The sequence below is a fragment of the Streptomyces sp. NPDC049954 genome, assembly GCF_040656295.1.
Lineage (GTDB): Bacteria > Actinomycetota > Actinomycetes > Streptomycetales > Streptomycetaceae > Streptomyces.
Window position 1 is genome coordinate 595486 of the sequence record NZ_JBFALS010000001.1, and the last position, 57671, is coordinate 653156.

The following is a 57671-nucleotide window of genomic DNA, read 5'->3' on the forward strand; positions in this document are numbered from 1 at the left end:
CGCGATGGGCACCAACGTGGACTGCTACCAGCGGGCCGAGGGACGGTACGCGCTCATGCCCGGGATCATCGAGGCGCTGAGCGAGCGTGCGAACCCCTTCAGCATCCTGACCAAGGGCACGCTGGTCCTGCGCGATCTCGACCTGCTGGAGCGGGCGGCGCGGGTGACCGAGGTAGGGGTCTCGGTATCGGTCGGCTTCGTCGACGAGGACCTGTGGCGCACCGTCGAGCCGGGCACGCCCGCGCCCCGGCGGCGGCTCGACGTCGTCAAGGCCCTGAGCGGGCGCGGCATCGGCTGCGGCGTGCTGATGGCGCCGGTGATCCCCTTTCTCGGCGACCGCCCCGAGCAGCTGCGGGCGACCGTCCGGGCCATCGCCGAGGCGGGCGCGACCTCGGTCACCCCGCTCGTCCTGCATCTGCGCCCGGGCGCCCGGGAGTGGTTCACGGCCTGGCTGGAGCGCGAACACCCCGCCCTCGTGCCGCGCTACGCCCGGATGTACGCGGACGGGGCCTACGCCCCGACCTGGTACCAGCGCCGGATCACCCGTCAGGTGCACGAGTTCGCGCGGGAGTACGGCATCGGCCCGGACCGCCCCGGAGCGGCGCGCAGGATCACCCCACGCGCCCCCGCGCACGCACCCGGGGGCGATCCGGCGGAGCCGACACAACTGACGCTCCTGTGAGCCGGGCGCGCGGGGCGCGCACCGCTCAGGTCTGCGGCTCCGTGCGCCGCTGTGCGGAGGCCCTGCGCCGGGGCTCCGGGATACGGGCCAGGGCCGCGGCGGCGGCCGCGCCCAGCCCCGGATGGCGCTGCGCGGACTGGAGCACCCGGCGGGCCCGCCGGTCGCCGAGGACCCCGAGCCCGGCGACGCAGGCGAGCGCGACGGTGCGATAGGGGTCGTTGCGGCCGAGGCGTCGTTCGAGCGTCGCGACGAGCGCGGGCACGGACTCCGGGGCGCGCAGGCTGGTCAGCAGTTTCACGGCGTGCAGGGCATAGGCGACGCGCAGTTCGTTGGTCACGAGCGAGGCGGCGGCGCGGGCCGTGCGGGGGTCCCCGAGCGCGGCGAGGGCGCGGGCGGCGGCCTCGCACCGCTGCGGGTCGCGGTGGTTGAGGAAGAGCACGAGGGTCTCGAAGGCCCTCGGGTCCTTCGCCGTTCCCAGCCGGTAGGCGGCCAGTTCGCGGGCCCAGAGCGGACGGCCGGGCGCGGTGAGGAGTTCGACCAGCTCCTCGTGGCCGGCTTTCCGGGCGAGCCGTTCGCACTCCTCGGCCGCCTGCTCCCCGTCGATGACGGCCTCACGCCGTAAGCGGTCGGTGAGCGAGCGCAACTCTTTGTTCATGGGAGCCGAGGGTAGTACCTGCCGAGCGGCGGGTCAGCGGGCCGGAGCGCCCGAACGGGAGCCGCGCGGGGCGAGGTTCGGCGAACACGGGGGCTGGCGCGCTCATTACTTGCGAGTTAAGCTCAGACGAGCGGGTATCCCCCGCGTTTCTCTCCCGCACGGCCTGGTGACGCAGCCGTACCGGGAGGGGTTGCCGCCCCAGGCCGGTCCGCGGACCGCGCCGCGGGCACATCGGTTCGGCGTGCGGTTCTCGTGCCGCGCGCGGCAGTGCGTGGTGCTCCGTACTCAGTACGGCCGGGCTCCGGGACAGGGCCTGGCCGGATTCTCTCCTCGTTCCCCTTCCCGGGTGCGCTCTTCGGGGCGGCGCCCGCCCCGGTGCGCGTGCCGCTCGGCCGGCGAACGCCGGTGCGGCCCTGTAGGCCTACGGCGCTCTTGTGGGGCCCGTGCGCGACGCATGCCCCCTCGCCCCGCGCTCTGTCCCCGTTCCAGTCGTCACCTCTCTTCTCCTGGAGTCCGCGATGGACCGTCCTTCGCCCCTGTCCCCCTCCTCCCGCGTGTCCGCGATCGGCACGGTGGCCGTCGTCGGGCTCGGCACCATGGGCACCGGAATCGCCGAACTGCTCGTGTGCGCCGGTCACGAGGTCATCGGCATCGACATCGACCCGGCCGCCGTCGGCCGCGCCCGCACGGCCGTCGAGGCGGCGACCGCCCGGTCCGTGCGGCGCGGCCGGACGAGCGAGCGGGAACGGGGCGCGGCCCTGTCCCGGCTGCGCACCTCCACGGAGATCGGCGCGGCGGCCGACGCCGGTCTCGTCATCGAGGTGGCGCCCGAGTCGTACGCGGTCAAGCGGGAGGTCTTCCGTCAGCTGGACGCCGTGGTGCGGCCGGACACGATCCTCGCGACGGGCACCAACGCGCTGTCGGTGACCCGGCTGGCGAGCGAGTCGGCGCACCCGGAGCGCGTCCTCGGTCTGCACTTCTTCCATCCGGCGCCCGCGATGAAGCTCGTGGAGGTCGTCTCGTCGGTACTGACCTCGCCCGCGGCGGTCGGCGCGGCCACGGACCTGGCGATCGGTCTCGGCAAGGAGCCGGTGGCGGTCGGCGACCGGCCCGGGTTCGTCGCGGACGGGCTGCTGTTCGGCTATCTGAACCAGGCCGCGGCGATGTACGAGTCCCGGTACGCCTCGCGCGAGGACATCGACGCGGCGATGCGGCTGGGCTGCGGTCTGCCGATGGGCCCGCTCGCCCTGCTGGACCTGATCGGCGTGGACACCGCGCACACCGTGCTGGAGGCGATGTACGCCTCTTCCCAGGACCGCCTGCACGCTCCGGCGCCCGTCCTCGGCCAGCTCACTCAGGCGGGCCTGACGGGGCGCAAGGCGGGGCGCGGCTTCTACAGCTACGCGGCGCCCGGCTCCGGGGAGACGGTGCCCGACGCGCTGACGCCGCCGCCCGGCCCGGAGCCCGGGGACGGGCCGCCGGTGCGTGCGGTGGGGGTGGCCGGCTCGGGCACGATGGCCTCGGGGATCGCGGAGGTGTTCGCGAGGTCGGGTTTCGAGGTGGTGCTCGCGGCCAGGAGCACCGGGAAGGCCGAGGCCGCCGTGGAGCGGATCGCCGCCTCGCTGGAGCGCGCGGTGCGGCGCGGCCGGATGACGGCCGAGGAGCGGGAGAGCACGCTCGCGCGCCTGAGCCCGGCCGGCTCCTACGAGCGCTTCGCCGAGGTCGATCTGGCCGTCGAGGCGGTGGCCGAGGACCTGGAGGTCAAGCGTGAGCTGTTCGCGGTCCTGGACGAGGTGTGCCGGCCGGGGGTGGTGCTCGCCACGACGACCTCCTCGCTGCCGGTGATCGCGCTGGCCCGGGCCACGCGACGGCCGGAGGCGGTCGTGGGGATGCACTTCTTCAACCCCGCGCCCGCGATGAGGCTCGTGGAGGTGGTGCGCACGGTGCTCACCGGGGACGAGGCGCACGCCACGGTCCGCTCGGTGTGCGGGGCGATCCGCAAGCACCCGGTGGACTGCGGCGACCGGGCCGGGTTCATCGTGAACGCGCTGCTCTTCCCGTACCTGAACAACGCGGTCAAGATGGTGCAGGAGCACTACGCCTCACCGGACGAGATCGATCTGGCGATGCGGCTGGGCGGCGGCTATCCGATGGGGCCCTTCGAACTCCTCGACGTCGTGGGCCTGGACGTCTCCCTGGCGATCGAGCGGGTCCTGCACCGGGCCTTCCGGGACCCGGGGCTCGCGCCCGCCCCGCTGCTGGAACACCTGGTCGCGGCGGGCTGCCTGGGCCGCAAGAGCGGACGGGGCTTCCGTGAGCACGCGCGGCGCTGAGACGGCCGGGACACGCGGGGCCGGGTCCATGCAGTACGTTCGGGGCATGCCCGAGCCCGCCACGCCCCCGCGCACCCCGTCCTCCCGCTCCCGGTCGTCGAGCAGCCAGGCGGCGAGTGCCCCGGAAAGCACGGCGGGCAGCCGTGCGGCGGCGCAGCGGCTCAAGATCCGCAGGGAGCTGGCGGCCGCGGCGATGGAGCTGTTCGCCACCAAGGGGTACGAGGCGACGACGGTCGACGAGATCGCCGCGACGGCCGGGGTGGCGCGGCGGACCTTCTTCCGGCACTTCCGCTCCAAGGAAGAGGCGATCTTCCCCGATCACGACGACACCCTGGTGCGGGCCGAGGCGGTGCTGAACGCGGCCCCGCCGCACGAGCACCCGCTCGACACGGTGTGCCGGGGCATCAAAGAGGTCATGAAGATGTACGCGGCCTCGCCCGCGGTCTCGGTGGAGAGATACCGCCTCACCCGCGAGGTACCGACCCTGCGGGAGCGGGAGATCGCCTCGGTGGCCCGGTACGAGCGGCTGTTCACGCGGTATCTGCTGGGGCATTTCGACGAGCACGACCAGAGCGGGAACGATGATCCGCTGCTCGCCGAGGTCGCCGCCTCGGCGGTGGTCACGGCCCACAACCACGTGTTGCGGCGCTGGCTGCGGGCGGGTGGCGAGGGTGACGTGATGGCGCAGCTCGACCGGGCCTTCGCGATCGTGCGCGCGACCTTCGGGGCGGGTTTCGGGGTCGGCACGGGCGAGCCGGCCGGCGGGCCCGTCAGGACCTCGGCCGAGACGCGGGGCGAGGTGCTGGTGACGGTGGCGCGCACGGACGCGCCGCTGGACGAGGTCATGCGGACCATCCAGCAGGCGTTGGACGCGCGCCGCTGACGTCCGCGCACCCGCCCCGGCACGTCATTAGGGGATGATCTCAGGGTTTTCCCTGATGCACGGAGAGTGACCGACCCGCCACGATGGGGTCAGCCACTCTCCGTTGTCATTTCCGGCCCGGGAGGCATCCATGAGCACACCATTCCCCTACATCAGGCTCGGCGGCGCACTACACGTCGCCGCCGACCGCGAACGATCGATCATCGCTCATCTGAGCAGGTTCTTTGCCCAACTGAGACCTGTGTTTGGCACCCGGTGTCTTGCCGCTTGGCACGCAGTGCCATACGTTGAAGTGGTCCGGGTGGCCGGTCGGGGGAACACCTCCCCACCGCCGGCTGTCCCCGCGAGGCCCGTCCCCGCGCGCCCGGACGCCTGCGTCACAGGCACTTCTTCGCGCATACCCGCGCTCCCGTGCACCCGCACCACGCACCAGCACCGCCGAACCGACGGCACACCTCCACCGCAGTACCGCAGCCTTCCTCCCGCGAGAGCCGGTCCGGCTCCCGCGGGCAGGAGACCCACCCGCCGGAGGCACCACCGTGAAGGACATCCTGGACGCGATCCAGTCGCCGGAGGCCACAGCCGACGACTTCGCCGCTCTGCCGCTGCCCGAGGCGTACCGCGCCGTGACCGTCCACAAGGACGAGACCGAGATGTTCGCGGGCCTCGACACCCCTGACAAGGACCCGCGCGACTCCCTGCACCTCGACGAGGTGCCCGTCCCCGAACTGGGCCCCGGGGAAGCCCTGGTGGCCGTCATGGCCTCCTCGGTCAACTACAACTCCGTGTGGACCTCGATCTTCGAGCCGCTGTCCACCTTCGGCTTCCTGGAGCGGTACGGCAGGGTCAGCGAGCTGACCAGGCGCCACGACCTGCCCTACCACGTGATCGGCTCCGACCTCGCGGGCGTCGTCCTGCGCACCGGCCCCGGGGTCAACGCCTGGCGGCCGGGCGACGAGGTGGTCGCCCACTGCCTCTCCGTCGAACTGGAGTCCGCGGACGGCCACAACGACACCATGCTCGACCCCGAGCAGCGCATCTGGGGCTTCGAGACCAACTTCGGCGGCCTCGCCGAGATCGCGCTCGTGAAGTCGAACCAGCTCATGCCCAAGCCCCAGCACCTGACCTGGGAGGAGGCCGCCTCGCCCGGGCTGGTCAACTCCACCGCCTACCGCCAGCTCGTCTCGCGCAACGGGGCCGGCATGAAGCAGGGCGACAACGTCCTGATCTGGGGCGCGAGCGGCGGACTCGGCTCCTACGCCACCCAGTTCGCGCTCGCCGGGGGCGCCACCCCCATCTGTGTCGTCTCCAGCCCGCAGAAGGCCGAGATCTGCCGCCGCATGGGCGCCGAGGCGGTCATCGACCGCACCGCCGAGGGCTACCGCTTCTGGAAAGACGAGCGCACCCAGGACCCCCGGGAGTGGAAGCGCTTCGGCAAGCGCATCCGGGAGCTGACCGGCGGCGAGGACGTCGACATCGTCTTCGAACATCCCGGGCGCGAGACCTTCGGCGCGAGCGTCTACGTCACCCGCAAGGGCGGCACCATCGTCACCTGCGCCTCCACCTCGGGCTTCACCCACGAGTACGACAACCGCTACCTGTGGATGTCGCTCAAGAAGATCGTCGGCTCGCACTTCGCCAACTACCGCGAGGCGTGGGAGGCCAACCGCCTCGTCGCCAAGGGCCGGATTCATCCCACCCTCTCGAAGGTCTACCCGCTGGCGGAGACCGGGCAGGCGGCGCACGACGTGCACCGCAACCGGCACCAGGGGAAGGTCGGGGTCCTCGCGCTGGCCCCGCAGGAGGGGCTCGGTGTCCGCGACCACGAACTGCGCTCCCGCCACCTCGACTCCATCAACCTCTTCCGGAACGTCTGAGGTGCCCGATGAGTGAACGCGCGAAGGACCGCCCGTGGCTCATGCGCACCTACGCGGGCCATTCGACGGCGCAGGCGTCCAACGAGCTGTACCGCCGCAACCTCGCCAAGGGCCAGACGGGGCTCTCGGTCGCCTTCGACCTGCCGACCCAGACCGGGTACGACCCCGATCACGTCCTGGCACGCGGCGAGGTCGGCCGGGTCGGGGTGCCGGTGTCCCATCTCGGGGACATGCGCCGTCTGTTCGAGGGCATCCCGCTGGAACGGATGAACACCTCGATGACCATCAACGCGACCGCGATGTGGCTGCTGGCGCTCTACCAGGTGGTGGCCGAGGAGCAGGGCGCCGACCTCGCGGCCCTGACCGGCACCACGCAGAACGACATCGTGAAGGAGTACCTCTCGCGCGGGACGCACGTGTTCCCGCCGGGCCCCTCGATGCGGCTGACCACCGACATGATCGCCTACACGGTCGCGCACCTGCCGAAGTGGAACCCGATCAACATCTGCAGCTACCACCTCCAGGAGGCCGGGGCCACACCGGTCCAGGAGATCGCCTACGCGATGAGCACGGCCCTCGCCGTCCTCGACGCGGTGCGTGACGCGGGACAGGTGCCGCCCGAGCGGTTCGGGGCGGTCGTGGGCCGGATCTCGTTCTTCGTGAACGCCGGGGTCCGGTTCGTCGAGGAGATGTGTAAAATGCGCGCCTTCACCCGCATCTGGGACCGCGTCACCCGGGAGCGGTACGGCATCACCGAGGAGCGGCAGCGCCGGTTCCGCTACGGGGTCCAGGTCAACTCGCTGGGCCTGACCGAGGCACAGCCCGAGAACAACGTCCAGCGGATCGTGCTGGAGATGCTCGCCGTGACACTCTCCAGGGACGCCCGGGCCCGTGCGGTGCAGCTCCCCGCGTGGAACGAGGCGCTGGGGCTGCCCAGGCCCTGGGACCAGCAGTGGTCGCTGCGCATCCAGCAGGTCCTGGCCCACGAGTCGGACCTGCTGGAGTACGGGGACCTGTTCGCCGGCTCGCACGTCGTGGAGGCCGAGACGGCGAAGCTCGCCGACGCCGCGGAGGCCGAGATGGCCCGGATCGAGGACATGGGCGGTCTGCTCGCCGCCGTGGAGTCCGGCTACCTCAAGGCGCAGCTGGTGGCCTCGCACGCCGAGCGGCGGTCCAGGATCGAGTCCGGCGAGGACAAGGTGGTCGGCGTCAACTGCCACACCGAGGCGGAGCCGAGCCCGCTCACCGCCGACCTGGACACGGCCGTGTTCAGCGTGGACCCCGGCATCGAGGACGACGCGGTGCGGGCCCTGGGGAGCTGGCGCTCCTCGCGCGAGGAGTCCACCGACCGGCAGGGCCTGGCCGACCCCTACCTGTATCCGGGCGTGCGCCAGGTGCTGGACGAGCTGAAGGAGGCGGCCCGCACGGACGCGAACCTGATGCCGGCCACCCTGGAGTGCGTACGCGCCGGGGTGACCACCGGCGAGTGGGCCGACGCCCTGCGCGAGGTCTTCGGCGAGTACCGCGCCCCCACCGGGGTCGGCGGCGCGCCCGTGGCGGTGAGCGTCGAGGAGGGCTCGGGCCTGGCCGAGGTGCGCCGCAGGGTCGCCGTCACCGCCGGGGAGCTCGGCCGGGGCCGGCTGAGGCTGCTGGTGGGTAAACCGGGGCTCGACGGCCACTCCAACGGCGCGGAGCAGATCGCGGTCCGCGCCAGGGACGCCGGCTTCGAAGTCGTCTACCAGGGCATCCGGCTGACTCCCGAGCAGATCGTCGACGCGGCCCTGGCCGAGGACGTGGACTGCGTCGGGCTGTCGATCCTGTCCGGCTCGCACGCCCAGCTCGTGCCCGACGTGCTGGAGCGGCTGCGCCGGGCCGGCGCCGCCGAGCTGCCCGTCATCGTCGGCGGCATCATCCCGGGCAAGGACGCCGCGCTGCTGCGGCGGGCCGGGGTGGCCGCCGTCTTCACCCCGAAGGACTTCGGAATCACGGAGATCATCGGCCGTATCGTCGACGAGATCCGCTCCGCGCACACGCTCGACCCCCTGGAGGTTCCCGCATGACCGACACCACCGCCGTGAGCGGCGCCACCCCGGGCGCCACGTCCCCCGTGAACCGGCTGCGCCCGCGCCGTTCCTGTCTCGCCGTACCCGGCAGCAACCCGCGGTTCCTGGAGAAGGCCCAGGGCCTCCCGGCCGACCAGGTCTTCCTGGACCTGGAGGACGCGTGCGCCCCGCTCGCGAAGCCCGAGGCCAGGCACACCATCGTGAAGTTCCTCAACGAGGGCGACTGGAGCGGCAAGACCCGGGTGGTACGGGTCAACGACTGGACGACCGAGTGGACCTACCGCGACGTCGTGACCGTCGTCGAGGGCGCGGGCCACAACCTGGACTGCCTGATGCTGCCCAAGGTGCAGGACGCCCAGCAGATCGTGGCCCTGGACCTGCTCCTGACGCAGATCGAGAAGACGATGGGCCTGGAGGTCGGCCGCATCGGCATCGAGGCGCAGATCGAGAACGCCAGGGGCCTGGTCAACGTCGAGGAGATCGCGGCCGCCTCGCCCCGTACCGAGACCATCGTCTTCGGGCCCGCCGACTTCATGGCCTCGATCAGCATGCGCACCCTCGTGGTCGGGGAGCAGCCGCCCGGTTACGGGGCGGACGCCTACCACTACATCCTCATGAAGATCCTGATGGCGGCGCGCACGTACGATCTGCAGGCGATCGACGGCCCCTACCTCCAGATCCGGGACGTGGACGCGTTCCGCGAGGTCGCCGGGCGTTCCGCGGCGCTGGGCTTCGACGGCAAGTGGGTGCTGCACCCGGGCCAGGTCGAGGCGGCCAACGAGGTGTACTCCCCCTCGCAGGAGGACTACGACCACGCGGAGATGATCCTCGACGCCTACGCGTACTGCACCTCGGAGGCCGGCGGGAAGAAGGGCTCGGCGATGCTGGGCGACGAGATGATCGACGAGGCGAGCCGCAAGATGGCCCTGGTCGTGGCGGGCAAGGGGCGGGCGGCCGGTCTGCGGCGTACGACCTCCTTCGAGATCCCGGAGGGCTGAGCGATGCAGTTCGGCCGCACGTTCGAGGAGTTCGAGGTGGGCGCGGTCTACCGGCACTGGCCGGGCAAGACCGTCACGGAGTACGACGACCACCTGTTCTGCCTGCTGACGATGAACCACCACCCGCTGCACATGGACAGCAACTACGCGCAGGCGACGACCGACTTCGGCAGGAACGTCGTGGTGGGCAACTACGTGTACTCCCTGCTGCTGGGCATGTCGGTGCCGGACGTCTCGGGCAAGGCGATCGCCAACCTGGAGGTCGAGTCGCTGCGGCACGTGGCGCCCACCTTCCACGGCGACACGCTGTACGGCCAGACGGAGGTACTCGGCAAACGGCCCTCGCGGTCCAAGAGCGACCGGGGGGTCGTGCACGTCGAGACCAGGGGCCACAACCAGGACGGCACGCTGGTGTGCGTCTTCCGCCGCAAGGTCATGGTGCCGACCGCCGAGTACGTCGAGCGGCGCGGCGGGGAACAGCCCGGCCGCCCGAGCCCCAGGGAGGACCAGTCATGAGCCGGCTCGCGCTGACGCACGGCCTGACGGAGGTGCAGGAGGAGATCCTGTCGACGGTGCGGGACTTCGTCGACAAGGAGATCCTGCCGGTCGCCACCGAGCTGGAGCACCGGGACGAGTACCCGCAGGCCATCGTCGACGGGCTGCGGGAACTGGGCCTGTTCGGGCTGACGATCCCCGAGGAGTACGGCGGGCTCGGGGAGTCGCTGCTCACCTACGCGCTGTGCGTGGAGGAGATCGCCCGGGGCTGGATGTCGGTGTCCGGCATCGTGAACACGCACTTCATCGTGGCGTACCTGCTCCAGCAGCACGGCACCCCGGAGCAGAAGGAGCGCTTTCTGCCCCGGATGGCGCTGGGCGAGGTGCGCGGCGCCTTCTCCATGTCCGAGCCGGGGCTGGGTTCGGACGTGTCGGCCATCACGTCGAAGGGCGTGCGGGACGGCGAGGAGTACGTGCTGGGCGGCCGCAAGATGTGGCTGACCAACGGGGGGACCTCCTCGCTCGTGGCGGTGCTGTGCCGCACCGACGAGGGGCTGCCGGAGGGTACTGCGCCGCACCGCTCGATGACGACCTTCCTGGTGGAGAAGGAGCCCGGGTTCGGCGAGGTCCGGCCCGGTCTGACCATCCCCGGGAAGATCGAGAAGATGGGCTACAAGGGCGTCGACACGACCGAGCTGCTCATGGACGACCTACGCATTCCGGCCAATTGTGTGCTCGGCGGCAGCAGCGGCCGAGGGTTTTACCAAATGATGGACGGCGTGGAGGTGGGGCGGGTGAACGTGGCCGCCCGGGGCTGCGGAGTGGCCCGACGCGCCTTTGAGCTGGGAATCGGCTACGCGCAGCAGCGGCACACCTTCGGCCGGCCGATCGCGCAGCACCAGGCGGTGCAGTTCAAGTTGGCCGAGATGGCGACCAAGGTGGAGGCCGCCCATGCCATGATGGTAAACGCAGCACGCAAAAAGGACTCCGGGGAGCGAAACGACCTGGAGGCGGGGATGGCCAAGTACCTCGCGTCCGAGTACTGCAAGGAAGTCGTCGAGGATGCGTTCCGTATCCATGGGGGGTACGGGTTCTCGAAGGAGTACGAGATCGAGCGTCTGTACCGCGAGGCGCCGATGCTGCTGATCGGTGAAGGTACGGCCGAGATCCAGAAAATGATCATCGGCCGGAGGTTGTTGGAGGAGTACCGGGTCCAGGGTTGACATATCGCGTATGGGGCGTTTTCTCCGAGAAGAAGATCACACTCCGTAGGTGTTGTTCGGCCTCCGACTCGCTTCCTGGCTTGCTCAGTTGCGGGCCGCAACCGATACCATCCCCGGAAAGCCGCCGTCCCCCGTTACCCGCGCGGCATTCATCCGCTACGAAGGTCATCCATGCCCGACAGCCAAAACTCCGCGCCTCGCGGCCGGGTCCGCCTGGCGCGCGGAGCATCGCCGTGGCTCCTGCCGACCGTCGCCACCGCAGCCGTCAGCCTCGTCCGCGCCCGCCGCTCCGGGCGCGCAGCGGCGCTGGCCGTGCCCACCACCGCTCTCGCGGCGGGCATGCTGTGGTTCTTCCGCGATCCCGAGCGTGAGATCACTCAGGGCCGGGTCATCTCCCCGGCCGACGGTGTGGTCCAGAGCATCATGCCGTGGAAGGACGGACGTACCCGCGTCGCGATCTTCATGAGCCCGCTCAACGTCCACGTGAACCGCGCTCCGCTGGCGGGGACGGTGACGTCGGTGGAGCACATCCCCGGCGGATACGTCCCGGCGTTCAACAAGGAGAGCGAGAACAACGAGCGGGTCGTGTGGCACTTCGACACCGAACTCGGCGACATCGAGATGATCCAGATCGCCGGGGCCGTCGCGCGTCGCATCGTGCCCTACGTCCCGAGCGGTACCAAGGTGGAGCAGGGCGAGCGCATCGGCCTGATCCGCTTCGGCTCGCGTGTCGACCTCTATCTCCCCGAAGGCGTGGAGGTCGACGTCGAGGTCGGTCAGCCGACCGTCGCGGGGGTGACTCGCATTGACCGTGATTGATCCCGAGACACAGGCCGGCTGGGTGCCGGAGGCCGAGCCGCTGGCAGCCGAGGACGACGAGGCGGCGGAGCTGCCGCTCTCGATGCGGCTGTCGATAGCGGACACCCTCACGCTCGGTAACGCCACGTGCGGGTTCATGGCGGTGTACTTCACCACCACCGGCATCCTGATCCCGCATCTCACCGGCAGCGACGAGTCGGGCATGGCCCGTCACTCGGCGGCCACCGCCGTGATCCTCATGCTGTGCGCGGCGGTCTTCGACCTGTTCGACGGTCTGGTCGCGCGCAAGCTGCGCAGCTCCCCGATGGGGGCCGAGCTGGACAACCTCTCGGACCTCATCAGCTTCGGCCTGGCGCCCGCCTACTTCGTGCTCGTCTACGGTCTGGTGGCCGACGACGCGCATCAGCGGGTCGCCGCGGTGGGGGCGATCGTGGTGCTGCTCGCGGTCGTGCTGCGGCTGGCCAGATTCTCCTGTGTGACGCTGCGCGACGGCGTGTTCCAGGGGATGCCGAGCCCGTTCGGGGCGCTGACGGTCGTCTCGGTCGTACTGCTGGAGCTGCCGTTCGTGGCGACGGTGCTGGCCATCATCGGCACCGCCTGGCTGATGGTGAGCCGGGTCGAGTACCCGAAGCCGCGTGGTCCGCTGGCGGTCGCGATGCTGAGCTGGATCGTCGCCGCGATGGGCCTGCTGGCCGCGTGGGCCTTCGACGCCCCCGGTGGTCAGCTGCTGCTCCAGACCGGTTGCGCGCTGCAGCTCGTGCTGGCCGCCGTGATCCCGCTGTTCGCGACGTTCCGCCGGGTGAACACCTTCCGGGGCAACCGCCGGGAGGCGCGCGCCGCGCAGCTGCCGTAGCGCCCGCCGGGCAGACACACGGGTGAGGCCCCCGACCGCGACAGCGGTCGGGGGCCTCACCCGTTACGGGGCGGTGAAGCGGCTCACAGGTCCTGGGCGAGGCGGGCGGCCAGTCGTTCCAGGAGCGGCCCCGCCTCGGCGATGCAGCGCTCCACATCGGGTTCCAGGTCGGTGAGGGCGTAGGCGCGGCGGATGCCCGCCTCCTGCAGGGCCTCGGTGGTCAGCGCGAGCCGGCCGCACACGGCGAGCACCTCGATGCCCCGGGCGCGGGCCGCGGCCGCGACTCCGGCGGGCGCCTTCCCGTGCAGGGTCTGGGCGTCGAGCGAGCCCTCTCCGGTGATGACGAGGTCGGCGCGGTCCAGGGCCGGGGCGAAGCCGAGGACGTCGATCATGACCTCGATCCCGGGCCGGAAGCGGGCGCCGAGACCGACGAGGGCTCCGTAGCCGAGTCCGCCCGCGGCGCCCGCGCCGGGGGCTTCGGCGAGGGCGGCGGCGCCGGGCGCGCCCGCCTGGTCCAGGACGGTGACGTAGTGGCGCAGGGCGGCGTCCAGGGCGGCGACGTCCTCGGGGCCCGCGCCCTTCTGCGGCCCGTAGACGGCGGCGGCCCCGGTGGGCCCGGTGAGCGGGTTGTCGACGTCGCTCGCGAGGATCACCTCGGTGGTGGCGAGCCGGGGATCGAGTCCGGAGAGGTCGGCGCTCGCGAGGGCGGCCAGTCCCCCGCCGCCCGGCTCCACGGGCTCGCCTTCGGCGGTGAGCAGGCGGGCGCCGAGCGCGGTGAGCAGACCGGCCCCGCCGTCCGTGGTGGCGCTGCCGCCGACGCCGAGGACGACGGTGCGGGCTCCGGCGTCCAGGGCGGCGCCGAGCAGTTCGCCGCAGCCCCGGGTGGTGGCGGTGAGCGGGGCGAACCGTCCGGGCGGCAGGTGCTGGAGGCCGGAGGTCTCGGCCATCTCGACGACGGCGGTGTCCCCGCGCAGCGCGTAGGCGGCGGTGACGGGGGTGCCGAGCGGTCCGCTCACCACGCTCTCCCGGCGTTCGAAACCGGCGGCGAGGGCGGCGGCGACGGTGCCGTCGCCGCCGTCCGCGACCGGGAGGGCCTCGACGTCGAGTGCGGGGTGCACGGAGCGCAGTCCCGCCATGAGGCGCCGGCCGACCTCGACGGCGGTGAGCGAGCCCTTGAACTTGTCGGCGGCGATCAGTACGCGGGCGGGCGGTTTGCGGCCAGCCGAGGGCACCGCTCCTGCCCCGCTCCCCGTCTCCTCGGTCGTTCCCGCTCCGGTCGGCGTGCGGTGCACAGCGTCAGCCACCTGGTCTTCCCCTTGCTGGTCGGGCCTCGCGCGCGGGCCGGGCCCGTCGCGCCGCTGCGACCCTAGCCGGTGGGCCGCCCCGCAGGTCGGCCGGGGAAGCACGGACGGAAACGCACCCGGGCGCGGGCGGGTGTCGTCTAGGGTCGGGATCTGTGACCACTGACTACGCCACGTACATCGCCGGTCTGCCCCGGGTGCTCGCGGGGGCCGCGCTGATCCTGCGGGACGCCGAGGGCCGGGTGCTGCTCGTCGAGCCGAACTACCGGGAGGGCTGGGGTCTGCCCGGCGGCACCGTCGAGTCCGAGCGCGGGGAGAGCCCCAGGGAGGGGGCGCACCGCGAGGCCCTGGAGGAGATCGGGCTGGATCTCCCGGTGGGACGGCTGCTCGCCGTGGACTGGGCGCGGGGCCCGGGGCGGCCGCCGATCGTCGCCTACCTCTACGACGGGGGCGTGCTGAGCACGGCGCAGCTCGGCCGTGTCCGGCTCCAGGAGGAGGAGCTGCTGTCCTGGCGCATGGTCCCGGTCCGCGAGCTGCCCGAACTGCTGCCCGGCCCGACAGCCGCGCGGGTGCTGGCCGCGCTGGACGTCCTGTCGCGAGGCGGCGGGACGGTCGAGCTGGAGGACGGCCGGCTGCCGGCGGTCACGGACGGCGACCTGCCCGGGGGCACCGGTTCGTAGCCGGTGGAAGCGACGCCCGGACATCCGTTGACCATCCGCGTCCGTCTCGGCCCGCGCGTCGCCCGAGCGCCGCGCCGTAGCGCCGGGCGGGACGGCTGACGGCTGGCGGGGCCGGTCCGCCAACGGGCGTCCCGGCGTGCCCCGCGCTGCCGGGGCCGCTCAGCCGAGGGCGTCGAGGTCCGGGGCGTAGTGCGTGATCGCCTTCCGGTACTCCTGTACACGCGGGTCCTCGCTGGTGTCGGCGAGGAGGGTCAGGAGCAGGCGCATCGCCTCCTGGTGCCCGCCGGTGTGGTACAGGGCCATGGCGAGGAAGGTGCGCAGAGCGCCGTCTGCGGGGAACTCCGCGAGGCCCTGGCGCAGGACGCGGACCGCGTCCTCGAAGCGGCCCAGGACGCGGTAGGTGCTGCCGAGGCCCAGCAGGGCCCCGGCCCGGTCCTCGCCGGGGAGGGCGTCCGGGTCGGCGAGGGCACGCTCGTAGAAGGGGACGGCTTCGGCCTCCAGGCCCAGGACGTCGTGGGTCCAGGCCGTCTGGTAGGCGATCCCGGCGTCCCGGGGGTGCGCCGCGCCGAGGCCGAGCAGGAGGGTTCTGGCCTGCTCGGCCTGTCCGGCGTTGCGCAGGCGCACGGCCCGGGCGAGCGTGTCGGCGCGGGACGGAGCGGGAGGCGCGGGTTGCGGGGAGGTCATGCGGTCATGGTGCCGGACCGGGGGTCGACGGCGAACAGGGCGTCGCCGTCGCCGCGTTCGAAATCGAGCAGGGCGCGTTTGCGGGCCAGCCCTCCCCCGTAGCCGACGAGGCTGCCGCTCGCGCCGACCACGCGGTGGCACGGCACGATGATGCCGATCGGGTTCCTGCCGTTGGCGAGGCCCACGGCGCGGGAGGCGGCGGGGTTGCCCAGCTCCGCGGCCAGCTCTCCGTAGCCGCGGGTCTGCCCGTACGGGATGCGGGTGAGGGCCTCCCAGACGGTGCGCTGGAAGGCGGTGCCCGCGGCGAGGGACAGCGGCAGGTCGAAGGTGGTGAGCCGGCCCGCGAAGTAGGCGCCGAGCTGCTCGCGGACCGCGGCGAACGGGCTTCGCCCGGCGCTGACGCGGTCACCGAAGGTCTCCTCGGCGGGGCGGTGGCGCTGGCCGGTCATGTGGAGCCCGCTGAGGACCCCGTCGGTGGCGACGAGGGTCAGGGGATCGTAGGGGCTGTCGATGACGGTGTGTTCTCGGCGCACGGTGCGGGGCTCCTGTTCGGTCGGCGGGCGGGGACGCGGCGGGCGCTCAGTCGGCGGACGCGCCGTCCGGGGTGTCCTCGCGCGGCATGAGGTTGATGGGATGGTCGTCGGTGGCCCACAGGTACTGGACCGCGTAGGCGCGCCAGGGGCGCCAGGCCGCCGCCCTGCGGGTGAGGGCGGCGGGGGTCACGGGCAGTCCGAGGGCGCTCGCGGCGCGCCGTACGCCGAGGTCCGAGGCGAGGAAGGCGTCGGGGTCGCCGAGGGCGCGCATCGCGATGATCTCGATGGTCCAGGGGCCGAAGCCGGGCAGTTCGCCGAGCCGGGCGCGGGCGCTTACCCAGTCGCTGTCGAGCCCCAGGGGGAGGCTGCCGTCGGCGAGGGCGCCGACGAGGCCGAGCAGGGTCGCGCGGCGGCTGCGCGGCATGGCGAGGGTCTCCGGGTCGATTCCGGTGAGCGCCTCGGGGCTCGGGAAGACGTGGGTGAGTCCGCCCTCGGGGTCCTCGACGGGCTCGCCGTACGCCCCGGCCAGGCGCGCGGCGTGGGTGCGGGCGGCGGCCGTGGAGACCTGCTGTCCGAGGACGGCGCGCACGGCGAACTCGGCCTCGTCGGCGGTGCGCGGGACGCGGCGCCCCGGTGCCTTGCGCACGAGCGGGGCGAGCAGCGGGTCGGCGCTCAGCGCGGCGTCCACGGCCTCCGGGTCGGCGTCGAGGTCGAGAGCACGGCGGCAGCGGTTGATCGCGGTCGGCAGGTCGCGCAGGTCGCGCAGGGTCAGCCGGCAGTCGACGCGGTCGGGGCGCGGCGTGAGCGCGGCGATGCCGGGGCCGTGCGGGAGGCGCAGGGTCCTGCGGTAGGCGCCGCCGCGCCATTCCTCGACTCCGGGTACGGCCGTCGCGACGAGGTGGCCGAAGAGGTTGTCGGGGGTGAACGGCGTGCGCAGCGGAAGGCGCAGCGCGACCGTGCCGGCCCCTGCGGTGGGCGGTCCCGAGCGGGCGGCCCGGTCGCGCAGTGCGGTCGGGGTCAGCGCGAAGACCTCCCGCACGGTGTCGTTGAAGCTGCGGACCGAGGAGAAACCGGCCGCGAAGGCGATGTCGGCCATCGGCAGGGCGGTCGTCTCGACGAGGAGGCGAGCGGTCTGGGCGCGCTGGGCGCGGGCCAGGGCGAGGGGGCCCGCGCCGAGTTCGGCGCGCAGCTGGCGTTCGATCTGCCGGTCGCTGTAGCCCAGCCGCCGGGCGAGGCCCGGTACGCCCTCGCGGTCGACGACGCCGTCCGCGACCAGGCGCATGGCGCGGGCGACGAGGTCGGCGCGGTGGTTCCACTCCGGGGAGCCGGGGCTGGTGTCGGGGCGGCAGCGTTTGCAGGCGCGGAAGCCGGCCTGCTGGCAGGCGGCCGCGCTCGGCAGGAAGCGCATGTGCTCCGGCCGGGGCGGGACCGCGGGGCAGCTGGGCCGGCAGTAGATCCCGGTGGTGGTGACAGCGGTGAAGAACCAGCCGTCGAACCGCGCGTCCTTGGACTGGACGGCCCGGACGCAGCGCTCGCGGTCGGTGTGCAGGGGCGGGTCGCCCATGACCGTGCGCGAGGGGGCGGACGGGGCCCGTTCGGGGGCCCGTGAGGTGGCTGGCATGCCTCCAGCATCGGTCATCGGCACGGCTGGCGCTGGCAGGTTTCCGACATGGCCGTCGACGCGACACCGCCGGTGGGGCCCGTTCCCCGCGTGCACCGGCGGTGTCCTTCCCGTACGTGCCGCCGCACGGGAAGGACACCGGGTGACCCGCGGGTCGAGTGGGCTGGGCTCACTCCCCCGCGGGCGTCGGGAGCGGGGTGCCCGGCGCGGCCGGGGTCCCGAAGTCGGGCGTTCCGTCGGCGCGCCAGTCGACCTTCTGCACCCGCAGGGAGCGGTCGCCGCCGCAGCTTCCGGCCGGGTCGGCGGTCGCGTGGTAGGCGTTGTAGGTCTCGGTGCCGTCGGGCGAGGTGAAGAAGCTGTTGTGGCCCGGGCCGAACACTCCGGCGGCGTCGTTGCGGGTGAACACGGGCTGCTCCGACTTGGACCAGGCGGCCGGGTCCAGGGGGTCGGCGCCGACGAGGGTGAGCAGGCCCAGCTTGTAGTCGGGCGTGTGGCACTGGCTGGCGGAGAAGGCGATGAAGGTGCGTCCGTCGTGCTGGAGCACGGCGGGGCCCTCGTTGACGGCGCCTCCGGTGAGTTCCCAGTCGTGGGTGGGTACGGAGATCTTGCTGCGTGGTCCGGTGAGTTCCCAGGGGCTCGCCATCTTCGCGAGGAACAGGTCCTGACCGTCCGGGTCCCAGCCCGACCACATGAGGTAGGCGGCGCCGTTCACTTCCAGGACGGTGGAGTCGATGCCGGGGTTGTAGTCCCCGGGGTTCAGCTCGCCCTTGTAGGTGTACGGGTCGAGCGGGTCGGCTCCCCCTTCGAGGACGTGGATGCGGTGCTGTCCGATGTCCCCGTTGTCGGCCCCGTAGTACAGGTACCAGCGGTCGCCGAACTTGTGGAGTTCGGGCGCCCAGAAGTTGCAGCAGCGGTCCGGGGTGGCGTCCCGGAACACCTCGTGCTCGGGGGCCTCGTGGAGTCCGGCGAGGGTGGGCGAGGAGACGATGCCGACGTGGTCGCCCTGCGTGTACGTCAGGTAGTACTGGCCGTCCGTCCAGGTCAGGTAGGGGTCGGCGGCGCCTTCGCGGACGGGGTTGGTGAAGGTGCCCGCCGCGGCGGCGGGTGCGGCGGCGGCCGCCCCGCCCGGGACGCACAGCGCGGCGGCCAGCAGGGCGAGGACGGCGAGGACGGCCCTGACCGGCAGGCGCGGAGCGGGCCGGCGCCGGAGCGTGCGGGCGCCCGGCGGGCGGTGGGGGGCGGCGGTCAGGGGCGGTGGCTGCGGGTGCATGACGCGGCTTCCTGTGGGGGGAGCTTACGGCTTCCAGGGAGGTTGCGGCTCACTGCGGGGGCTCTGTGCGGGCGGGTGCCGGACGGTCAGATCCAGGGTCCGGCGGTGAGCGCCCCGTACCAGCGGTCGGCCATCTCGGAGTAGCCCGTCGCGTTGGGGTGGATGCCGTCGGCGAGGTCGTCGGTGCCGAGCGCGTCGTGCATCGGGACGAAGTGGACGTGGCGTCCCTGGTCGGCCCACTGCTGTACGACCCCGGGGACCGCCGCGTTGTACGCCTGGGCGCGCTCCTCCAGGACGGGGTCGCCGAGCGGGATGATGTCGCTCACGAACACGTCCGCGTCGGGGGCGGCCGTCGTGAGGTGGTCGATGAGCGCGGAGAGCCGGTCGGGGGCCGCTCCCATGTCGTGGTCCTGGACGACGTCGTTGGTGCCGATGTGCAGCAGTACGGTGCGCGGCGCGGTCGACTGGACCCAGCCGGTGACCTGGGCGTCGATCTCGTCGATCCGCCAGCCGGAGTGGCCTTCGTGGTCGTGGTCGCCCAGGTCGGCGGGGCCGTTGAACTGCGAGCCCACGAAGTCGTCCACGCGGCCGTCGGCCTCCGCGCGGTGCCACAGCGGGGTGCGGTAGCCGCCGGGCACGGTGAACCCGTCGGTGATGGAGTCGCCGAGCGGCATGATCCGCAGCCCGCCGTTGGACTCGGCGCTCGCCACTCCGGGCACGGAGAGCAGGAGTCCGAGGGCGGCGGCGGCCGAGGCGCACAGCAGGCCCAGACGCCGTCCGCGTGCGGGGCGGGAGCGGGCCGTCTCCCGGGAACGGACGGACGGGGCGGTGGGGTTGGAGCGCACGATGTTCCTCCTGGAGGAGTGGGGGGGGAGGGGGAGGTGGTGCGGGGAGGTGGTGCGGTGCGGAGGGAAGTGTGGTGCCGGGTGCGTGGGGCGAGCCCGGCCACAGGAACCGTTCAGCCGTGGTGCTTGAAGTCGCCGAGCCTGTCGAGGGTGATGACGTGCGGGTCCTCGTACACCGTGCGCAGGAGGGCGACCGGGTTGGTCTTCCCGTCGGTCAGGAAGTCTCCGCCCCAGGTCAGGAACCAGCTCCAGTCCGCGCGGTAGGCGCGCATGAGGGCGGGGTCGGGGACCGGGCCGACCTCGCTGAGCGCGGCGGGCTTGGTGTCGGCGGTGAGCGTCGCGGCGAGCGGTGCGGGGGCCGCGGGCGCGGGGCCGCCAGCGGCAGTACGGCCGTCGCGGCCAGCGGCCCGGCCGAGGTTCCGGTGGCGATCAGTCGTCCCGTTCGGCGTGGGGGTCGCACGGGAACTCCCTTCTGGGGCACGGCTCGTGAGGGGGATCGCGCCGGGGCACACGACGCTTGAATGGATTCATTTACATCGATGTAGTCGAGCTTTCTACGCGCCTGTCGCGTCCGCGTCAATACTCGGCGCAGGGCCGATCCGGACAGCCGGGAGCGAACTGCGGAATTCAGCCGCACCTCGGGAACCGGGCACTCCCGGCACATTACCGTCACCCTCCGTGCGCGCGTCGGCCGCGTGGAGTGAGCGTAAACATTTCCCTGTTCCCCGGGTCTTTACATCGATGTAATCCAGTGCTGACATGTGGTCTCGCCGAGAACATTCGCTGGAGGTCGCATGTCCGTCAACGTCGACGATCACCCCGCTCCGCTGTCCGCGGGCCCCACCGTCCCGCGCCCCGAGTACCCGCGGCCCGGCTTCGCCCGGACCGACTGGCTGAATCTGAACGGGACATGGGAGTTCGCGAAGGACCCGGGTGACAGCGGGTTCGAGCGCGGACTGCACCAGCAGGCGCTGCCCGGCAGCATCACCGTGCCCTTCTGCCCCGAGTCGGAGCTGTCCGGTATCGGGGACACCGACTTCCTGCACGCCGTCTGGTACCGCCGTACCGTCACCGTCCCCGCCGAGTGGGCCGGGCGGCGGCCGGTGCTGCACTTCGGGGCGGTCGACCACGATGCGACGGTGTGGGTCAACGGCACCGAAGTGGTCCGGCACAGCGGCGGGTTCACCCCGTTCAGCGTGGATCTCGGCGCGGTCGTCGGCGCCGGTGAGGACGCGGTGATCGTGGTCCGGGCCCGGGACACCGCCCGCGGGCCGCAGGCGCGCGGCAAGCAGGCCACCGAGTACGCCAACAGCGCGTGCAACTACACGCGGACCACGGGGATCTGGCAGACGGTGTGGATGGAGCCGGTGGGCGCGGTGCACCTGCGCCGGCCCCGGATCACCCCGGACCTCGCGGGCAGCACCTTCCACCTGGAGCTGCCGCTGTCGGCCAACCGCCCCGGTCACCGGGTCCGGGCCCGGCTGAGCGACGCCCAGGGCACGGTCACGCAGGCGACGGTCCGCGCCGACCTGGACCTCGCGCCGCGACTCGTCCTGCCGGTGCCCGCCGACCGCAGCCGCCCGTGGTCGCCCGAGGACCCGCACCTGTACCGGGTGCTGCTGGAGATCGTGGACGCCGACGGTGAGGTCGTGGACCGCGCGGTGTGCACGGCCGGGCTGCGTTCGGTCTCCATCGACGGCAAGCGGCTGCTACTCAACGGCCGTCCGGTCTTCCAGCGGCTCGTGCTCGACCAGGGCTGGTACCCGGACGGGCTGATGACCGCGCCCGACGACGCGGCGCTGGTGCGGGACATCGAACTGTCCATGGCGGCGGGCTTCAACGGGGCCCGGCTGCACCAGAAGGTCTTCGAGGAGCGCTTCCTGCACCACGCGGACCGCCTCGGCTACCTGGTGTGGGGTGAGTTCGGCGACTGGGGCTGCCACACCGGCGGCGGCACCTCCTGGGACAACCAGCAGCCCACCGCCGGGTACGTGGCGCAGTGGCTGGAGGCGCTGGAGCGGGACCACTCGCACCCCTCGATCGTCGGCTGGTGCCCGCTCAACGAGACGCACCAGCTCCTGCACGACCGGCACACGGTGCTGGACGACGTGACCCGCGCGATGTTCCTGGCCACGAAGGCCGCCGACACCTCGCGTCCGGTGGTCGACGCCTCAGGGTACGCGCACCGGGTCGCGGAGACCGACGTGTACGACGCGCACTCGTACGAGCAGGACCCGGCCGCCTTCCGCGCCCAGGTCGCGGGCCTGGACAAGGACGACCCGTACGTCAACCCGGAGCGGGACGCGGACCCGCAGTGGTCGCTGCCGTACCGCGGACAGCCCTATTTCGTCAGCGAGTTCGGCGGCATCTGGTGGAACCCGGAGGAGGCGGCCGCCGCCGGTGAGGACCGGGACGTGTCCTGGGGCTACGGGCAGCGCCCGCGCGACGAGGAGGACTTCCAGGAGCGCTTCGCGGGGCTGACCGGGGTGCTGCTGGACGACCCGGACATGTTCGGCTACTGCTACACGCAGCTCACCGACGTCTTCCAGGAGCAGAACGGCATCTACCACTTCGACCGCTCCGAGAAGCTGGACGTGGCCCGGGTGCGCGCGGCCCAGGTGCGGCCCGCGGCGTTCGAGGTGGCGGCGGACGGCGCCGAGGCGAAGGGCGGGCAGTGATGGCCGGTCACTTCTCCCCCAGCCGTCGCACCCTGCTGCGCGGCGCGCTGTTCGGGGCCTCCGCCGCCGCGCTGGCCCCCGCGCTGAGCGCGTGCGGTTCGGTCGCGGGCGCCGTCTCCTCCGAGGGGGACGTCCAGTTCTGGCACCTGTTCTCCGGCGGCGACGGCACGCTGATGCAGGACATGCTCGCGAAGGTGCGCAGGCAGGTGCCCGGGCTGCATCCCGAGGACACCGTGCTGGAGTGGGGCTCCGCCTACTACACGAAGCTCGCGATGGCCTCCACGGGCGGGCGCGCGCCCGATGTGGCGATCATGCACATGTCCCGGCTGGCCGGGTACGCGCCCGGTGGTCTCCTCGACCCCTGGGACCTGGACCTGCTCGCCGAGTTCGGCGTCCCCAAGGAGTCCATCAACCCGAAGGTCCTGGAACTGGGCCGCTACGAGGGCGGGCAGTACGCACTGCCGCTGGACACCCACCCGTTCGTGACCTTCTACGACCGCGACGTGATGGACAAGGCGCGGCTGCTGGACAGCGACGGTCAACTGCTGCCGATGGACTCGCCGGAGGCCTTCCTGGAGGCCTCGGACAAGCTCCGCAAGGACACCGGGAAGCTCGGCCCCGTCATCGGGCTCTTCGCCGACACGGCGCAGGCCTGGCGGATGTTCTGGGGGCTGTACAGCCAGACGGGCGGCGAGTTCGACCTCTCCGGTTCCAAGCCGCAGGTGGACCACGACAAGATGGTGCGGGTCGTCGACTTCATCAAGAAGCTGACCCACCCGGACTGCCGCACGATGGACTATCCGGCGGCGATCGCCGCGTTCACCACCAAGCGCTCGCCGTTCATCTTCTCCGGGGAGTGGGAGTCGCCCACCTTCCGCAGCGCCGGATTCGACCTGGGTGCCGCGCCGATGCCGACCCTCTTCGGCAAGCCCGCCACCCAGGCCGACAGCCACTCCTTCGTCCTCCCGCACCAGGACAACGTCGATACGGCGCGCAGGCGTTCGGTCCACCAGATGGTCGCGGAGGTCCTGAAGGACAGCCTGACCTGGGCCGAGGCGGGTCACATCCCGGCGTACCTGCCGGTGGTGGAGTCGAAGGCCTACGGGAAGCTGCAACCGCAGTCCTCGTACGCCCCGGCCGCCGACCATCCGGCGCTGGAGCCGCCCGCGTGGTTCACCGGGGCCGGGTCCGACTTCCAGGCCCGCATGTGCGGCGCGCTCACCTCAGGGGTGAGCGGCGCCTCGGCGGAGAGCACGGTCAAGAAGATGCTCTCCGAGATCGACTTCTTCCTGTCCAAGCCCAATCCGGCCTGACCGGGACATGAAAGGCGCTCTGTCATGAGTTCAGTCCCCTCCGCCCTCCGGACGGCCAGGAGCCGTTCGGTCAAGGGCCGTTCCGGTCTCCTCTTCGTCGTCCCCTTCCTCGTCTTCTTCGTCCTGTTCCTCGTCGTGCCGCTGCTGTACGGCGTGTGGATGAGCTTCACCGACGCGAGCCTGACCGGCAAGGGCGGCTCGACCTTCGCCGGCCTCGACAACTACAGCGAGGCGCTGACCGACCCCCAGATGTGGTCGAGTCTGGGCCACACCGCGGTCTTCACCGTCCTGTCCTCCGTGCCGCTGGTGCTCTTCGCCCTGCTCATGGCGCTGCTCGTGCACACGGGTCTGCCGGGCCAGTGGCTGTGGCGGCTCGCGTTCTTCGCGCCCTACCTGCTGCCGGTCGCGGTGGTCTGGCAGGTGTGGCTCATGCTGTTCCAGCCCGACCTCGGTCTGCTCAACACGATGCTCGACGCCGTGGGACTGGACGGCATCGGCTGGCTGATCGACGAGAAGTGGGCGATGTGGGCGGTCGTCCTGGTCACCGTGTGGTGGACGGTCGGCTTCAACTTCCTGCTGTACCTCGCCGCGCTCCAGGCCGTGCCCGACCACCTCTACGAGGCCGCCGCGATCGACGGGGCCGGTTCCTGGCGCCGGCTGTGGTCGATCACGCTGCCCCAACTGCGGCGCACCACGGGCCTGATCGCGGTCCTGCAGGTCCTCGCCTCGCTCAAGGTGTTCGACCAGATCTACCTGCTCACCCGGGGCGGTCCGAACAACTCGACGCGGCCGGTCCTGGAGTACATCTACGACACGGGGTTCACCGGCTACCGGCTGGGCTACGCCTCCGCGATCTCGTACGTGTTCTTCGCGATCCTGATCATCCTGTCGATCGCCCAGCTCAAGCTGTTCTCGCGCAGGGAGGCCTGACCATGACGAGTGACACCCTCATCCCGCCCCGCGCCACGCGGGCACCGGCCCGCAAGGCCGGCCGGGCGCCCTCGGGGCTCAGGTACCGCTCCCCCAAGCCGCAACCGGTGCTGGGCACGGGACCACTGCCCAAGATCGTCGCCGTCCTCGCGCTGCTGGTCATGACGGTGCTGTGGCTGCTGCCGCTGGCCTGGGCCCTGGTCACCTCGTTCAAGACGGAGACCGACGCGGCCACCTCGGGGGACGGCTGGATACCGAAGCACGGCTTCACCCTGGACGCGTACCAGAAGATCCTGGACCAGGGGAACCTGCCGCTGTGGGCGCTCAACAGCCTCATCGTGACGGTGTGCGTGACCGCCATCACCGTGGTGATCTCGGCGATGGCCGCCTACGGCTTCTCCCGGACGGTCTTCCGGGGCCGCAAGGTGCTGCTCGCGGTGGTCCTCGCCTCGATCATGGTGCCGCCGCAGATCCTCATCGTGCCGCTGTTCCGACAGATGGTGATCGCGCACCTGACCGACACCTACGCGGCGGTGATCCTCCCGCAGGTCGTCGCCCCGGCCATGGTGTACATCCTGAAGAAGTTCTTCGACGGCATCCCGAAGGAGCTGGAGGAGGCCGCGCGCATCGACGGGGCGGGCAGCTTCCGGGTGTTCTGGAGCATCATCCTGCCGCTGTCGCGGCCGATCCTCGCCGCCGTCGCGATCTTCGTGTTCATCACGACCTGGAACAACTTCCTGTGGCCGTTCATCAGCACGAGCGACCCGAACCTGATGACGCTGCCGATCGGCCTGTCCACGGTCAAGGACTCCTACGGGCTCCAGTACGCCCAGTCGGCCGCCGCGGCGCTGCTCGCGGCCGTCCCGCTGATCGTGGTCTTCATGGTCTTCCAGCGCCAGATCGTGAAGTCGGTGGCCACGACCGGGCTCGGCGGCCAGTAGCCGTCCCTCGTCCGTCCGGCCGCCCGCCGGAGGCCCGGCGCCCGCACCGTCCCCGGGACGGTGGGGCACCGGGCCTCCGATGTCGGTGGTGCCGGTGCGCTCAGGCGGCCGTGCCCGTGTCGTAGGCGAGGCGCAGCAGGTTCCAGGAGCGGGGGGCGAGTTCCGCGCTCAGGACACCGTCGGCGAGCCGCGCGCCCCGGGCGGCGCGGGGGCGCACCCGCTCGGGCTCGGCCGCGGTGTTGACGGCGGACGGGTCGGCGTCGGCCAGCTCCAGGTGCTCGACGAGCCGGGCACCGGGGAAGGCCCGCAGCGCCGTCTCCAGCAGCATCGGCTCGTCGCGGTCACGGTTGACGGCGAACAGGCTGACCTCCCCGCGCTCGGCGTCGTGGGTCGCGGTGGTCCACAGCAGCGGGACCTCGCCGTACCGCTCGGTCTCGGTGCGCGGCCCGCTCGGTTCGGTGCGCAGGACCTCCCCGCGCGCGTGGCGGGCGGTCAGCGCGAAGGGGTGGAAGATCGTCTGGCGCCAGGCGGGGCCGCCCGGCTCGGTCATGATCGGCGCGATGACGTTGGCGAGCTGCGCCTGACAGGCCACCGAGACGCGGTCGGCGTTGCGCAGCAGGGTCATCAGCAGGCTGCCGACGACGACCGCGTCCGTCACGTCGTAGACGTCCTCGATCAGCCGGGGGCGCTCCTGCCAGTCCAGGCTGTCCTCACCGCCGAAGCGGCTCTGGTACCAGACGTTCCACTCGTCGAAGGACACGTTGATCCGGCGCTTGTCGCGCAGCTTGCTGCCGACGTGGTCGGCCGCCGCGACCACCGAGCGGATCATCGTCTCCATGCCGCTGCCGCTGGCGAGGAAGGAGTCGACGTCCCCGTTCAGCGGCTCGTAGTAGGCGTGCGCGGAGATGAGGTCCACGTGCTCGTAGGTGTGCTCCAGGACGGTGGCCTCCCAGGCGCCGAAGGTCGGCATCCCGTCACTGGAACTGCCGCAGGCCACGAGTGAGAGCCGGGGGTCGAGCCGCTTCATGGCGCGGGCCGTCTCGGCGGCCACCCGGCCGTACTCCTCGGCCGTCTTGTGGCCCATCTGCCACGGCCCGTCCATCTCGTTGCCCAGGCACCACAGCAGGATGTCGTGCGGATCGGCGGCGCCGTGCGCGCGGCGCAGCTCCGACAGGCGGGTGCCGGAGGGGTGGTTGGCGTACTCCAGGAGGTCCAGCGCCTCGGCCGTGCCCCGGGTGCCGAGGTTGACCGCCATCATCGGTTCGACGCCGGCCTTGCGGGCCCAGGCCATGAACTCGTTCAGGCCGAAGCGGTTGGGCTCCAGGCTGCGCCAGGCCAGGTCCAGGGTGGCGGGCCGCTGTTCGCGCGGGCCCACCCCGTCCTCCCAGCGGTAGTTGGAGACGAAGTTGCCGCCCGGGTAGCGGACGGTGGTGACGCCCAGCTCCCTGGTCAGCTCCAGGACGTCGGTGCGGAACCCGTCCTCGTCGGCCGCCGGGTGCCCTTCCTCGAAGACACCGGTGTAGACCGAGCGGCCCATGTGCTCCACGAAGGAGCCGAACAGCCTGCGGTCGACGGCGCCGACCCGGAAGTCCGGGTCGAGGGTGAGACGGGACCTGTGCATACATGGCTCCTTGGAATTCGGCGGGTGCGCATCGGGCGTCAGAGGTGCGGACCGGATGCCCGAGCGTGCGGAAGCGGGCGCGGCGGGGCACCGCGAAAGCGTTGCCCCGCTCCCGGCAAGATCCAGCGTGCCAGGAAATTACAACGTGGTAAATCCTGTGGGCGAGGTCTTTCGTGTGACGGGGACGCGGGGCGGGGCGGCGCCGTCCGCGCGGGACTCCGGGAGATCGCACCCGGTGAGCGCCGGGCGGCGGCCCGTGGTTCGCGCCGGCCCGGGGCTTTACTTGACCGCACGGAACTGATGCCATGGGGACCGGCCGAATGAATCGATTCAGTACGCTCGGTCCGTACGCACCACCCGCACCGCACGCCGGAGGACGACCAGCCCCATGCACGAGCCATCCACCCATTCCGGAAGTCCTGCCCCGGTCGCGCTCAGGGCCCAGGACCAGTCCCCGCCGAGCGGTGAGCCGGGGCGTTCGCGGCCGGTCCTCGACTCGGCCACTCCGGCGCTGAGCTGGGTCGTCCCGCTCGTCCGGGGCGGACAGGCCCAGCGCGCCCACCAGGTCCGGGTGTGGCGGGCCCCGGCCGCCGAGGGCGCCGAACTCTCCCGCCCCGAGGACCTCGCACCCGGCGCCCTGCTGTGGGACTCCGGCGAGGTCGAGGGCGGGCGATGCGTCTACGTCCCGTGGGCGGGCCCCGCGCTGGCGCCGCTCGACCGCGTCCTGTGGGCGGTCCGGGTGCGCGACGAGCGGGGTGAGCTGTCCGGCTGGTCCCGGCCCGCCGTCCTGGAGACCGGTCCGCTCGCCCCCGCCGACTGGAGCGCGCACTGGATCGAGGTGCCCGCGCGCTCCGCCGCCCGGCACTCCTTCCCGCTGTCCGGCGACGTGGCGCGCGCCCGCCTGTACCTGACGGCGCAGGGCCTCGTACGCGCACACGTCAACGGGGTTCCGGTCAACCCGGACTCCTGCGACCCCTCCCGCACCGAGCGGACGACGGCGCTCTACCGCGCGTACGACGTGACGGACCTGCTGCGCGCGGGCGAGAACGTCCTGACCCTGGTGGCCGGGACGGGCCGCCGCATGGATCAGGAGGCCCCGCCCAGGCTGCTGGCCGAACTGGTGGTGACCGGCGCCGACGGCGCCACGCACCGCGTGGGCACCGGTGCGGGGTGGACGCTCGGGCCGAGCCCGGTGGTGGCCGAGGAGAACTTCTACCTGGAGCACCACGACGGGGCCTTCCCCGGAGGCTGGGACACCGCACCGGGCGGCGAGGCGGCGCAGGTCCTCGGCACGCCGGGTGCGCCGGACGAGGCCGAGGGCGTGCCGCAGCTGCCGCGCGTCCTGCCCGACCCGGGCCCCGCGCTGCGCGTCGTACGCGAACGGGAAGCCGTCGAACTGAGCCGTCCCGCCCCGGGGGTGCGGGTCTACGACGTGGGCGAGAACCTCGCGGGGCGCAGTGTGCTGACCCTGCGCGGGGTGCCGGCGGGCACCGTGATCGAAGCGGTGCACGGCGAACTGCTGGAGGCGGACGGCACCGTCTGCACGACCAACATCCGGCTGCCCTTCGACACCGAGCGCGAACGCCAGGTGTTCCGGTACACGGCGAACGGCACCGACGGGGAGCGCGGCGGCGTGTGGTTCGCCTTCCACGGCTTCCGCTACGTCGAGGTGCGCGGACTGCCGCAGACCGCCGAGGTCACCGTCACGGGGCGGGCGCTGCACACCGACGCCCCGCGCACCGGCGCGGTCAGCTCCGACGAACCGCTGGTCGAGCGGCTCGTGGACGCGGCCGTGCGCACCCAGTGGAACAACCTGCACGCGCTGCCCGAGGACTGCCCCACCCGGGAGCAGCAGGGCTGGACCGGTGACGCCTCCGTGTCGGCGGCGGCGGCCGTCGCCCACCTCGACATGGCGGGCGCCTATCGCAAGTGGCTGCGCGACCTCGCCGAGGGGCGCCGCCCGGACGGGGCGGTGCCGGGCATCGTGCCGCAGCTGGAGGAGAGCCCGCAGCCCTGCGACCCGGTGTGGGGCTCGGCGTACAACGTGATCGTGCGCGAGCACTACCTGCGGTACGGCGATCCGGAAGTGGTGCGCGAGCACCTGGTGCCGCTGCGCGAGTGGGCCGATCACCAGCTGGGTCTGGTGGGCGCGGACGGTCTCGTGACGGAGGCGGAGCTGTCGTACGGCTTCGACTGGCTGGCGCTGCGGCAGACGCCCCCGGTGCTGCTCCAGACCGCCGCCGTGATCGGCTCGCTGCGCGACCTCGCCGATCTGGAACGGGCGGTGGGCGAGGACGCCCTGGCCGCGCTGCGCACGGAGCAGGCCGACGCCCTGGTGGCCGCGGCGCGGCGTTTCCTGCGCGATCCGGGCACGGGCCGCTGGGCCGGGGGCACGCAGGCGTCCGCCGCGACCGCCCTGATGGCGGGCCTGGCCGCGGACGCCGAGGAGGAGGCGGCGCTCCTCGGTGAACTGGCCACCGCGGTACGGGCCGAGGGCCACCGGGTCACCTCGGGCTTCTCCGCCACCCAGTCGGTGGTGCGGGCGCTGGCGGGCGGGCCCGCCCGTCCCGGGGCCGCCGTGGACCGCTGGCGGGCGGGCGACGGGGCCGCGCTCCTCGGGGCGCTGCGCCAGCCGGAACAGCCCGGGATCGGCGCGATGTTCACGCAGGGGCCGGGCACGCTGTGGGAGTGCTGGTGGATCGACGCCGAGAACACCGGCACCGGTTCGCTCGACCACATCGGGATGGGCGCGCCGTTCGCCGAGTGGGTGTGGCGCAGGCTCGTCGGCATCGAACCGGATCTCGCGGGCCCGGGCTTCGCGCGGTTCACCGTGGCGCCCCGGCCGGTGGCCGGCCTCGGACGGGTACGCGGAGAGGTGGAGACGGTGCGCGGCACCGTCGTCAGCGGCTGGCGCCGGGTCGGCGCGGGCGTCGAACTGTCCGTCACCGTGCCGGTCGGTGCGCAGGCCCTGATCCGGGTCCCGGGCGGGGCGCACGGACCGGTCCGGGTGGACGGCGCGGTCCTTGAGGGCTCCGCGCATCCCCTGCTCACGGTGGTCGGCACGGAGGGGGACGATCTCCTGGTCCGGGCGTCGAGCGGGGAGCACGTCCTCGTGTCCGAGGCGCCCTGCGAGGAACGTCCCGGTCCGCTGCTCGGGGCGGCCCCCGGGGTGCCCGCGGACGGCTCGGTGGAGGTCCCGGTCCTCGCCGGTGACGGGGTGAGGCTCACGGTGGACGAGGGCTGGAGCGCCGAGGTGGCCGGAGCGGGCCGGATCACGGTGCGGCCCCCCGCCGGAGCCGCACCCGGGGCGGTCGCCCGGCTCACGGCCACCGAGGAAGGCCGCAGCAACAGCCGCGCCCTGCGCGTCGAGAGCGGCGCGGGGTTCCTGTCCGACGGGGTGGGCGCCAAGGGCTGGACGCCCGCCTCGCCGGGCACCACGCTCACGGTGCGCCGGTCGCCGGTGTGCGGGCCCGTGTACCACGAGCCGATCCCCGGTGAGGTGCTGCTGGTCGGCGGCGAACCGATGGACCCGCGCGAGCCGCGCACCGCGCGCCTTGAGCTGCCGGCCCCGCTCGGTCTTCCGGCCGGCGGCTTCGTGTACGCCCATGTCGACCAGTGCGTGGAGGCTCCGGAGGGGGCCTGGATGGGGGACGTGGTCCTGCGGGTCCTCGCGGCTGACGGCAGTACGCGTGAGGCGCGGCTGACCCGGCCGCGTCCGGCCGGCTGGAACCGGGTCGCCGTGGACGTCCCCGAGGACTGGGCGGGACGGCACGCGGTGGTGGCCCTGGAGGTGGAGGTGGTGCGCCCCGCCTCGGACGGGACGCTCTTCCCGGTCTCCTTCCAGCTCGCCCGGGCCGGATGGACCTCGGCGCCGCGCACCTACTGACCCACGCCCGAAGGCCGGTGCCCCCGTCGCTGGGAACAGCGACGGGGGCACCGGCCTTTCACTCACGGACCGACTCACGGACCGCACTCCGCCACAGCGGATCACGGAAGAACGAGCGGGCCGGCCCATCACGACCGGCCCACCCGTCGATGACCGTCCGGCGCCGGGCGCGGGCGGGGTAAGGACCGCCCGGGCCCGGGTCGTGACGGACGCTCTCCCGTCACTCCAGTCCGGAGCCGACCACACCGTTGACGAACCACTTCTGCGCCACGATGAAGATGAGCAGGACCGGCAGCACGCTGATCAGCGAGGCGGCCATGTTGACGTTCGGGGTGATGTTGGTGACGAAGCCCTGGGCGAGGGGCGCCAGCGCGACCGGTCCGACCCGCAGGTCGGAGCTGGGGGCGACGATCAGCGGCCAGATGTACTGGTTCCACGCGGTCAGGAAGGTCACCGAGGAGAAGGCGGCGATGGGCGGCCCGGCGGTGGGGGTGATGATCTGCAACAGGATGCGCCACCAGCCGGCCCCGTCGAGCTTCGCCGCGTCGAGGAGGCCGTCCGGCAGCGTGGAGAAGAACTGCCGGAACAGCAGGGTCGCGAAGGCCGTGGAGCCCGCGATCGGGATGATCAGGCCCAGGTAGCTGTTGACGATGCCGAGTGAGCGGGTCACGACGAACATCGGGATGATCGAGATGTTGTTCGGCAGGAACATCGGCACCACGAACAGGCCGGTGATGATCGCGGCGCCCTTGAAGGGGATCTTGGCGAGCGCGAATCCGGCGGGCAGGCCGATGACCAGCTGGAGGAGGACCACACCGAAGGCGAAGATGAAGGAGTTGGCCACGGTCCGGCCGCCGAGGTAGTGCCAGGCCTCGGAGAAGTTGCCGAAGTGCACCGAGGGCGGGACCAGGTGCGGCGGGTAGGCCACCACGTCCGCCGAGGACATGAGGGAGCTGGAGAGGAGGTAGAGCAGCGGGAAGGCGAGGATCAGCCCGCACACGAGGATCGCCAGCCAGTGCACGACCTTCCCCGCGGTGCGCGGCGTCATGGTGCGCCAGGAACCGCGCGCGGCCCGCGGCCTCTTCAGGTCGGGCGCCGGTGCGCCACCGGGGCGGGTTTCGGTCAGGGTACTCACGGGTGCCTCCCCGGTGGACTGGATGCGCTGTGCGTCGATCGGCGGGATACCGGTGGCCATGTCAGCCCCGCCGGCTTCGCTGGATCAGGCGCATGCCGCCGCCGACGACCAGGATCATCACGAACTGCAGCATGGAGAGCGCCGACGCGTAGCCGAAGTCGGACTGCTCGAAGGCGACCTTGTAGATGTAGAGCGACAGCGCCTGGGTGCTCTCCAGCGGGCCGCCGTTGGTCATCATCAGGGAGACCTCGAAGGGGGCGCCCATGAAGTTGACGACCTGGAGCGCGAAGATCAGCGCGGTGATGCCCGAGACGTTGGGCCAGGTGATCTTCCACAGCCGCGTCCAGGGACCGGCGCCGTCGAGCCGGGCGGCCTCGTAGATGTTCTCGGGGATGCGCTGCAACGCGGCAAGGTACAGCATGATCACCAGCGGCAGGGCCATCCAGATCAGCATGATCGTGATGGCGGGCAGCGCCCAGGTGGTGTCCACGAGCCAGGCCGGGCCGTCGATGCCGAACCAGCCGAGGATGGTGTTGATGATCCCGCTGCTGGGCTGGTAGAGCCAGGCCCACAGCACCGAGCAGACGGCGCTGGAGACGATCATCGGGACGAAGAACAGGGTCCGCACCACCGCGACGCCGCGCATCTTTGAGCTGACCAGCACCGCCAGCATGAACCCGAGGAGCACCGTGGGGACGACCCCGAAGAGCAGGTAGAGCGCGGTGCGGCCCAGCGAGTGCCACATCACCGAGTCCGAGAACAGCCGGCGGTAGTTCTCCAGCCCGGCCCACTGGGGGGAGCCGAAGAGGTCCCAGTGGAAGAAGCCGAGGACGACCCCGACCACGGTCGGGATGAGGACGAAGAGCGTGTACAGCACCAGGTTCGGCGCGAGGAACGCCGCGGCGGCCGCCTTGTCCCGGGTCTCGGTGCGCCGGTGCCAGGGCACGGCGCCGGCGGGCCCGGCCGGCCGACTGGAGATTGCCATGTTCGTGTTTCCCTCGGATCGCTGGTCCACCGTGCCGCGCGGCTGACGCCCGGCCTGCCGGCGGGGTGGGTCTTCAGTCCTGCTTCTGGTCATCGCTCCCGCTCTCGTCGAGCGTCTTCTGGACGGCGTCCGCGGCCGCGCCGAACGCCTTCTCGACGGAGACGTGCTGGAGCAGGACCTTCTGGAGGGCCGCCTGGAGCTGGTTCTCCAGGACGCTCTGCGCCCGCTGCGGCACCACGGGGGCCATGACGGCCTTCTGCGCGGCGTCCGCGAAGACGTCGGCGCTGCCCTTGGGGGCGGCCTGGTCGCGCCAGGTGCCGTGGGCGAGCGCGTCCTCGGTGGGAGGCACGATCGCGCCGGTCCGCGACATGGCCTCCATCCCTCCGTCGGTCTTGTAGAACCACTTCAGGAAGGACCAGGCACCGTCGGGGTTCTCGGCCCCCGTGGTGATCGACAGTCCGTAGCTGCCGCCGCCGATCGAGGTCTTCCCCTTGTCCTCGGGCATGGGGACCACGTGCCAGCCCTTGTTGCCGAAGGCCGCCTGCGTGTTGGGCATCGCCACCCGGGCCCCCGGGTACATGGCCAGCCGGTTCTGCTCGAACCGCAGCTGCCCGGCGCCGATCGTGTCCGAGTAGGGGGCCGCGTACTTGTTCAGCTGCGGCTCCAGCAGCTTCTTCCACACCTTGATCGCGGCGGGGCTGCCGATGCCGGTGGTGTTGGTCTTCTCGTCGTAGACGTAGGTGCCGGCCGCCTTGAGCATCGGGTTGTAGATCGCCGGGTTGGGCAGACCACCGCTGTTGGCGAGCAGCCCGTAGTAGGAGCCCTTGCCCGCCTCGCTGATCTTCCTGGCCGCCTCGTACATGTCCTCGGTGCTCCAGCCCGGCTTCGGCAGCGGCACCCCGGCCTTCTTGAACAGCTTGTCGTTGACGAACATGACCATGGCGTCGTCGCTGACCGGCATGCCGAGCACCTTCTGCGGCTCACCGGTGGGCCGGTAGGCGTCGAGGAAGTCACCGGCGAAGGACTTCTCGTCGAGCCCCTCGTCCTTCGCGAAGTACGGCGTCAGGTCGCGGACGATGTTGTTGTCGTTGACCTGGTTGATGTAGGTGTCGAAGCTCTCGACGACGTCCGGGAGGTTGTTGCCCAGGCGGCCCACGACCAGTCGCTGGAGGTAGGCGGCACCGTCGTCGGGCAGGCTCTCGATCTGGATCGTGGTGTCCGGGTCGACCTTGCGGTACGCCTTCGCCACCTGCTGCATCTGCGTCACGAAGTGGGACCGCACCCCGATGACCACCGTGTGCGGGCCGCCGTGCGAGCCGTAGAGCACTCCGCAGCCGGTACTGCTCAGGGCGAGGGCCAGGGCGGCCGCCGTCGGGGCAAGCACCCGGCGCCGCAGCCGGGAGACGAGTTGACGGGACACGGACACTCCTTCGGCTCTTGACCAAGACGCGGAAGGGACTCAGCCAGGATGAAACGATTCACACATCATCATCGGCAAAGCGGGCTTGGTCAATAGCCTCCCGGTAACTCCTCCGCAACATGCATGACATCGCTCTTTCTGGGGATGCGCCCCGGTACGCGAGAGCGCCGCACGCCGAGAGAACGGGATGAGTTCTCTCGGCGTGCGGCGCTCGATGAATCGTTATACGCAGCTCACCCGGGTGAACTCCACCGTCCTGGGAGCGGTGTCCGGTCGCGGGCCGGCCTGGGAGTCAGCGTGCACGATGTCACCTGCGAAAAGGGCAAAACGTGATCCGGTGAACATCCCGGCGATCTCGGCGGACAGCAGCCTCGACAGACCGGAGCCCGCGTACACCGGTTCGCCGCCCTCCTGCTGGACACGGAAGCGGTAGTGGGTGCCGTCCGCCTCGACGCTCAGGCGCAGCGGTCCGGTGCCCGGGATCGGGGTCTCCTCGGCCGTGGCGAGGTCGTCCACGACGCGGTGCAGCACCGCCCGGCGCCCGGGGCCCTCGCCCCGGACGGCGAGCCGGTAGTGGTGCGCGGCGTCGGACTGGACGGCGATCCCGCCCTCGGTCCCCTCGGGCAGCGGGGCCAGCGTCGCCGTGAGACACCCGCGGTACTCCTGCTGCCGGAGCAGGACGGCCGAGTCGGGCCAGCCCGTGCGCGCGTCCGCCGACCGGGCGGGCAGAGCGACCCGGTCGGCCTCCCCCAGGGTCCGGGGAGCCGGTGCGAGGTCCACGCGCACGCCTTCCGGGGGCGGGCCGCCGGCCGTCTCCCAGCCCTCGGTCCAGGGCGTCCTGGCCCGGGTGGGGGGCCGGTGGCCGGGGCCGGGCGCGGGCAGGGGCCGGGAGAGCGTCATGGTCTCCTCGACGGTGCCGCCGTCACCGATGAGGGGCCAGCCGTCGTCGGTCCACTCCACGGGCGCGAGGAAGGTCTCCCGGCCGAGCTGGTGGTGCGGGGCGAAGCCGGGCCTGCGGGTGCCGAGGAACAGCGCCCACCAGGAGCCGTCCGGCGCGTCGACGAGTTCGGCGTGGCCGGTGGACTGGATCGGGTGCCCGACCCGGTGGCGGTGGGTGAGTACGGGGTTGTGCGGGGCCGGTTCGAAGGGGCCCCACGGGGAGCGGGAGCGGGCGCAGGTCTGCATGTGCCCCATCCACGTACCGCCCTCGGCGCTGAACAGGTAGTACCAGTCGCCGATCTTGTAGAGGTGCGGGCCCTCGATGTCGTTGGAGCAGAACCCGGACCAGTTCTCGGTCAGCTCACGCAGCGGGCCGAGGAGTTCGCCGGTGGCGGGGGCGATCTCGCTCTGCACGACGGGGCCGAGGCGGCCGTCGGGCAGCGGGTCGAGGGTGCGGCGGGTGTAGTAGCAGGTGTCGTCGGCGAAGGTCAGTGACGGGTCGAAGGCCGTGCGGTCCACCCAGACGGCGTCGGACCACTCCCCCGCCGGGTCCTCCGTGGACAGCAGGAAGTTGCCCTGCTCGTCCGCGACGTTGGTGCAGACCAGGTGGAAGCGCCCCTCGTGGTGGCGCAGGGTGGGCGCGTACAGCATGAGGGGGCCGGGGCGGCCGTCGCGCCGGTACTGGGCGGGGCGGGTGACGGCGTGCCCGATGATCTCCCAGTGCACGAGGTCGGTGGAGTGCCGGATCGGGATGCCGGGCCAGGCGTCCATCGTGGAGGTGGCGAGGTAGTAGTCGTCACCGACCCGGCACACCGAGGGGTCGGAGGACAGCCCGCGCACGACGGGGTTCTCGTAGCGGGCGGCCGGGGCCCGGCCGGAGACGTTCGCGGTCGGGGGCTCTGGCTGGGACATGGACGTGCTCCTGAGAACGAGGCGGGTGTCGTACGGGGTGGCGTCGGCCGGCCGGGGCAGGCGACCGGCCGGTGGGCGGGTGGTGGCCGTGCGGCGCTCAGCTCAGCGTGAAGCGGTACGTGCCGGAGCCGATGCGGACGGCGGCGGCGCTGCCCGCGGGCGGGTCGAGCGGGTGGACGCCCTCGGCCTCGGCGGCGGGCCGCCCCGACTCGCGGAGGGTGTCGCCGAGTCCGGGCAGGGCGGGCAGCCGGACCTCGGCGCTCGCTCCGGGCGGTACCTCGACGTCGAGGCGGAAACCGGCGCCGCCGGTGCGCTCCCAGTCGACGGTGATCCGTCCCCGGTCGGTGAGCAGCGAGGTGCGCGCCCAGGTCAGCGCGGCGGGCGGCCTCGGGGCGACGAGCACCGTGCGGTAGCCGGCCTCGGCGGGGGCCAGTCCGCCGATCGTGCGGTACATCCAGTCGCCCACCGCCCCGTACGCGTAGTGGTTGAAGGAGGTCATGGCCGGGTCGGCGAAGCCACCGGACTGCGACCAGGAGTTCCACCGCTCCCACACCGTGGTGGCACCGTTGGCGACAGGGAAGAGCCAGGACGGGTAGCTGTCCTGGAGCAGCAGCGTGTGCGCGACGTCGATGCGGCCCGCGTCGGTGAGCGCGTCCAGCAGCCAGGGGGTGCCGAGGAAGCCGGTGGTCAGGTGGTCGCCGCGGGAGGCGATCTCCTGGGCGAGGCGGTCGGCCGCGCCCGGGATCTCGGCCGGCTCCAGCAGCCCGAGGTGCAGGGCGAGGACGTAGGCGGTCTGCGTGCCCGGGTGCAGGACCCCGCCGCCGCCCACCCAGCGCTCGCGGAAGGCCGCGCGGAAATGGGCGCAGGAGGCGTCGAGGCCGGCGGCGCGCTCCTCCTCGCCGAGGGCGCGCGCCAGCCGTGCGGCGGTGCGCGCGGCGTGCGCGGCGTAGGCGGTGGCGACGAGGTCGCCGGGGGTGGCGCTCAGCGCGAGCCAGTCGCCGAAGGCGTCGACGGGACGGGCCCCGTCCGCGCTGTGTTCCTCGAGGTAGCCGACCCAGCGGGCCGCCGATTCGAGGGACTCGGCGGCGGCCCGCCGGTCGTCGTAGGCGTCGAGCAGGGCGGCGGGCACGGTGACGGCGGCGTCGCCCCAGCCGGCCGCGCCCGCCGATCCGTGCAGGTCCTGCGCGGGGGTGACCCGGCCGAACATGTCGGGCACGGTGTGCGGGACGGCGCCGTCGGCGTGCTGGGAGCCGCGCAGTTCCCGCAGCCAGCCGCGCAGGAAGCCGCGTACGTCGTGGTGGAAGGAGGCGGTGGGCGCGAACACCTGGATGTCGCCGGTCCAGCCCATGCGCTCGTCGCGCTGGGGGCAGTCGGTGGGCACCGACAGGAAGTTGCCGCGCAGGGAGCGGGCGATGTTCCGGTGCAGGGTGCTCAGTCCGGCGTGGCTGGTCTCGAAGCCACCGGTCGCGGGCATGTCGGCCCACAGGACGACGGCGGTGGCGCTCGTGACGAGGGGCGGTTCGGCGCCCGTGCCCGCCTGGCCGTTCCCGGTCGGTGCGGGCTGCGGGAGGAGTTCGCAGTACCGGAAGCCGTGCGTGGTGAAGCGCGGCTCCCAGGTCTCGCCCTCGGGGTCGCCGCGCAGGACGTAGGTGTCGGTGGCGCGGGCGCCGCGCAGCGCCTCGGTGTACAGCTCTCCCTCGTGGGTCAGCATCTCGGCGTGGCGCAGCAGGACGCGGCTGCCCGCGGCACCCCGGACGGTGAGGCGGACGCGGCCGGAGACGTTCTCGCCGAAGTCGGCGAGCAGGCCGCCCCCCGGCCGGGGGGTGAGCGGGGCGGTGATCTCCTGCTGGGCGCGCACCGGCGGGGTCTGCGGGGCGAGGACGCGCAGGGCGGCGGGCGGGGTGACCGCGGCGGCGGGGCGCCAGGCGGCGGCGTCGAACCCGGGGCGGTCCCAGCCGGGCGCTTCGAGCCGCGCGTCGTGCACCTCTCCGTTCTGCAGGTCGGAGTAGAGCACGGCGCCGCGCGTGGCGCGCCAGGTCCCGTCGTCGGCGGTGGCGAGGGTCGTGGTGGTGCCGTCGGGGTGGTCGACGACGAGCAGGGCGCGCAGGGCGCGGGAGGTGCCGTAGTGGAACTTGCCGAAGATGCACAGGTTGCCCGCGTACCAGCCGTCCGCGAGGAGCGCGCCGAGCGTGTTGGGCCCGGCGGTGAGCTGTGCGGTGACGTCGTAGGCCCGGTAGGTGACGCGCGCGTCGTAGTCGGTCCAGCCGGGGGCCAGTTCCTCGTCGCCGACCCGGCGCCCGTTGATCCGCAGTTCGTGCAGGCCGAGGGAGGTGGCGTAGAGCCGGGCGCGGCGGGCGGGCGCGGGCAGTTCGAAGTCGCGGCGCAGGACGGGGCCGGGGCGGTGACTGAGGGGGCTGCGGCCGTGCGGGGCATCGCCGTTGCGGCCGGCGGCGAACGCCTTGGGCCAGGGGGTCTCGTCGGGCGCCGCGGGATCGGCCCACGCCGGGCACGCCCCGCCGTCCGGCTCCGCCGCCGCGGGCACCCGCAGGGCTCGCCAGTGGTCGCCGGTCGCGGCCGCGTGCGGCACCCGTGGCCCGGGGAGGGGTTCGGGGGTGCCGTCGCGCAGGGCGGCCAGCAGCCAGGGCTCGGTGCCGTCCTCGGTGGTGACGCGTACCGCCAGGAGGTGCCCGCGGTCGCTGCCCGCAAGGGCTTCGGAATCGCTGCCGGCAGGGCCTGACAGGGCCTCGGCGAGTTCCTGCGAAGGGCTCCCGTCGACCGGCACGCGCCGTCCGTCGAGGTAGGCGTCGAGGGTGCCCGGCCCGTCCGCGAGAAGCCGGGCGGCCTGCGGCACGGCTGCGGGGCGGGCCGGGAAGCGGAGCCGGAAGACGGTCGCACGGGGCGCGGCGGAGGAGGCCGAGGCGGGGCGCCCCGGCCCGTCCCCGGGGCCCGTGCCCGTCCCGGCGCCGGAGGTGCCCGGGCCGCTGGGCTCGTGCTCGCCCCTCGCGGCAGGCGCGTCGTGGCCGGTCCCCGCGGGCGCCGCCACGATGCGGTACAGGTCGTGTTCGCCGTCGACCGAGTCGAGGTCCGGCAGGGCGGCGAGCTCCTGTTCACCGGGCGCGGTGATCCAGGCGGCGGCCAGGGCTTCGTCCGCGTCCGGCAGGCCGGGGGCCAGTCCCGTCTCGAAGCCGGCGCTCGCGCTCCACGGGGAGGGATTGCCGTGCGCGTCGGTGACCTGGACCCGCCACTGGTAGGCGGTGCGCGGGGCGAGCGGCGGGCCGGCGTACGGGATGTCGGCGGTGCGCTCGCCCTCGGTCCAGCCGCTGTCCCACAGCGGGGTCGTGCCGGGGGTGAGCGGGTCCCGGGTGGCGAGCACGATCCGGTAGGCGCGCTGCGCCTGCCCGCGGCCTTCCGCCTCCAGCCGCCAGCCCAGCAGCGGGGCCGCCTCGTCGAGACCGATCGGCGCCGCACGCCGTTCGGTGGTGGGCTCGACCGGGCGCAGCGTCGCGGTCACCGCGCCGGTGGCGGGGTTCTGGGGGTTCACGGCGGGCTCCTGGGGGTGGCCGGAAAGGGGCGCCGCCGCGTCGTCGAGGGAGGGGAACCCTTCTGCCGACTGCCCGAAGGCGCACTTGAAACTATTCAAATTCTGGCTCGGAGACTAAGCCCGGAGCGGGACGTGGTCAAGTGCCGACCTGGTCGCAGAAACCAGCACCTGACAGGCCATCTCCGCCCCCTTGGGCACCGGCTCCCACGAGCGGAAGGTGCCCTTGTAACCATTCAATTCCCTCCTTAAGCAGACTAGGCTGCTTGAGCTCGCGTCCCCGTCCTTCCGGCGCAGCCGCGAGGGCCCGGGGAGCCCGGCAGGACGCGCCCGCCGCACACCTGGCACCGACCGAACAGGAGATCACGAGATGACCGGCTCTCTCGACGACCGGCTGGACTTCTTTCCCGCCCCGCACAGCGGCAAAGCCGCGCCCGCCGTCCTCGTCCTGCCCGGCGGGGGCTACGTCGGGCACGCCGCGCACGAGTCGGAGCCGGTCGCCCGCTGGCTGAACCAGCTCGGCCTGCACGCCTTCGTCCTGCGCTATCGCGTGGCCCCGTACGGTGAGCCCGCGCCGCTGGACGACGCGCTGGCCGCGATGCGGGCCATCCGCGCGGGCACCGCCGCCGGTGCGGCCCGGGGGCTGGTGGACCCGGGCCGGGTCGGGGTCCTCGGTTTCTCGGCGGGCGGGCACCTCGCGGGGCTGCTCGCCGGGGGCCGGCACACCGGGGAGGGAGAGCGGCCCGATCTGACGGTGCTGTGCTATCCGGTGACCTCCCTGGCCCATCTGCCGCACGAGGGCTCGGTGGAGGCGCTGCTCGGCCGGCACGCCTCTGTGGCCCGGCGGCGCGCCTTCTCCCTGGAGGAGGACGTGCACCCGGACACGCCGCCGGTGTTCTGCTGGCACACGGCGGACGACGCCTCCGTGGACGTCGAGCACGCGCTGCGCTACACGGCGGTCCTGCGTCGTGCGGGCGTCCCGGTGGAGCTGCACGTCCTGCCGCACGGCGAGCACGGTCTGGGCCTGGCCGAGGGGTCCCCGTACGTGGGGCGGTGGACGCGCTGGTGCGCCGAGTGGTTCGCCGGACAGGGCTGGTGCTGAACGGCTGGTGCCGCACGACGCCGTACGTCGCCGGGCGCGGGGCCCGTACCGGTGGACGTCGCCGGTACGAGCCCCGCCGGGCACCCCGTTGCGTGCGGGCGCTACTGCACCAGGTCCTCCGGGAAGGCGGCGTGGTCCTTGTAGGCCGCGACGTACTGCTTCGTCCACTGGTAGTAGAGGTCGCCGTGGCTGCCCACCTGCGCGGGGTCCTGCGGCTCGATGTCGCGGCTGAGCGGCTCGTCGTAGTTGTCGACGAAGCGGGTGTTGCCCGCCTCGTCCTCGAAGCGCTGGGCCGTCCACTCGTTCCACCAGGTGAGGATCGTGACCTTGGGCCGTACCTGGAAGGCCTGCCGCCACTGGTCGCGGAAGGTGCGGCCGCCGAGCCGCCCCACGGCGTCCGGTTCGGTCATGTAGGTGTGCTGGAGGGCCGTGCACACGGCGATCTGTTCGGGGGCGCCGCCGGACATGCCCACGTTCTGCGGGTAGTCCTGGAGGAAGGACCACTCCTGGTCGGCGAGTTGCTGCTGAAGGCCCCACATCTTACGGAGTGTGAAGCGCTCGCGCAGGGCGTCCGGCAGGGTGTCGGTGGTGACGAGCAGCGGTTTGCCCTCGTAGGTGACGAACAGGTCCTCGTAGGCGCCCGAGGCGTAGAACTCGTCCCAGGTGGCGTTGCCACACGCGGCCGGGTCCGGGTTGCTCGCAGGGGTACCGACCCAGGGCACCACGGCCGGGGTGGAGCCGCCCGAGGCGCGGATCTCCTTCCAGGTGTCCAGCAGGACCCGTGTCGGCGCGTAGTAGATCTCGTCGCTGCCCGCGTCCGGCGGCCCCTGCACGTTCGTGGCGTCCACCACGATGAAGTCGATGCGGGCGTCGGAGAGTTGCTGGGCGTGGGTGCGCAGGACCGCCGTGTCGTCGGAACGGGAGTACCCCGAGGCCGGACGGCCCCAGAAGTGGTTCGCGTTGAGCGGGCCCCAGGCCGGGGGCTGCCCGGTGGTCTCCGTGGTGTGCAGGATCTCGGTGTTGTCGTAGATCTGCTTCCCGGGGCCGACCGCCAGGTTGTGCAGCACGGTGTAGTTGATGCCGACCGCGTCGGCCGTCGAACCGAGGTCGAGCGGACCGGCGGCGCGCGCGGCGGAGCGCGGTCCGGCCCACGCGGGCGCGGCGGCCCCGACCGCGAGCGCCGCGGCAGTTCCGGCCGCGGCACCGAGCAGTGAGCGGCGGCTCGGGCCCGGGCGGCGCGCGCCGTCGGCGCCGTCGCCGGTGGCGGGGGAAGTGGCACGGGAGGTGGGGGGCATGACGTCCCTTCCGGGGGGAGTTCCTGTGGGTCCTTGCGGTGATGCTGTCCTTGCGGTGGAGTGCGGTTGTCGAGGTGGGGCTTCCGTGAGTGGTACGGCTCTTCGGTGGTGCGGTCCTCGCCCGGCAGGGCTCGCTGCGGTGCCGTGGTGCGCTGTGCGCTGCTCTGCCCGACGGGTTCTCGGGGGCCCGGGCCTCACTGCTGGAGGCCGACCAGCGTGTCGTTGACCGTCCGGTTGCAGCGGCGCATGGCCTCCTCCGGGGTGGTGGTGCCCAGCCGGACGCTGTCGAGGGCGTCCTGCACGGCGGTGGCCATCTGCGCGTTGCTGACCAGGGGCAGGTTGCCCGGCGGGAAGCTCTGGTAGTCGCCGTAGGCGGTGAACGCCCGCTGGTCGATCTCCCCGTCGAAGTTCATCGTGTCCTGCCACGAGGGGTCGTCGGCGAGGTCGCTGCGGACGGGTACCTCGCCGGCGATCTTCGCGTACAGCCGCTGACCGCGCGCCGAGAGCGTGTACATGAGGAAGGCGGCGGTCTCGTGCGGATGGCGCGTGTTCACGGTGCCCGCCCAACCTGCCATGCCCGCACCGATTCTGGGGGTGGGGAACAGGGGGAAACTCGCGAATCCGGGCTTGAAGGGGATGGCCCATTTCATGCGGTCCGGGGAGGCCAACAGGGAGAACACCTGGGGGCGGGCGAGGAAGTTCATCCCGGCCCGGCCACTCAGGAAGGGGTCCACGGGGGGTGGCGCGTAAGCCGTGGAGTACCGCCCGAAGTAGGACATCATCTCGCGCACGCCCCGGGCCACCCGCGGATCGTCGAGGGTGGCCCTGCTGCCGTCGGCCTCGCTGATGTCGCCGCCCCAGCCCCGCATGAAGGGCACGTAGACCGGGTACTGGCCGTAGCTCCAGCCGGCGACGGTACCGGTGCCCCAGTAGCGCTCGCCCTTGCGTACCCCGTCGATCTTCGCGGCGGCGGCCTTGAACTCCTGCCAGGTCCAGCCCTGCCGGGGCTGCTCGAGCCCGGCCGAGTCGAAGAGCCGCGGGTTGTAGGCGACCACGACCTGGTCGAGCCCGCGCGGCAGGACGTACTGCCGGCCCTCCCAGCGGCCCAGTTCCATGATCTTGCCGATGAAGTCCCCGTCGGTGTGGCCGTAGTCCTTCAGGTAGGGGCTCAGGTCCAGGAGCAGGCCCTTGGATGCCTGCGACTGGGCGAGCACGTCGCTGGAGAACATGATGTCGGGCAGGTCCCCCGACATCGCTGAGGTCACCGTCGTCCTGAGGTCGGTGATCTGGGCGGACGCCTGGAGTTCGACCGAGATGTTGGGGTGCAGCTTCTGGAAGTCCTCGACGAGCGCGCTCGTCCACAGCCGCTCGGTCGGTCCGGGCAGGACACCCATGCGCAGGCGCACCCTGCGACGGGTGAGGCCGGTGCGCGGGCCACTGCCCTGCGGCTGGCTGACGTCCATGCCGGAGCAGCCGGTGAGCGCGGCGCCCGCGCCGAGCGCCCCGAGGGCGGTGAGCACGGTACGGCGGGCCGGGCCCCTGGTCGGTGGTGTGAGCATCGGGGTACTCCTGGTCAGCGGTCGACGCCGGTGAGGTTGACGCCTTCGACGAGGAGGCGCTGGATGAAGAAGAAGCCGATCACGACGGGCAGCATGACGAGCAGCGCGATGCCCACGACGAGTTGGTCGCCCCAGCCGGCGGGCGGCGAGATCGGGAAGCTGTAGAGCCCCAGCCCCACGGTCCACTTGTCCGGGGTGGACAGGTAGACGAGCGGGCCGAGGAAGTCGCCCCACGCGCCGAGCGCCGTCATCCAGCCGGTGACCGCGAGCGCCGGTTTGACCATCGGCATGACGATGCGGGAGTAGATCTGCCAGTGGTTGGCACCGTCCACGAAGGCCGCCTCGTCGATCTCCCTGGGGATGGAGCGCATGAACTGGCGCAGCAGGAAGATGTTGAAGGGGCCGCCGCCGAAGAAGGCGGGGACGACGAGCGGCCAGTACGAGTTGAGCCAGCCGAGCCGTTCGAAGACGAGGTACTGCGGGATCAACGTGACGACGAACGGCATCATCATCGTGGACAGCACGACGTTGAACCAGAACTCGCGGCCCGCGTACTTGAGCCGCGACAGGCCGTAGGCGACGGCCGAGGCGGACAGCACCGAGCCGACCGTCACCGACACGACGATGATCAGGCTGTGCCACAGGTAGTCGGTGAACGGCAAGTAGGTCCACGCGGCCTTGAAATTGGACCACTGCAGGTCGTCGGGCCACCACACGACGGGCAGCGACTGCTGTTCCGCCGTGGTCTGCAGCGAGGTGTTGAGCGCCCAGAAGACCGGGAACAGGAACAGCGCGGTCACCAGGATCAGCGCGAGGAAGGTCGCGGTCGTCGCGGGCGTCCAGCGAGGGCGCTCCCGTTTCGTACCGGCGCGGGCGGCCACGGTGACGAGGGCGTCCTCGGAGCCCGCGGGGCCCACGGGCCCTGCGTGGTCGACGGTGGGAGTCTGTCCGAGGGCGGCCATCAGCGCTCCCCTCCCTGGTAGAAGACCCAGCGGCGGCTCCAGCGGAAGAAGGCGAGCGTCAGCACGAGGGTCAGGGCGAACAGCACCCAGGCCGCGGCGGAACCGAGCCCCATCTGGAGATAGCCGAAGGTGTGGCGGTAGATGTACACGTTGAGGAAGTCGAGCGCGCCGAGCGGGCTGCCGCTGGCCGGATTGGACTTCACGTTCACGATGAGGGACTGGAGGAACACCTGCATCGCGCCGATCAGCCCGAGCACCGCGTTGAACAGGATCGTCGGCGAGATCATCGGCAGGGTGATGCGGAAGAAGCGGGTGACCGGCCCCGCCCCGTCCACCCGGGACGCCTCGATCAGCTCCTTGGGCACGTTGCGCAGCCCCGCGAGCCAGATCAGCATCGACCCGCCCGCTCCCCACAGGGCGAGCAGCAGCAGCGAGGGCATCGCCGTGCCCGGTGAGGTGAAGAACTGCACGGGCGCGTCGACGAGGTGCAGCTTCAGCAGGACACTGTTGACCACACCGAGTTCGTTCGGTGCGAGCAGCGTCTTGAAGACGACCACCCCGGCCAGCGGCGGCAGCACGGCGGGCAGGTAGATGAGCGTGCGGAACAGCCGCATCCCCGGTACCGGCTGGTTGAGCAGCAGCGCTATGAACAGGCCGCCCGCGAGCTGGAGCGGCACCGAGATCACCGCGTACAGCAGGGTCACCCGCAGCGCGTTCCAGAACTGCGGGTCGGAGAAGAGCGTTCCGTAGTTGTCCAGGCCCGTGAACTCCGGGCCGCGCGGCAGGTCGTAGCGGGTGAAGGAGTAAGCGAAGGACAGGACCAGCGGGATCGCGGTGAACAGCAGCAGCCCGAGCAGCACCGGGCTGATGAAGGCGTATCCGGTCCTGGTGTCCGCGCGACGGCGGCGCCTGGCACGTGCCTCGGCGGCGCTGCCGGGAGGCCGCATACCGCCACGGGGGCGTGGCGGGGCGGAGGACGGTTCGCGGGCGGCCCCGACGACGGTCACCAGGGTCACCTCCTCTCTGGTGGACGGACGGCGGACAGGCGTCGACGGCGGGGTCTCGGGATGGCGTCCATGGGCGGGAGGCAGCACGAGACCGGCCGGGACAGGAGGCTGCGCGACGGGAGCGCTCCCCCGCGCATTGAAAGGATTCAGCGCACTATGGCGCGCAGTTGAGTCATGGTCAAGGGTTCTGGCACGCACCGGTGGAGATCGTTCCGGATCGCTGCCGTCGGACGCGTTCGTGTACCGATTCAGGTGCCGCCGCAGCACCGCGCGGGTATGCCGAGGGCCCGGCGGTGCGGTGTGGTCGACCGTCCGTCGGGCTCCTCCTCGGCCACGCGGCTGCTCGGCGGCGCTCGGTTGTCCGGCGCGGGGGGCCGGCTCAGCCGTTCCCGTAGTAGGCGTCCGCCCCGTGCTTGCGGGTGTAGTGGCGGTCGAGCAGGTGCCGGGGCGGCGGGTCCAGCGGGTCGGGGCGCAGGGCGAGGGTGTGCAGGGCCATTTCGGCGACGGCCTCGCAGATCACGGCGTGCTCCAGGGAGGCGGTGGCGTTCGCTCCCCAGGTGAAGGGGCCGTGCCGGGACACCAGGGCGGCGGGCACCTCGCGGGCCCGGCGGTCCTCACCGGCCAGCTCGGTCACGATGACCTGTCCGGTGTGGAACTCGTAGTCCTTGGCGCACTGTTCGGGGCTCAGGTCGCGGGTCACGGGGATCGGCCCGTCGAAGGTGTCGGCGTGGGTCGTGCCGAGCACCGGGATGTCCCTGCGGGCCTGGGCGAAGGCCACCGCGTGGGTGGAGTGGGTGTGGGTGACGCCGCCGATGGACGGGAAGGCCCGGTACAGGCAGCGGTGGGTCTCGGTGTCGGTGGAGGGCCGCAGGTCGCCGGAGACCACCCGGCCGTCCTCCAGGGCGACCACCACGAGGTGTTCCTCGGTCAGCTCGGGATAGGGGACGCCGGAGGGCTTGATGACGAAGACCCCGCGCTCCCGGTCCACCCCGCTCACGTTGCCCCAGGTCAGGGTGGCGAGTCCGGAGGCCGGGATGAGCAGGTTGGCGGCCAGTACCTCGCGGCGCAGGGCGGCGAGCGCGGGATCGCGGCCGGCGGGTGTGCTGGTGGTCATGAGGGCTTCCCTCCTGGTGCTGGGGTACGGAGCAAAGGCCGGGCCAAAGCCCTCCGGTCCCGGATCACAGGCCCTGGGCGAGCCGGTGGTACGCCTGGTTCCAGCGCAGTTCCCGCCGGAAGGCGCGCGCAGTGGTGTCCGCGTCGACGACGACCAGTTCGGTGCGCAGGATCTCGGCGAGGTCGTCCAGTTCCTCGATGCCGAGGGCGCTGGTGAGCACCGTGTGGTGCGGGCCGCCCGCCATGAGCCAGGACTCGGTGGAGGTGCGCAGGTCGGGCCGGGGCCGCCACACCGCGCGGGCCACCGGCAGCGCGGGCAGGGGCTCGCTCGGGGGCACCACGTCGATCTCGTTGGCGACGAGCCGGAAGCGGTCGCCGAGGTCGTTCATGCCGATCACGACGGCGGGTCCGGCCGCCGCGTCGAACACGAGCCGCACCGGGTCCTCCCGGCCGCCGATGCCCAGGGGGTGGACCTCGCAGCTCGGGGTGGTGGCCGCGACAGAGGGGCAGACCTCCAGCATGTGGGCGCCGAGGATCAGTTCCTCCCCGGGCACGAGGTGGTAGGTGTAGTCCTCCATGAAGGTGGTGCCGCCGGGCAGGCCCTCGGCCATCGTCTTGAGGGCGCGCAGCAGGACGGAGGTCTTCCAGTCGCCCTCGGCGCCGAAGCCGTAGCCGTCCGCCATGAGGCGTTGCACGGAGATGCCGGGGAGCTGGCGCAGTCCGCCCAGGTCCTCGAAGTTGGTGGTGAAGGCGCCGAAGCCGCCCTCGTCGAGGAAGGAGCGCAGTCCGGCCTCGATGCGGGCGGCCTCGCGCAGCGCCTCGTGCCGGGCGCCGTCGGCGGCGAGTTCGGGGGCGAGGCGGTAGGTGTCGCGGTACTCCTCGACGAGTGCCTCGACCGCCTCCCCGGGTACGGCGCGGACGGCGGCCACGAGGTCGCCCACCCCGTAGGTGTTGACGGAGACCCCGAAGCGGCGTTCGGCCTCGACCTTGTCCCCCTCGGTGACGGCGACGTCGCGCATGTTGTCGCCGAAGCGGGCCAGGCGCAGTCCGTCGAGGTCGGCGCGGCCGGCGGCGGCCCGGGTCCAGGCGGCGATCCGGCGCACCACGGCGGGGTCGCTGACGTGGCCGGCCACCGTCTTGCGGGCGACACCGAGCCTGGTCTGCACGTACCCGAACTCGCGGTCGCCGTGCGCGGCCTGGTTGAGGTTCATGAAGTCCATGTCGAGCGTGGACCAGGGCAGTTCGCGGTGGGCCTGGGTGTGCAGGTGGAGCAGTGGTTTGCGCAGGGCGTCGAGGCCGGTGACCCACATCTTCGCCGGGGAGAAGGTGTGCATCCAGGCGATGAGCCCGGCGCAGGTGTCGTCGGCGTTGGCGTCCAGGCACAGGCGGCGGATCGCGGAGGCGTCGCTGAGGACGGGTTTCCAGACCACGCGCAGCGGTATCTCCGCGTCGGCGGCGAGCTGTTCGGCGATCAGCCGCGACTGGTCGGCGACCTGGCGCAGCGTCTCCTCGCCGTACAGGTGCTGGCTTCCGGTGAGGAACCAGACCTCGCGTACCGGCTGGGAGGGGGGCATGGGCGTACTCCTTCTGTGATGCGGGCGCGTGCGGCGGCGAGGCAGGTGCGGTACGGGTGCCACGGGCGCGGCAGGGGAGGCCGCGGGCGCGGTACGCGTACGGCTGTCCGGCTTTCGTCAGTCGCCGGTGCCCGGGTCGCCGGTACCCGCCGCGAGTGCGGTGTCGCGCAGGGCACGCAGGCGGTGCAGCTGGTGGTCGTCCCCGGCACCGAAGCGGTCGTGCAGGACGCGGTACTCGGCGTACAGGGCCTCGTACGCCTCGGCGCGGGCCGGGTCGGGGAGGTAGGCGGCGTGCTCGGCGCGGCCCATCGCGCGGGCGGCGGCGTGCACGTCGGGGTGGGCGCCGGCGGCGACGGCCGCGTGGATGGCGGAGCCGAGGGCGGGCCCCTGGTCGGAGACGGCGACCGAGACGGGGCGGCGCAGGACGTCGGCGTAGATCTGCATGAGCAGGGCGTTCTTCTTGAGCCCGCCCGCCACGACGAACTCGGTGACGGGTACTCCGCCCTTCTCCAGGGCCTCGACGATGACGCGGGTGCCGAAGGCCGTGGACTCCAGGAGGGCGAGGTAGACGTCCTCCGGCCGGGTGCTGAGGGTCAGGCCGATCAGGACGCCGGAGAGGTGGTGGTCCACCAGGACGGAACGGTTGCCGCCGAGCCAGTCGAGGGCGATCAGCCCGTGGGCGCCGACCGGGCGTCCGGCGGCCTTGCGGCTGAGCAGGGTGTGCGGGTCCTCTCCGGCGCGGGCGGCCTCCTCGGCGTACTCGGGGGGCAGTCCGGTGCGCGTCCACCACGCGAAGATGTCGCCGACGGCGCTCTGACCGGCCTCGTAGCCGTAGGCGCCGGTGACGATGCCGTCGCGGACCACTCCGCACACTCCGGGGACCTCGGCGAGTTCGGGTCCGCTGACGACGTGGCAGGTGGAGGTGCCCATGATGGCGAGCAGCCGGCCGTTGTCGACGGCCTGCGCGGCGGGCGCGGTGACGTGGGCGTCGACGTTCCCGGCGGCGACCGCGATGCCCTCGGGCAGTCCGGTCCACTCCGCGGCCCGCGCGCTCAGGGAGCCGACGCGGGTGCCGGGCGGGGAGAGCGGGTGGTCGAGCCGGGTCTGTGCGAAGTCGGCGAACTCCGGGTGCAGGGCGGCGAGGTACTCCGGGCCGGGGTAGGCGCCGTCCTGGTGGATGCCCTTGTATCCGGCGGTGCAGGTGTTGCGGGACTCGGCCCCGGTGAGCTGCCACACGATCCAGTCGGCGGCCTCGATCCAGCGCTCGGTGCGCGCGTAGACCTCGGGGTCCTCCTCCAGGAGCTGGAGGGCCTTCGCGAACTGCCACTCGGCGGAGATCTTCCCTCCGTAGCGTCCGATCCAGGGTTCGGCGCGTTCGTGGGCGAGGGCGTTGATGCGGTCGGCCTGGCCCTGGGCGGCGTGGTGCTTCCACAGTTTGGGCCAGGCGTGCGGGCGGTGGCCGAGTCCGGTCTCGCTCAGCGGGGTGCCGTCGGCCAGGGCCGGGAGCACGGTGCAGGCGGTGAAGTCGGTGGCGATACCGATGACGCGGGAGGGGTCCACCCCCGAGGCGGCGAGCGCCTCGGGGACGGCCGCGCGCAGCACGTCCCGCCAGTCCTCGGGGTGCTGGAGCGCCCAGTCGGGCGGCAGGGGGGCGCCCTCGTCCGGCAGCCGGGTGTCGATGACCCCGTGGGTGTACGGGTGCACGGCGGAGCCCAGTTCCTCGCCGTCGTGGACCCGGACCACCACGGCCCGTCCGGAGAGGGTCCCGAAGTCGACGCCCACGGTGCAGAGTTCGTCGTCGGTGACGGGGTGGTGGCGGGTGCGGGGCGCTGCTGCGTCGGTCACGTGGGTGACTCCGTTCTGCGGTTCGCAGCCGCCGGGGACGGTGTGCGTCCCCGGCGGCTCGTGGTGCGCGGGTGGTGTCCGGGCGCCGTGGCCTCGGCGCCCGGACGGCGGGGCCCGGTGTCAGGACACCCCGCGCCGCTTGTTCCAGACGTCGAAGCCGACGGCGGCCAGCAGGACGAGGCCCTTGATGACCTGCTGCCAGTCGGTGCCGATACCGACGAGGTTCATGCCGTTGTTGAGGACGCCGAGGACGAGACCACCGATGATCGCGCCCAGTACGGTGCCGACCCCGCCGCTCATGGAGGCGCCTCCGATGAACGAGGCGGCGATGGCCTCCAGTTCGAAGTTGATGCCGGCCTTCGGGGAGGCCGCGTTGAAGCGTGCGGCGAACACGAGTCCGGCGAGCGCCGCGAGGACCCCCATGTTGAGGAAGACCGCGAAGGTGATCCGCTTGTCCTTGACGCCGGAGAGCTTGGCGGCGGGCAGGTTGCCGCCGAGCGCGTAGACGTGGCGGCCGATGATGACGTTGCGCATGACGTAGCCGAAGCCGACCACGAGGACCGCGAGGATCAGCAGCACCACGGGGGCGCCCTTGTAGCTCGCGAGCAGCATCGTGACGACGAGGACGGCGGCGACCAGCGCGGTCAGCTTGAGCGCGAACAGTCCGGTGGGCAGCGGCGCCAGCTCGAACTCCCGCTGCCTGCGCCGCTCGCGCAGTTCCTGGAGGACGACGAAGCCCACGAGGAGGAGGCCGAGGAGCAGGGTGAGGTTGTGGTAGTTGGTGTCCGGTCCGACGGAGGGCAGGAAGCCGTTGGAGACCTTCTGCAGGCCGTCCGGGAACGGGCCGAGGGTCTGCCCCTTGAGGAAGATCTCGGTGAAGCCGCGGAAGAGCAGCATTCCGGCGAGCGTCACGATGAAGGAGGGGATGCCCAGATAGGCGATGAAGAAGCCCTGCATGGCTCCCGCCGCCGCGCCCAGCAGCAGGCACAGCACGACCGCGAGGGGCCAGGCCATGTGGTGGTCGACCATGAGGACGGCGCCGACCGCGCCGACCAGGGCGGTGAGTGAGCCGACGGACAGGTCGATGTGCCCGGCGATGATCACCACCATCATGCCGATGGCGAGGATCAGGATGTAGCTGTTCTGCAGGACCAGGTTGGAGACGTTGCGGGGCAGCAGCAGGTCCCCGCCGGTCCACGCCTCGAACAGCACGACGATCAGGCCGAGCGCGATCAGCATGCCGTACTGGCGCATGTTGCGGCGCATCGCGTCGGCGAGCAGCCCGAGCAGTCCCCGGCCGGCGGCGCCGGGCTTCTTCACGCCGGTGGGCGGGGTGCCGGCTGGTTTTCCCTCGGTGAGGTTGGCGCTCATGAGTCCTGTCCCTCGCTGTGTGCCCCGGCGCGGCTCTCGGCGGCCCGGGTGTCCTTGGTCATGAGCCGCATCAGCGTCTCCTGGTCGGCCTGCTCGCGCGGCACCTCGCCGGTGAGCCGGCCGGCCGCCATCGTGTAGATGCGGTCGCACATTCCGAGCAGTTCGGGAAGCTCGGAGGAGATGAAGACGACGGCCTTGCCCTCGGCGGCCAGCCGGTCGATCACCGTGTAGATCTCGTACTTGGCGCCCACGTCGATCCCGCGCGTGGGTTCGTCGAGGATGAGCACCTCGGGCCCGGCGAAGATCCACTTGCTGAGGACGACCTTCTGCTGGTTGCCGCCGGAGAGCCGGCCGACCGGCTCCATGATGTGCGGGGCGCGGATGTTCATCGAGGTGCGGAAGGACTCGGCGACGCGGCGCTCCTCGTGCGCGTCCACGACCGAGTGCCGGGCCACCTTGCGCAGCGCGCCGAGGGTGATGTTGCTCTTGACGGTGTCGATGAGGTTGAGCCCGTAGTACTTGCGGTCCTCGGTGACGTAGGCGATGCCGTGTCCGATGGCCTCGGGCACGGTGCGGGTGCGTACCGGGGCCCCGTCGCGCAGGACGGTGCCGCCCGCGTGCCGGCCGTAGGAGCGCCCGAAGACGCTCATCGCGAGTTCGGTGCGGCCCGCTCCCATGAGTCCCGCGATGCCGACGATCTCGCCGCGGCGCACGTTCACCGAGACGGAGTCCACGACCTTGCGCTGCTGGTCGACGGGGTGGAAGACGGTCCAGTCCCGGATCTCCAGCGCGGGCTGCTCCCCCGAGTCCGCGGTGTACGGGCTGCGTTCGGGGAAGCGGTGGTCGAGGTCGCGGCCGACCATTCCGCGGATGATGCGTTCCTCGGTGGTCTCGGGGGCCTTGACGTCGAGCGTCTCGACGGTGCGGCCGTCGCGCAGGATGGTCACCGAGTCGGCGACGGCGGCGATCTCGCCGAGCTTGTGCGAGATGATGATCGAGGTGATGCCCTGTTCCTTGAGTTCCAGGATCAGGCGCAGCAGGGCGGCGCTGTCCTCGTCGTTGAGCGCGGCCGTCGGCTCGTCGAGGATCAGCAGCTTCACCTCCTTCGCCAAGGCCTTGGCGATCTCCACGAGTTGCTGCTTGCCGACGCCGATGTCGGAGACCCTGGTCTGCGGGTTGTCCGCCAGTCCGACGCGGCGCAGCAGCCGTGAGGCCTCACCCAGGGTGCGGTGCCAGCTGATGACACCCCGGCTGGCGCGTTCGTTGCCGAGGAAGATGTTCTCGGCCAGGGACAGGTACGGAACCAGGGCCAGCTCCTGGTGGATGATGACGATTCCGCGCTTCTCGCTGGCCCGGATGTCGCGGAACCGGCAGGGCTCGGACTCGAACAGGACCTCGCCCTCGTAACTGCCGTGCGGGTGGACCCCGCTGAGGATCTTCATCAGCGTCGACTTGCCGGCGCCGTTCTCCCCGCAGATGGCGTGCACCTCTCCGGCGCGCACCGAGAGGGAGACGTCGGAGAGGGCCTTGACGCCGGTGAAGGACTTGACGATCGAGCGCATCTCCAGGACGGGTGCCGGCATGGCTCCGCCTTTCTTGGTGGTCAGCACTACTTCTCTGTGATCGGTACGGGGGCCCGGCCGGCGCGCGACCGGCCGGGGACGCCGTCAGTTGAGCTGGCTCTGCTTGTAGTAGCCGGAGTCGACGAGTTCCTTGGTGTAGTTGGACTTGTCGACGCTCACCGGCTTGAGCAGGAAGGCGGGCACGACCTTCTTGCCGTTGTCGTAGGTCTTGGTGTCGTTGACCTTCGGCTTCTTGCCGTTGAGCACGGCGTCGGCCATGTCGGCCGCGACCTCGGCGAGCGCGCGGGTGTCCTTGTAGACGGTCATCGTCTGCTCGCCCGCGATGATCGACTTGACCGAGGCGAGTTCGGCGTCCTGCCCGGTGACCACGGGCAGCGGCTTGCTCTTGCTGCCGTAGTCGTCGGACTTGAGGGCGGAGAGGATGCCGATGGAGATGCCGTCGTACGGCGAGAGCACCGCGTCGACCTTGCTGTGCGCGTAGCTGGAGGTGAGCAGGTCGTCCATGCGCTTCTGGGCGGTGCCGCCGTCCCAGCGCAGGGTGGTGATCTGGTTGAGCTTGGTCTGCTTCGAGCGCACCACGAGCTGCTTCTTGTCGATGTACGGCTGGAGGACCTTCATCGCGCCGTCGAAGAAGTAGCGGGTGTTGTTGTCGTCGTTGGAGCCGGCGAACAGCTCGATGGAGAAGGGGCCCTTCTTCGAGCCGTCGGCGAGGCCCAGCTTGTCCAGGATGTAGTTGCCCTGGAGCTGTCCGACCTTCTCGTTGTCGAAGGAGGCGTAGTAGTCGACGTTGGGGCTGCCGAGGATGAGCCGGTCGTAGGAGATCACCGGGATGTCGGCGTCGGCGGCCTGCTGGAGCACGTTGCTCAGGGCCCGTCCATCGATGGCGGCGACCACGAGTGCGTCCACGCCCTGCGTGATCATGTTCTCGATCTGCGAGACCTGCTGGTCCGGGTCGTCCTCGCCGTACTGGAGGGTCGTCTTGTAGCCGGCCTTCTTGAGCGAGGAGACCATGTTCTTGCCGTCGGCGATCCAGCGCTCCGAGGACTTCGTCGGCATCGCGATCCCGACGGTCGCGTCGTTCGCCTTCTTGTCCTCCTTGCTGCCGCCCTCACTGTCCTGGCCGCAGGCGGCCAGGCTCAGGCTCAGGGCGGCGGCGCAGAGCAGCGCGGGCAGGGTGTGGCGTTGACGCATCGTCATCAGTCCTTGTCGTTCTCTTCGTCGAGAGGTCGGGGAGGTACACACGAAGGGCGGCGCCGCCCCTGCGGCGACTGGGTGCGCAGACGCATGTTTGCGCTAACAATCGGCTGGGGCAAGGGTCTGTACGGGCTTTCTCCTCCACCGGCCCGGAATGTTTCCGGACCGTGTCCTTCAGGGGGCCGATTCGGGTGAGGACGCGTGGATTTCTGTCACTCGACGAGCGAACTCGCTTGGGAGTGGTCGACTTTGATGGAACCCCTGCGGCAACTTACCGCCCATTGAGGCTTTTTGGGACCTCGTTTGGTGGAAATTGAGGAGCCCGCACCGGCGAGGACGCGAGGGCGGAGCCCGCCCGGCGGGGCCGGTGTCCGGAATGCCGGGGTACGGTGGCCGCCCGCCGCCCCCGGCAGCCGGGGTGCGGACGCCGGGGCGGCAAGCGCTTGCCACCACAGGACCCGACGAGCGGGGGCGCACGGGCGGTGACCCCGGGTAACCTGCTGCACGCCGATCGGGAGGAGGGGCTTTGTCACGCTCCGCGAAGACTTCGCGACCGCCGACGATGGCGGACGTGGCCCGGGTGGCCGGGGTGTCCCATCAGACCGTCTCGCGGGTCCTGAGCGGTCATCCCCATGTGCGCGAGGCGACCCGGGAGCAGGTGCACGCGGCCGTCGCGCGGCTCGGCTACCGCCGCAACCCCGCGGCCCGCGCGCTGGTGACCCGGCGCACCAGGACCATCGGGGTGATCGCCGTCAACACCACGCTGCACGGGCCCGCCTCGACGCTCGCCGGGGTCCAGGAGGCGGCGCGCGACCAGGGGTACCTCGTGTCGGTGGTGACCCTGCGCACCACCGACGGGTCCGCGCTCGCCGAGGCCGTCGAACACCTCGCGGCCTGGGGGGTGGACGGGGCCGTGGCCATCACCCCGCAGCGCGAGACCGTGCGGGCGCTGGCCGGTCTGCGCACCCCGTTCCCCGTGGTGACCGTGGAGGGCGGGCACCGGCTGCCGCTGCCCGGAGTGTCCATGGACCAGGCCGGCGGGGCCCGCCTGGTGACCGCCCACCTGCTGGGCTGCGGCCACTCCACCGTGTGGCACGTAGCGGGCCCGCAGAACTGGCTGGAGAGCGAGGCCAGGACCCAGGGGTGGCGGGCGGCCCTGGAGGAGGCCGGCGCCCCGGTGGTGGCCCCCCTGCACGGCGACTGGAGTCCGCAGTCCGGCTACCGCGCCGGTCAGGCCCTCGCCCGGCTGGTGGCACCGGCCGGGCGGACACCTCCCGGCAGCGGTCCCGCACCCCGCGGGGAGCCCGTACCCGTGCGGGCGGTGTTCGTCGCGAACGACCAGATGGCGCTGGGGGTGCTGCGGGCCTTCCGGGAGGCGGGGGTGCGCACCCCCGAGGACGTGGCGGTCGCCGGTTTCGACGACATCCCGGAGGCCGAGTTCTTCCCGCCGCCGCTCACCACGGTGCGGCAGGACTTCACCGCGGTCGGGCGCAAGAGCATCGCCCTGCTCATCGAGCACATCGAGGGCCGGGCGAAGGAGGTGACCCATCTGACGGTCGCCCCGCGACTGATCGTCCGGGCCAGCACCCGCCCGTCCGGGCCGTGATCGCGCACCACCCGTCCGAGTGCCGCGCCGGGCTGATCCACACCACCGGCGGGCCGGTCCCGCACCGCCCGTCCACGCCCCGACGCGCCCGTCGGGGGCCACGCTGACCAGCGTAATCTCCTGCCATGCCGAAAACAGAGACCGTCCTCGCCGACGGCATCCGGATACGTCCGCTCGCCCCGGGGGACACCAGCGCCCTCCTCGACGCGTACGTACGCAACCGCGCCCATCTGCGCCCCTTCGAACCCGACCGGGGCGAGGATTTCTACACCCTCGACGGCCAGGCCCGGCGGCTGAGCGACCAGCTCTCCGCGCAGGAGGCGGGCGCCCTGTTCGGCTGGGTGCTCCTCGACGGGGAACGCGTCGTCGGGACGGTGACGCTGTCGCACCTCGTGCGCGGACCGCTGTCCAGCGCCAACCTCGGCTACTGGATCGACCAGGAGTACGGGGGCAGGGGGCTGGCCTCGGCCGCGGCCCGGTTCGCGTGCGCGTACGCCGACGAGGGGCTGCGCCTGCACCGTGTCGAGGCCGGGACACTGCTCGACAACCTGGGATCGCAGCGCGTCCTGGCCAAGTGCGGGTTCTCCGTCATCGGCGACGCCGCCCAGTTCCTGCACATCGACGGCGCGTGGCGCGACCACCGGCTCTTCCAGCGCATCCTGCACGACGGCCCGCCGCGCTGACCCGCCCGGGGGTGCGGGCGGGGCCCGGCAGCGCGGGGTCTGAAGGAAAGCTGCGCGGGCGGTTAAGAAAACCTCGATGGACCCGGCGCTCCCGGGTGGGCAGGATTCCCGCAGAGGCGGTGCGTGCCCTGCCGGGCGCGGGGTCCCGCCCGCACCCTCACCCCCGCCGGGGTACGACGGCTCCCGCCGCGCCCGGCGCGCACAGAACAGGAGCCGCCCCGTGAAGGCGCTGGTCAAGGAGAAGGCGGAGCCCGGACTCTCGCTCGTGGAGGTGCCCCGGCCGCAGACCGGCCCCGACGACGTGCTGATCAAGGTGTCCAGGACCGGTATCTGCGGCACCGACCTGCACATCCGCAACTGGGACGGCTGGGCCCAGCAGGCCGTGCGCGCCCCGCTCGTGGTGGGCCACGAGTTCGCCGGCGAGGTGGTCTCGACGGGCCCCAACGTCACCGGGGTCTCCGTGGGCGACCTGGTGAGCGGCGAGGGGCACCTCGTGTGCGGCAAGTGCCGCAACTGTCTGGCCGGCCGCCGCCACCTGTGCCGGGCGACCGTGGGCCTGGGGGTGGGCCGGGACGGCTGCTTCGCCGAGTACGTCGTACTGCCCGCCTCCAACGTGTGGGTGCACCGCTCCCCCGTCGACCTGGACGTGGCCGCGATCTTCGAC

Annotated in this window: 44 protein-coding genes (2 of these 44 only partly in view); 20 read left to right on the forward strand and 24 right to left on the reverse strand. The window is 72.3% G+C overall.

The window, feature by feature from the left end; translation table 11 throughout:
- Window positions 1–682 carry the 3' portion of an Rv2578c family radical SAM protein gene (locus AB0J21_RS02510; RefSeq protein WP_363143898.1) on the forward strand. It extends 356 nt beyond the left edge of the window, so only the last 682 of its 1038 coding nucleotides appear in the window; its start codon lies beyond the left edge, outside the window; the stop codon is at window positions 680–682.
- A gap of 25 nt (window positions 683–707) precedes the next feature.
- Here AB0J21_RS02510 and AB0J21_RS02515 read toward each other — a convergent pair whose 3' ends face one another.
- Window positions 708–1337, reverse strand: a complete 630-nt coding sequence (locus tag AB0J21_RS02515; RefSeq protein WP_363143899.1) for an adenylosuccinate lyase — start codon at window positions 1335–1337, stop codon at window positions 708–710.
- Between the two features lie 518 nt (window positions 1338–1855).
- Here AB0J21_RS02515 and AB0J21_RS02520 point away from each other — a divergent pair.
- The 9 genes from AB0J21_RS02520 to pssA all read left to right on the forward strand — a co-directional run bounded on the left by AB0J21_RS02520 (window position 1856) and on the right by pssA (window position 12881).
- Window positions 1856–3670 (forward strand): 3-hydroxyacyl-CoA dehydrogenase NAD-binding domain-containing protein, encoded by a 1815-nt coding sequence (locus AB0J21_RS02520; protein WP_363143900.1) that lies wholly within the window; start codon window positions 1856–1858, stop codon window positions 3668–3670.
- Window positions 3671–3716: 46 nt separating this feature from the next.
- Window positions 3717–4553 carry a TetR family transcriptional regulator gene (locus AB0J21_RS02525; RefSeq protein WP_363143901.1) on the forward strand — a complete coding sequence of 279 codons (837 nt, stop codon included), beginning with the start codon at window positions 3717–3719 and terminating at the stop codon, window positions 4551–4553.
- A 539-nt stretch (window positions 4554–5092) separates the two neighbouring features.
- A complete protein-coding gene (gene ccrA, locus AB0J21_RS02530) occupies window positions 5093–6430 on the forward strand; it encodes a crotonyl-CoA carboxylase/reductase (protein WP_363143902.1) in 1338 nt (445 codons plus the stop codon).
- Between the two features lie 8 nt (window positions 6431–6438).
- Window positions 6439–8490 carry a protein meaA gene (locus AB0J21_RS02535; RefSeq protein WP_363143903.1) on the forward strand — a complete coding sequence of 684 codons (2052 nt, stop codon included), beginning with the start codon at window positions 6439–6441 and terminating at the stop codon, window positions 8488–8490.
- Complete coding sequence (locus AB0J21_RS02540; RefSeq protein WP_363143904.1) at window positions 8487–9491, forward strand: CoA ester lyase; 1005 nt, start codon at window positions 8487–8489, stop codon at window positions 9489–9491. Before AB0J21_RS02535 ends, AB0J21_RS02540 begins: the two co-directional genes overlap by 4 nt.
- A 3-nt stretch (window positions 9492–9494) precedes the next feature.
- A complete protein-coding gene (locus tag AB0J21_RS02545; protein WP_363143905.1) occupies window positions 9495–10007 on the forward strand; it encodes a MaoC family dehydratase in 513 nt (170 codons plus the stop codon).
- Window positions 10004–11209 (forward strand): acyl-CoA dehydrogenase family protein, encoded by a 1206-nt coding sequence (locus AB0J21_RS02550; RefSeq protein ID WP_363143906.1) that lies wholly within the window; start codon window positions 10004–10006, stop codon window positions 11207–11209. The genes AB0J21_RS02545 and AB0J21_RS02550 overlap by 4 nt, the downstream gene beginning before the upstream one ends.
- Window positions 11210–11380: 171 nt before the next feature.
- Entirely contained in the window at window positions 11381–12028 is a 648-nt protein-coding gene (locus AB0J21_RS02555; protein ID WP_363143907.1) for a phosphatidylserine decarboxylase, read from the forward strand.
- On the forward strand, window positions 12015–12881 hold the full coding sequence (gene pssA / locus AB0J21_RS02560) for a CDP-diacylglycerol--serine O-phosphatidyltransferase (protein WP_363143908.1): 867 nt from the start codon (window positions 12015–12017) through the stop codon (window positions 12879–12881). The genes AB0J21_RS02555 and pssA overlap by 14 nt, the downstream gene beginning before the upstream one ends.
- An 83-nt stretch (window positions 12882–12964) precedes the next feature.
- Here pssA and AB0J21_RS02565 read toward each other — a convergent pair whose 3' ends face one another.
- A complete protein-coding gene (locus tag AB0J21_RS02565) occupies window positions 12965–14113 on the reverse strand; it encodes a glycerate kinase (protein WP_363144087.1) in 1149 nt (382 codons plus the stop codon).
- A gap of 224 nt (window positions 14114–14337) precedes the next feature.
- Between AB0J21_RS02565 and AB0J21_RS02570 the strand changes: the two genes are divergently transcribed.
- Entirely contained in the window at window positions 14338–14862 is a 525-nt protein-coding gene (locus tag AB0J21_RS02570; RefSeq protein WP_363143909.1) for an NUDIX hydrolase, read from the forward strand.
- Between the two features lie 159 nt (window positions 14863–15021).
- On the opposite strand, the gene AB0J21_RS02575 is transcribed toward AB0J21_RS02570, so the two are convergent.
- The 6 genes from AB0J21_RS02575 to AB0J21_RS02600 all read right to left on the reverse strand — a co-directional run bounded on the left by AB0J21_RS02575 (window position 15022) and on the right by AB0J21_RS02600 (window position 20327).
- The gene (locus tag AB0J21_RS02575; protein WP_363143910.1) at window positions 15022–15546 is read right to left on the reverse strand and encodes a tetratricopeptide repeat protein; all 525 of its coding nucleotides are present in this window, start codon (window positions 15544–15546) and stop codon (window positions 15022–15024) included.
- Window positions 15543–16079, reverse strand: coding sequence for a methylated-DNA--[protein]-cysteine S-methyltransferase (locus AB0J21_RS02580; RefSeq protein ID WP_363143911.1), 537 nt, complete (start codon window positions 16077–16079; stop codon window positions 15543–15545). Before AB0J21_RS02580 ends, AB0J21_RS02575 begins: the two co-directional genes overlap by 4 nt.
- Window positions 16080–16125: 46 nt before the next feature.
- Window positions 16126–17628, reverse strand: a complete 1503-nt coding sequence (locus AB0J21_RS02585; protein ID WP_363144088.1) for an AlkA N-terminal domain-containing protein — start codon at window positions 17626–17628, stop codon at window positions 16126–16128.
- Window positions 17629–17869: 241 nt separating this feature from the next.
- Complete coding sequence (locus AB0J21_RS02590; RefSeq protein ID WP_363143912.1) at window positions 17870–18970, reverse strand: glycoside hydrolase family 43 protein; 1101 nt, start codon at window positions 18968–18970, stop codon at window positions 17870–17872.
- 86 nt (window positions 18971–19056) lie between these two features.
- Entirely contained in the window at window positions 19057–19815 is a 759-nt protein-coding gene (locus AB0J21_RS02595; protein ID WP_363143913.1) for an SGNH/GDSL hydrolase family protein, read from the reverse strand.
- Window positions 19816–19928: 113 nt separating this feature from the next.
- Window positions 19929–20327, reverse strand: coding sequence for a glycosyl hydrolase (locus AB0J21_RS02600; RefSeq protein WP_363143914.1), 399 nt, complete (start codon window positions 20325–20327; stop codon window positions 19929–19931).
- A gap of 282 nt (window positions 20328–20609) precedes the next feature.
- Between AB0J21_RS02600 and AB0J21_RS02605 the strand changes: the two genes are divergently transcribed.
- The 4 genes from AB0J21_RS02605 to AB0J21_RS02620 are packed head-to-tail and all read left to right on the forward strand — an operon-like array spanning window position 20610 to window position 25677.
- Complete coding sequence (locus AB0J21_RS02605; RefSeq protein WP_363143915.1) at window positions 20610–22493, forward strand: sugar-binding domain-containing protein; 1884 nt, start codon at window positions 20610–20612, stop codon at window positions 22491–22493.
- Entirely contained in the window at window positions 22493–23806 is a 1314-nt protein-coding gene (locus tag AB0J21_RS02610; protein ID WP_363143916.1) for an extracellular solute-binding protein, read from the forward strand. The genes AB0J21_RS02605 and AB0J21_RS02610 overlap by 1 nt, the downstream gene beginning before the upstream one ends.
- Window positions 23807–23830: 24 nt before the next feature.
- Complete coding sequence (locus tag AB0J21_RS02615; protein ID WP_363143917.1) at window positions 23831–24736, forward strand: sugar ABC transporter permease; 906 nt, start codon at window positions 23831–23833, stop codon at window positions 24734–24736.
- A 2-nt stretch (window positions 24737–24738) separates the two neighbouring features.
- Complete coding sequence (locus AB0J21_RS02620) at window positions 24739–25677, forward strand: carbohydrate ABC transporter permease (RefSeq protein WP_363143918.1); 939 nt, start codon at window positions 24739–24741, stop codon at window positions 25675–25677.
- A gap of 100 nt (window positions 25678–25777) precedes the next feature.
- Here the strand turns inward: AB0J21_RS02620 and AB0J21_RS02625 are convergent, their stop codons facing one another.
- Entirely contained in the window at window positions 25778–27298 is a 1521-nt protein-coding gene (locus AB0J21_RS02625) for an alpha-N-arabinofuranosidase (RefSeq protein WP_363143919.1), read from the reverse strand.
- A gap of 388 nt (window positions 27299–27686) precedes the next feature.
- Between AB0J21_RS02625 and AB0J21_RS02630 the strand changes: the two genes are divergently transcribed.
- Window positions 27687–31184, forward strand: coding sequence for a family 78 glycoside hydrolase catalytic domain (locus AB0J21_RS02630; RefSeq protein ID WP_363143920.1), 3498 nt, complete (start codon window positions 27687–27689; stop codon window positions 31182–31184).
- Window positions 31185–31404: 220 nt separating this feature from the next.
- On the opposite strand, the gene AB0J21_RS02635 is transcribed toward AB0J21_RS02630, so the two are convergent.
- The 5 genes from AB0J21_RS02635 to AB0J21_RS02655 all read right to left on the reverse strand — a co-directional run bounded on the left by AB0J21_RS02635 (window position 31405) and on the right by AB0J21_RS02655 (window position 40116).
- Window positions 31405–32319: a carbohydrate ABC transporter permease gene (locus tag AB0J21_RS02635; RefSeq protein ID WP_363143921.1), complete on the reverse strand. Its 915-nt coding sequence runs from the start codon at window positions 32317–32319 to the stop codon at window positions 31405–31407.
- A 61-nt stretch (window positions 32320–32380) separates the two neighbouring features.
- Entirely contained in the window at window positions 32381–33304 is a 924-nt protein-coding gene (locus tag AB0J21_RS02640; RefSeq protein WP_363143922.1) for a sugar ABC transporter permease, read from the reverse strand.
- A gap of 73 nt (window positions 33305–33377) precedes the next feature.
- Entirely contained in the window at window positions 33378–34724 is a 1347-nt protein-coding gene (locus AB0J21_RS02645) for a sugar ABC transporter substrate-binding protein (RefSeq protein ID WP_363143923.1), read from the reverse strand.
- A 222-nt stretch (window positions 34725–34946) separates the two neighbouring features.
- A complete protein-coding gene (locus AB0J21_RS02650; protein ID WP_363143924.1) occupies window positions 34947–36575 on the reverse strand; it encodes a family 43 glycosylhydrolase in 1629 nt (542 codons plus the stop codon).
- 97 nt (window positions 36576–36672) lie between these two features.
- Window positions 36673–40116 carry a family 78 glycoside hydrolase catalytic domain gene (locus tag AB0J21_RS02655; protein WP_363143925.1) on the reverse strand — a complete coding sequence of 1148 codons (3444 nt, stop codon included), beginning with the start codon at window positions 40114–40116 and terminating at the stop codon, window positions 36673–36675.
- Between the two features lie 367 nt (window positions 40117–40483).
- On the opposite strand from AB0J21_RS02655, the gene AB0J21_RS02660 reads away from it, so the two are divergent.
- Window positions 40484–41215, forward strand: a complete 732-nt coding sequence (locus AB0J21_RS02660) for an alpha/beta hydrolase (RefSeq protein ID WP_363143926.1) — start codon at window positions 40484–40486, stop codon at window positions 41213–41215.
- Window positions 41216–41316: 101 nt separating this feature from the next.
- Here the strand turns inward: AB0J21_RS02660 and AB0J21_RS02665 are convergent, their stop codons facing one another.
- The 10 genes from AB0J21_RS02665 to chvE all read right to left on the reverse strand — a co-directional run bounded on the left by AB0J21_RS02665 (window position 41317) and on the right by chvE (window position 54721).
- On the reverse strand, window positions 41317–42510 hold the full coding sequence (locus tag AB0J21_RS02665) for a hypothetical protein (protein WP_363143927.1): 1194 nt from the start codon (window positions 42508–42510) through the stop codon (window positions 41317–41319).
- Window positions 42511–42704: 194 nt separating this feature from the next.
- Window positions 42705–44069 carry an extracellular solute-binding protein gene (locus AB0J21_RS02670; protein ID WP_363143928.1) on the reverse strand — a complete coding sequence of 455 codons (1365 nt, stop codon included), beginning with the start codon at window positions 44067–44069 and terminating at the stop codon, window positions 42705–42707.
- 14 nt (window positions 44070–44083) lie between these two features.
- Window positions 44084–45031: a carbohydrate ABC transporter permease gene (locus AB0J21_RS02675; RefSeq protein WP_363143929.1), complete on the reverse strand. Its 948-nt coding sequence runs from the start codon at window positions 45029–45031 to the stop codon at window positions 44084–44086.
- Window positions 45031–46038, reverse strand: coding sequence for a sugar ABC transporter permease (locus AB0J21_RS02680; protein WP_363143930.1), 1008 nt, complete (start codon window positions 46036–46038; stop codon window positions 45031–45033). The genes AB0J21_RS02675 and AB0J21_RS02680 overlap by 1 nt, the downstream gene beginning before the upstream one ends.
- A gap of 379 nt (window positions 46039–46417) precedes the next feature.
- The gene (gene araD, locus AB0J21_RS02685) at window positions 46418–47152 is read right to left on the reverse strand and encodes an L-ribulose-5-phosphate 4-epimerase AraD (RefSeq protein WP_363143931.1); all 735 of its coding nucleotides are present in this window, start codon (window positions 47150–47152) and stop codon (window positions 46418–46420) included.
- 64 nt (window positions 47153–47216) lie between these two features.
- Entirely contained in the window at window positions 47217–48725 is a 1509-nt protein-coding gene (araA, locus tag AB0J21_RS02690; protein ID WP_363143932.1) for an L-arabinose isomerase, read from the reverse strand.
- A gap of 117 nt (window positions 48726–48842) precedes the next feature.
- On the reverse strand, window positions 48843–50570 hold the full coding sequence (locus tag AB0J21_RS02695) for a ribulokinase (RefSeq protein WP_363143933.1): 1728 nt from the start codon (window positions 50568–50570) through the stop codon (window positions 48843–48845).
- A 120-nt stretch (window positions 50571–50690) separates the two neighbouring features.
- Entirely contained in the window at window positions 50691–51941 is a 1251-nt protein-coding gene (gene mmsB, locus AB0J21_RS02700) for a multiple monosaccharide ABC transporter permease (protein WP_363143934.1), read from the reverse strand.
- The gene (mmsA, locus tag AB0J21_RS02705; protein ID WP_363143935.1) at window positions 51938–53524 is read right to left on the reverse strand and encodes a multiple monosaccharide ABC transporter ATP-binding protein; all 1587 of its coding nucleotides are present in this window, start codon (window positions 53522–53524) and stop codon (window positions 51938–51940) included. The genes mmsB and mmsA overlap by 4 nt, the downstream gene beginning before the upstream one ends.
- Before the next feature lie 84 nt (window positions 53525–53608).
- On the reverse strand, window positions 53609–54721 hold the full coding sequence (chvE, locus tag AB0J21_RS02710) for a multiple monosaccharide ABC transporter substrate-binding protein (protein ID WP_363143936.1): 1113 nt from the start codon (window positions 54719–54721) through the stop codon (window positions 53609–53611).
- 523 nt (window positions 54722–55244) lie between these two features.
- Between chvE and AB0J21_RS02715 the strand changes: the two genes are divergently transcribed.
- The 3 genes from AB0J21_RS02715 to tdh form a co-directional block, all read left to right on the forward strand.
- Window positions 55245–56324, forward strand: coding sequence for a LacI family DNA-binding transcriptional regulator (locus AB0J21_RS02715; protein WP_363143937.1), 1080 nt, complete (start codon window positions 55245–55247; stop codon window positions 56322–56324).
- A gap of 125 nt (window positions 56325–56449) precedes the next feature.
- Window positions 56450–57007, forward strand: coding sequence for a GNAT family protein (locus tag AB0J21_RS02720; RefSeq protein WP_363143938.1), 558 nt, complete (start codon window positions 56450–56452; stop codon window positions 57005–57007).
- Between the two features lie 220 nt (window positions 57008–57227).
- Window positions 57228–57671: the 5' portion of an L-threonine 3-dehydrogenase gene (gene tdh, locus AB0J21_RS02725; protein WP_363143939.1), read on the forward strand. Its footprint extends 585 nt past the window's final position; 444 of the gene's 1029 nt are visible here — the first part of the coding sequence; it begins with the start codon at window positions 57228–57230; the stop codon falls past the right edge of the window.

Coding starts and splice junctions, on each gene's coding strand:
- AB0J21_RS02515 (WP_363143899.1), bottom strand. CDS start 1,337: ATGAACAAAGAGTTGCGCTCGCTCACCGACCGCTTACGGCGTGAGGCC.
- AB0J21_RS02520 (WP_363143900.1), top strand. CDS start 1,856: ATGGACCGTCCTTCGCCCCTGTCCCCCTCCTCCCGCGTGTCCGCGATC.
- AB0J21_RS02525 (WP_363143901.1), top strand. CDS start 3,717: ATGCCCGAGCCCGCCACGCCCCCGCGCACCCCGTCCTCCCGCTCCCGG.
- AB0J21_RS02535 (WP_363143903.1), top strand. CDS start 6,439: ATGAGTGAACGCGCGAAGGACCGCCCGTGGCTCATGCGCACCTACGCG.
- AB0J21_RS02540 (WP_363143904.1), top strand. CDS start 8,487: ATGACCGACACCACCGCCGTGAGCGGCGCCACCCCGGGCGCCACGTCC.
- AB0J21_RS02545 (WP_363143905.1), top strand. CDS start 9,495: ATGCAGTTCGGCCGCACGTTCGAGGAGTTCGAGGTGGGCGCGGTCTAC.
- AB0J21_RS02550 (WP_363143906.1), top strand. CDS start 10,004: ATGAGCCGGCTCGCGCTGACGCACGGCCTGACGGAGGTGCAGGAGGAG.
- AB0J21_RS02555 (WP_363143907.1), top strand. CDS start 11,381: ATGCCCGACAGCCAAAACTCCGCGCCTCGCGGCCGGGTCCGCCTGGCG.
- AB0J21_RS02575 (WP_363143910.1), bottom strand. CDS start 15,546: ATGACCTCCCCGCAACCCGCGCCTCCCGCTCCGTCCCGCGCCGACACG.
- AB0J21_RS02590 (WP_363143912.1), bottom strand. CDS start 18,970: ATGCACCCGCAGCCACCGCCCCTGACCGCCGCCCCCCACCGCCCGCCG.
- AB0J21_RS02605 (WP_363143915.1), top strand. CDS start 20,610: ATGTCCGTCAACGTCGACGATCACCCCGCTCCGCTGTCCGCGGGCCCC.
- AB0J21_RS02610 (WP_363143916.1), top strand. CDS start 22,493: ATGGCCGGTCACTTCTCCCCCAGCCGTCGCACCCTGCTGCGCGGCGCG.
- AB0J21_RS02615 (WP_363143917.1), top strand. CDS start 23,831: ATGAGTTCAGTCCCCTCCGCCCTCCGGACGGCCAGGAGCCGTTCGGTC.
- AB0J21_RS02620 (WP_363143918.1), top strand. CDS start 24,739: ATGACGAGTGACACCCTCATCCCGCCCCGCGCCACGCGGGCACCGGCC.
- AB0J21_RS02625 (WP_363143919.1), bottom strand. CDS start 27,298: ATGCACAGGTCCCGTCTCACCCTCGACCCGGACTTCCGGGTCGGCGCC.
- AB0J21_RS02630 (WP_363143920.1), top strand. CDS start 27,687: ATGCACGAGCCATCCACCCATTCCGGAAGTCCTGCCCCGGTCGCGCTC.
- AB0J21_RS02640 (WP_363143922.1), bottom strand. CDS start 33,304: ATGGCAATCTCCAGTCGGCCGGCCGGGCCCGCCGGCGCCGTGCCCTGG.
- AB0J21_RS02650 (WP_363143924.1), bottom strand. CDS start 36,575: ATGTCCCAGCCAGAGCCCCCGACCGCGAACGTCTCCGGCCGGGCCCCG.
- AB0J21_RS02660 (WP_363143926.1), top strand. CDS start 40,484: ATGACCGGCTCTCTCGACGACCGGCTGGACTTCTTTCCCGCCCCGCAC.
- AB0J21_RS02665 (WP_363143927.1), bottom strand. CDS start 42,510: ATGCCCCCCACCTCCCGTGCCACTTCCCCCGCCACCGGCGACGGCGCC.
- AB0J21_RS02670 (WP_363143928.1), bottom strand. CDS start 44,069: ATGCTCACACCACCGACCAGGGGCCCGGCCCGCCGTACCGTGCTCACC.
- AB0J21_RS02675 (WP_363143929.1), bottom strand. CDS start 45,031: ATGGCCGCCCTCGGACAGACTCCCACCGTCGACCACGCAGGGCCCGTG.
- araD (WP_363143931.1), bottom strand. CDS start 47,152: ATGACCACCAGCACACCCGCCGGCCGCGATCCCGCGCTCGCCGCCCTG.
- araA (WP_363143932.1), bottom strand. CDS start 48,725: ATGCCCCCCTCCCAGCCGGTACGCGAGGTCTGGTTCCTCACCGGAAGC.
- mmsB (WP_363143934.1), bottom strand. CDS start 51,941: ATGAGCGCCAACCTCACCGAGGGAAAACCAGCCGGCACCCCGCCCACC.
- mmsA (WP_363143935.1), bottom strand. CDS start 53,524: ATGCCGGCACCCGTCCTGGAGATGCGCTCGATCGTCAAGTCCTTCACC.
- chvE (WP_363143936.1), bottom strand. CDS start 54,721: ATGACGATGCGTCAACGCCACACCCTGCCCGCGCTGCTCTGCGCCGCC.
- AB0J21_RS02720 (WP_363143938.1), top strand. CDS start 56,450: ATGCCGAAAACAGAGACCGTCCTCGCCGACGGCATCCGGATACGTCCG.